Here is a 57,671-nt window from a genome sequence, read left to right as displayed (position 1 = left end):
GGTGCTGCTCTCCGCAGGAGTCCGAGGCGACTCGGTGATGGACACGGTCGACCTCGACAACCTCGAGTTCATCGAATGGCGTCCCGCCGGCACCAGCGAATGGGCCCCCTACGACTACATCCGCAACCACAGCAACACCCCGGTGACCGCCGCCTTGCGCCGCTTGGGAGGTTGATGAGACAGGTCAGAGCAGGCCGGCGGTGACGGAGCCGGTACGGCGCACATTCTGCGCCACGCCGGCGACAAAACGGCCGACGTCCCGTCGAACTGGGCCGCGATCCCGGAACCTCGCCGACTCCGCTCAGACGTCGATGCGACTCTCGTCGAGCTCGTAGGCGCCCTGGACGATGAACTCCTTGCGGGGAGCCACGTCGTTACCCATCAGCAGGTCGAACACCTGGGCCGCGGCCTCACCGTCGTCGACGGTCATCCGCCGCAGGGTCCGGTGGCGGGGGTCGACGGTGGTTTCGGCCAGCTGGTCGGCATCCATCTCACCGAGACCCTTGTAGCGCTGCGGGGGCTCTTTCCACTTGACGCCCTTCTTCATCAGCTCGGCCGACTTCCGCTGATACTCCGCGTCGCTGTAGGTGTAGATGTACTTGTCCTGACCCTTCTTCGGGTTGGTCAGCTCGAAGCGGTGCAGCGGCGGCACGGCGGTGTAGACGCGACCGGCGTCGACCAGCGGCCGCATGTAGCGGAAGAACAGCGTGGCCAGCAGGCAGCGGATGTGCGCGCCGTCGGAGTCGGCGTCGGCCATGAAGATGATCTTGCCGTAGCGGACCTGCTCCAGGTCGAAGCTGCGGCCGGAACCGGCGCCGACCACCTGGATGATCGAGGCGCACTCGACGTTCTTCAGCATGTCGGCGACGGACGCCTTCTGCACGTTCAGGATCTTGCCCCGGATCGGCAGCAGCGCCTGGAACTCCGAGTTGCGCGCCACCTTCGCCGTACCGAGAGCAGAATCACCCTCGACGATGAACAGCTCCGATTTGTCGACATCGTTACTTCGGCAGTCGGCCAGCTTGGCCGGCAGCGCCGACGACTCCAGCGCGGTCTTGCGGCGCTGCAGCTCGCGGTGCTGACGGGCCGCCACGCGCGTCCGGGACGCCGCCACGACCTTCTCCAGCACCGCCCGGGCCTGAGCCTTGTGCTCACGCTTGGTCGAGGTCAGGAAGGCCTCGAGCTCGGTCTGCACGACCTTCGAGACGATCCGCGAAGCGGCCGGCGTACCCAGCACCTCTTTGGTCTGGCCGTCGAACTGCGGCTCCGCCAGCCGGACCGTCACGATCGAGGTCATGCCCTCGAGGACGTCGTCCTTGATCAGCTCCTCGCCGCTCTTCAGCAGACGAGTGCCCTCCATCGCGTTGGTGAAGCTCTTGGCCAGCGCCCGCTCGAAGCCGGAGACGTGGGTGCCGCCCTTGGTGGTGGCCACGATGTTCACGAACGAGCGGAGCTCGGTCTCGTAGCCGTCGCCCCAGCGCACCGCGATGTCCACCTCGAGATCACGCTCGACATCGGTCGGCGTCATGTGGCCGGCGTCGTCGAGCATCGGGACGGTCTCGGTGAAGTGACCGGTCCCGGTCAGCCGGACGACCTCGGTGACCTTCTGGTCGGTGGCCAGGAACTCGCAGAACTCGCTGATCCCGCCGTCGTGCTTGAAGTGCTCCTCGGTCGCCTCGTCACCGCGCTCGTCGCGGATCACCAACTCCAGGCCGGGCACCAGGAACGACGTCTGCCGCGCCCGGGTGACCAGCTCGTCGTAGTTGAAGCTCGCGTCGCGGGTGAAGATCTGCCGATCCGCCCAGTACCTGATCCGGGTGCCGGTCATGCCCTTCTTCGCGCGGCCGGCCTTACGCAGGCCCTTCGCCGCGGTGAAACCGGCCGTGGCGCCCTCGGCGTCGAACTCACCGGCGACACCCCGCCGGAACGACGTGGTCCAGACCACTCCACCGCGGTCGACCTCGACATCGAGCCGCGCCGACAGCGCGTTCACGACCGAGGCACCGACACCGTGCAGACCACCGGAGGCGTTGTACGACCCGCCGCCGAACTTGCCGCCGGCGTGCAGTTTGGTGAACACCACCTCGACACCGCTGAGCTTGGTCTTCGGCTCGATGTCCACCGGGATGCCGCGGGCGCGGTCGCGCACCTCGACCGAGCCGTCCTTGTGCAGGACGACGTCGATCCGGTCGCCGTGACCGGCCAGGGCCTCGTCGACGGCGTTGTCGATGATCTCCCACAGACAGTGCATCAGGCCGCGACTGTCGGTGGACCCGATGTACATACCGGGGCGCTTCCGGACCGCCTCGAGTCCTTCGAGGACGAGCAGGTTGCGGGCGTTGTACGTCGGGTCGAGCTCGGTACTACGAGGCGTCGGGGCGGCCACAGGGCTCCTTCACTGGTTCACCAACTCACTACGAGGGACAGCCTATGCGGCCGCACCCCCAAAACCTGTTAGCGGCTCCGACACTCGGGGAACCTGACAGGACAACGAGAAAGGTGCTATCTCAGATATCGATCCGGACTCGATCGGGCGTGCCCCACGACACACCGAAGATCAGCAACCGGTGACCAGAACATGGCGCAGAGTGAGATAAGACACGCCCGACACGGCGGGAACCGCCTAAATCGCTCGAAACAGAAACGATTCCGCGTCAGCATGCGTCATAAGGGAGCAGGTGCTTCGTCTCACATTCGGACACGTTGACCCCACCGGGAAGCGATCCGCATGTCAGGATGTTGGTATCTGGTGAGAACGGAACTAGATGAGATGAGGCCTCAAGTGACTACAGCACTCGCCCCGAGTTCGGCCCTGTCGGCCGCGGATCGTTGTGACCGCTGCGGTGCGCAGGCCTACGTCCGTGTCACCTTGACCAGCGGTGGGGAGCTTCTGTTCTGCGCCCACCACGGCCGGGAGCACTCGGACAAGCTGCGCAACATCGCCGTCACCATTCACGACGAGACGGGCCGGCTCGAAGCCGCTCCCGCCGCCGTCGCTGCTGCGGAGGACGAACGGTAAGCCAGGTCTCATAAACGCGCCAACGGCGGCGCCAAAGTCCTACAGAGCCGATGGCGGTCCCCCAAAGGGCGACCGCCATCCTTGCGTTCCTGGACGCAATGTCAGCTGACAAGGTGCTGGAGGTCCTTCGGGGCCTCCAGCACTGCTGTCTCTCCGTTCCGCCACTCGACGGTGAGCGGCGCACCGGCCAGCGTCAGCCCGTTGAGCCTCAGCTCGGACCACGGCAGCGACGGAGCCGGGTTGATCGTCAAGGTGCCGCCCGGGACATCCGGTTCGATACCCAGCGCGGCAATGAGGACGGCGATCGCGGAGGCCGCCGCCCAGGCCTGCGGCCGACAGGATCCCGGGTACGGCGTCGGTCGCGTCTCCGCGGTCGACCCGCGGCCGCCGTACAGCTCGGGAAGCCGGTAGTCGAAACTCTCGGCCGCCCGGACCAGACCTGCGACGTACGACGAAGCGACGTCGGCGTGGCCGGTGGCGTAGAGGCCCTGGACGGCCATCGCGGTGTCGTGCGGCCAGATGCTGCCGGTGTGGTAGCCGATCGGGTTGAACCGGGACATCGCGGTCGACAGGGTCCGCAGGCCGAAGCCGCTGTCCAGGTCGTCCTCGCCTAGCAGGTCCGCGACGAGCTGTTCTTCGTCAGCGTCCAGCAGGCCGGTGCCGAGCAGGTGGCCCATGTTCGAGGCTCGGCCGGCTACCGCGTTCTTGGCGCCATCGAGAGCGATCGCCGGGTAGCCGTGCACCCAGAACGCGCTGCGGAAACGCTCCTGCAGCGCAGCTGCCCACACACGCCACTCGTCACCTGACTCCCCGAACGCCTCCAGAAGCTCGGCACCACGCACAGCGGCCGCATAGGCGTAGCCCTGCACCTCGCACAGAGCGATGGGCGCGGTGGCCAGCTCGCCGTTCGGCCATTGCACCGAATCGTTCGAGTCCTTCCAGCCTTGATTCGCCAGGCCGTGGCCGGACTCGTCGATGTACTCGAGGAAGCCGTCACCGTCCGGGTCGGCATAGTCCCGCATCCATTCCAGCGCCCGCCGCAAGTTCGGCAGCAAGTCACGCACCTCGTCGGATGGCATACCCCAGCGCCAGGCCTTGTGCAGTGTGGTGATCCAGAGCTGCGTCGCGTCGTGCGTTCCGTAGTACACCGGCGGCAGCACAAAGTCGTCCCCGTGGGCGGCGGCCTCCGCGCGGAGCTCGTGCGGGATCTTCCCGGGCTGCTCAGCGGTGCCGATATCGACCTTCGTGCCTTGCCAGCCAGCGAGCACGCGAAGCGTGCCTGCGGCCAGCTCAGGGTCGACCGGAATCAGCATTCCGGCGGAGATCAGCGAGTCCCGGCCGAACAGTGTCAGGTACCAGGGTGGGCCGGCCCCGAGGTAGCGGTCGTTGCCGACGGCAAGTTGTAGCGCCTGAACGTCTTCCAGGGAACGTTCGAACCAGCACTCGACCCGGTGATCACTACAGTGAACACTCGCGGTGTACAGAATAGTGTTCACCGGTGGGTTGATATCGAAGCCGCTGAGCGAGCGTGGACCGGAAGCGATCACTTTAGTGATCATCGTGAACTCCTCCCCCGGCTCCAACTGCGGTGTCGCAGTCAATCCGAGGTCCAGCTCCGCAGTCACCCGCGTGCCCTCATTCTCCCAGTAAAGACGGCCAGGACCGTCGTACTGAGGCTCTAGAGTGGGCAGTGTCACGGCGCTGTGGTTCCGCACCTGAACGATCCCGGCCAGGTCGGTGCCCAGGGCAACTTCCAGCTGACAGGTCACAGCCTCCCGGGAGTTGTTCACCAGCGTGAGGTGCTCGGTCATTCCGTCGCGAGTCAGCTCACGCCGCCGGTACAGCAGGACGGTCTCCTCACGATCCACCTTCGCGACGTACACGTGGGTGGAGGCACTCCGCTCGTCCACCTGAAGCGGAATGGGCTCGGCACCGTCAACCGTGACCACCAACTTGGACAGCAGCCGTATGTCCCGCGCATAGACACCCTCAACACCGGAGCCGGTCAGCTGACCGGAGCGCGGCGAGAGGACCACCCAGGGAGCGGCCAGTGCAGTGACCAATTCGTGCAGCTGGGACATGCTTCCACCCTAAACGCGCCCGTTGTACGGCAGAGTGTCCGTGTGAACACTGCACTAACCGTCCTCATCGGGGTGGCGATCTTCGTCGGCATCCTGGGCATCGTGATCCCTGTGCTGCCTGGCGCCATCCTGAGCCTGGCCGCCATCCTGGTCTGGGCTCTGGTCGAACGCAGCACCACCGGCTGGATCGTGCTCGCGGCCGCCGTGGTGCTCATCGGTGCCAGCCAGGTGGTCAAGTACACCGTTCCCGAACGCCGGCTCCGCGAGTCCGGCGTACCACGCCGCTCGATGCTCATCGGCGTCCTGCTGGGCATCGTGGGCTTCTTCGTGATCCCGGTCGTCGGCATGTTCGTCGGCTTCCCGCTCGGCGTCTACCTGTCCGAGCGGCAGCGGCTGAAGACCCACACGGCCGCCTGGACCTCCACCAAGCACGCACTGCGCGCCACCGGGCTGTCCATCCTGATCGAGTTCATCGGTACGTCGCTCGCCGCGGCCGTCTGGCTGATCGCCGTACTGTTCGTCGTCTGAGCGATTGCCAGGCTTTTCTCAGGCGCACCGGAGCCTCGTCTCAGAACCACGAGCGAGTGTGGACCGCATGGCATTGTTCAGAAATCTCTCAGAGAAACGCTGGCGGATCGCGGGCACCATCGCCGCGGTCGCCGTCACCACCACGGCCGGCGGTGTCGCCTGGGCCGCAACCAACGCCGACCCCACCCCCGCACCCTCCGCGTCACCGTCCAAGCCGGCCGACCCGGCACGTCCCCCGGCCGGTCCCGACCGAGGCCCGGGCGGCGGACCCGGCAAGGTCCTCGGCCAGGGCGGCGCGCTGCACGGTGAGTTCGTCGTCAAGAAGGACGGCGGCGGCTACCAGACCGTGGCCACCCAGCGCGGCGAGGTCACCGCGGTCAGCAAGGACTCCATCACGGTCAAGAGCGAGGACGGCTACAGCCGCACCTACACCCTCACCGCAGACACCCTGGTGAACGCCGCCCGTGACGGAATCGGCGACGTGAAGACCGGAAACACGGTCAATGTCTCCGCTGTGGTCGCCGACGGCAAGGCCACCGCGACCAGCCTCAGCGACGGCACCGTCCGCAAGGCCGCCGGGGAGAAGTGGGGCTTCCACCGCGGAGCCCGATGACCACGACTCACAGCTGATTGCCAGCAAGATGCCAGGGTCACCATGGGTAACAGCGGCAGACTGTGCGCATGAGCCCGCATCTTCTGGTGGTCGACGACGAGCCGAACATCGTCGAACTGCTGTCCGCGAGCCTGCGCTTCGCAGGGTACGACGTCTCCACCGCCAGCCACGGCACCGAAGCGCTCCGCAAGGCGCGTGAGGTCCAGCCCGACCTGGTCGTCCTCGACGTGATGATGCCCGGCCTGGACGGATTCGAGGTGGTCCGGCGGTTGCGAGGTGAGGATCGGCATGTGCCGGTGTTGTTCCTCACCGCCCGCGACGCCGTCGAGGACAAGGTCCTCGGCCTGCAGACCGGCGGCGACGACTACGTGACCAAGCCGTTCAGCCTGGACGAGCTGGTCGCCCGCGTCCGCGCCCTGCTGCGCCGCTCCGGTCACCGCGAGCAGACGACGACCGAAGCCGCCGTACTGCGCTATGCCGACCTCGAGCTCAACGAGGACAGCTACGAGGTCTTCAAGTCCGGCGAGGCCGTCCAGCTGTCGCTGACCGAGTTCAAGCTGCTGCGCTGCCTGCTCGAGAACGCCGAACGCGTCATGTCGAAGGGCCAGATCCTGTCCGCGGTCTGGAACTACGACTTCGCCGGGGACGCCGGCGTGGTCGAGTCCTACATGTCGTACCTGCGCCGTAAGGTCGACACCGGCGACCAGAAGCTGCTCCACACCGTCCGCGGGGTCGGCTACGTCCTACGCACCCCGCGAGGCCCCAGCTGATGCTCAACCACCGGCGCTTCACCGACCGCTACCCCCTCCGCGTCACCATCGTCGTAGTCCTGCTGACGCTGGTGGCGCTCGCGCTCGTGGCCTCCGGCGTAGTAGCCACCACCATCATGCGCGGCTACCTGGTCGACAAGATCGACCAGCAACTCGGGGAGACCGCGGACCAGATCGCCCACATCGACGCCGAACGGCGGCCCCGTCCGCCCGGTACGGGGCCTGGGCGACGACAGCTACCCAGCCAGTTCGTCCTCAAGATCAGCGACTCCAGCGGCAACAGCCCCGGTGCCTTCGGCGCGCAGCTCGTCGATGGAGAGCCGCTCCCGAACCTCCCGACGCTCGACCTCAACCAGGTGCGAGACCGTGCTGGTCAGGCCTTCAACGTGAGTGCCGTGTCTGGCGGGACCACCTGGCGTGTGATCGCTGTGCCAACCGACAACGGCTCTGGTTCGGTCATGGTTGCCCAGAGCCTGCACGACATGTCGCGCACCTTGCAGCGGCTGGTGGGGGTGCAGGCTGCGGCTGGGTTCATCCTGCTCGTGCTGCTCGCCGGTGTGGGCACCTTCGTCGTACGGCGAAGTCTGCGCGGACTGGAGGATGTCGAACACACCGCCGTGGCGATCGCGGGCGGTGACCTCAGCCGGCGCATTCCGGAGCGCGACCCCCGCACCGAGGTCGGCCGGCTTTCGCAGGCGCTGAACCAGATGCTCGGTCAGATCGAGAACGCCTTCGCCCAACGCACCGCATCCGAGTTCGCCGCCCGGGTGTCCGAGGACACCGCTCGCCGCTCCGAGGAAGACGCGAAGCAGTCCGAGGACCGGATGCGGCGGTTCGTCGCCGACGCCTCCCACGAACTCCGCACTCCCCTGACCTCCATCCGCGGGTTCGCCGAGCTCAGCCGGCAACGCGGTGTCGTCGAGCCGGACGTGATGAAGCGGATCGAGGACGAAGCCAAGCGGATGGGCCTGCTCGTCGACGACCTGCTCCTGCTCGCCCGCCTCGACCAGCAACGCCCGCTCCGGATGGAGGCAGTCGACCTGCTGCCGGTCGCCGCGGACGCCCTGCACAACGCCCAGGCCATGCAGCCCGAGCGCAACATCTCACTGAAGATCCTCCCCGACTCCGAAGCTCCCGTCGTTCAAGGCGACGAGGCCCGCCTGCGCCAGGTCCTGGGCAACCTGATCAGCAACGCGCTCCATCACACCCCCGTCGACGCGCCGATCCTCGTATCGGTCGGGACCCGCGGACGCGACGCCGTACTCGAAGTCAGCGACTCAGGTCCCGGACTCACCCAGGAGCAGAAGGCTCGCGTGTTCGAACGCTTCTACCGAGCGGACTCGGCCCGGACCCGTACGACGGGAGGCTCCGGGCTAGGTCTCTCGATCGTCGCCGCGTTGGTCGCCGCTCACGCGGGCCGGGTGGTCGTCACCGACACCGACCCCCACGGCGCAACCTTCACCGTGCTGCTGCCCCTACCGAACTAGCTCCTACCGAACTGGCCGAGCCCGGCGACGATCTCAGTGGCAATCTCGCGGGCGATCTCGATCGCCCGCACAGCCAGTGGCGACTGCGCCGCCGTCGCCGGCCAGTGCAGGTAGATCCCGCGGGTCGGCGCCGGCTGCAACTGATGGACAGCGAGCCGCTTGTCGGAGCGGGCATCAGCGCCGTACACCGCGAGCCATGGCAGCACAGCCCAGCCCAGTCCGGCTCGCACCATCGACAGGATCGTCTCGTTGCCCGGCGTACGGAACACAACCTCCGGTCGGGCACCCGCATCAGTCGCAGGCCCCATCCAGATCTGGTCACAGGCCTCGTGGCAACCCACAATGGGTCGGCCATCGAGTGCCGCCAAGGTGACCGGGCCGTCCGGAAGATCCCCTGGACGTGTCACCAGCAGGTGCGGGTCGTCGATCAGCCTGAGCTGCTCGACATCGCCATCGATCGCGCGATCGTAGAAGAGCAGGTCCAGCTCCCCGATCTGTGGAGCCTCGGCCGGCATGTCTGTCAGCCTGATCTCGCAGCCGGGCTGCTCCTGACGCAGCCGGCCGATGAGCGCCGGCAGGATCACGTGCGACACGCTCTGGAACGTGCCGATGTCGATGCGGCCGCCACCGGCCTTGAACCGATCGACCGCCTCGGACAACGACTCGGCCTTCGCCAGTAACTCGCGCCCATGGTCGAGGACCACCGTGCCCAGCGGGGTGAGACGCACTGGTCGCGGACCGCCCGGCCGTTCGAAGACCGCTCCCCCGACCGACTTCTCCAGCCCGGCGATCTGCTGGCTGATCGTCGACTGGGTGTAGCCGAGCCGCACCGCCGCCCGCCCGAACGTGCCCTCCTCGACGATGGTCGCCATCGTCACCAGGTGCCGCAGCTCCACATCCACCATGGGCCTGAATATAGCTGATGCCGATCGTCTTGATCGGAAACAATCGCTTTTCACGATGCCCTGCCGAATCTACCGTCGTACACATGACAGCCAGGGACATGACAGCCAAGTTGGTCAACGGATTGATGGCAACGCACTTCGTGACCCGGACCGGCGGAGTGGCGAGGGCGTTCCTGATGCTCTACCTGACCCACGAACGCGGGCTCGCACCGGCGACCGCAGGGGCGGTGATCGCGGCGGTCGGCGCCGGCGACATCGGATCCCAGCTGCTCGGCGGCTGGCTGAGCGACCGGATCGGACGCCGGAACACGATGCTGATCGGCTTCCTGGGCTCGGCTGTCGCCTTGATCGCGCTCGGCTCGGCGACCACGCTGCCGACGATCTGCGTCTCAGCCCTGGGTGTGGGACTGATGGCGGAGCTCTTCCGCCCGGTGGGGTCGGCCGCATTGGCCGATTTGCCTCCCCAGGAACGATTGTCAGCCTTCGGCCGGCTCTTCTGGGCGGCCAACGTCGGCTCCACCATCGCCACGATCGCTGCAGGAGTGCTCGTCCGGCAGGGATACGGCCTGTTGTTCTGGATCAATGCCTCGGCCGCGGTGCTCGCAGCACTCATCGTCTGGCGCTGGGTCCCCGAGACCCGGCCAACGCAGTCCGCCACCGTCCGGCGGGCGCTGCTGCCGGTCCTGCTGCGCGATCCGGTGATGCTGATGATGACCGGGATCCACGTCGTCTACTTCGCCATGTTCCTGCAGGTGTACTCGACGCTCCCCCTCATCATGACCGGCGACGGCATCGGCCCCGGCACGTACGCCGCCGTACTCGCACTGAACGGAATACTGATCATCACCGTCCAGCCGCTTGCGGTCCGCGTACTCAAGGGACGCGACACCGTCTCCGCACTGGCTGTCTCGATGCTGCTCGCCGGTGTCGGCGGCGGACTCACCGCTGTGGTCCACGGCACCGCCGCTTACGCAGCAGCGATCCTGCTGTGGACGCTCGGCCAGATCGGCGTCTCAGTCCTGTTCGGCGCCACCTTCGCCGGACTCGCTCCGGCTGACCTCCGTGGCCGATACATGGGGATCGCCTCCACCACCTGGAGCGTCGGCGCCATACTCGGACCACTACTCGGTACGGCGCTGCTGGAGCACGCCGGGCGAACGGGTGTGTGGCTGACAAGCTCAGCGATCGGACTGGCGCTCTTCACTGCCCTACTTCACCAAGGAGCAGCCGTGCGAGCTCGTCTGGCTGCGAAAACATCGGCCAATGCCCAGTCTCCAGCTCAGCCCGTCGCCAGTGCTCACTGACCAGCAGTGCAGCTACGTCCTCACTGGGCTCAGCTCCACCCAGCACACACAGGATGTACGTCGCGGGCAGCTCCGCGAGCCGCCGTACCAGCTCAGCGGGTTCGGTCAACGTCGCACCTGGGTGCGGCGTCGCACCAGCCACGATTCGCCCGATCTGCTCCGCGGTCAGACCGTGTCCGTCGAAGTGGGCCGCCGGTGCGACTGGCCAGAACCCACCGTTCTCCCCGAGCGTCGTCTTCAGCCCGACACCGCCATCCGGGAACACAGCACTGAACGGCACGCCGTCCGCCGGGACACTGGAGTCCACGAAGACCACACGCTGCAGCCGGTCCCCGATCCGACCCGCAGCCTGACCAACCGGGACACCGGCATAGCTGTGACCCACCAGCACGACCTCATGCAGGTCCCGACGTACAACCTCGTCGACGATGTCCTGGACATGCGTCTGCTGTCCGGCCGGCAGACCCTGCTTGTCGGCGAGACCGGACAGGGTCAACGGGTAGACACCGTGCCCGGCCGCACGCAACTGCGGGACTACGTCGTCCCACGCCCACGCACCGAGCCGGGCACCTGCAACCAGTACGAAGTTCGCCATGGCTGCACCGTAAAGGATTAGAGGACCGGGAAGGGGCGGTCCGCCGTCTCACCGTGCTCCAGCACCTCACTGGCCGGGCCGAGGATCTTCGGGTCCGGGCCGGCAACCAACTCGTGGTCCTTGTTCGTGTACTCATACAGACTGAGAACGTGGCGCATGGCCTCGAGGCGGGCGCGCTTCTTGTCGTTGCTCTTCACCACAGTCCACGGCGCATGCGACGTGTCGGTGTAGTGGAACATCGCCTCCTTCGCCTCGGTGTAGTCGCCCCACTTGTCCAGCGAGGCCAGGTCGGTCGGCGACAGCTTCCACTGCCGCACCGGGTCGATCTGACGGATCGTGAACCGGGTCTGCTGCTCGGCCTGCGACACCGAAAACCACAGCTTCACCAGCAGCGTGTCCGACCGGACGAGCATCCGCTCGAACTCCGGCGCCTGCCGCATGAACTCCTCGTACTGATCGTCCGAGCAGTACCCCATCACCCGCTCGACGCACGCACGGTTGTACCAGGACCGGTCGAACAGGACCATCTCACCGGCCGCGGGCAGGTGCTCGACGTACCGCTGGAAGTACCACTGCGTCTGCTCACGCTCGGACGGCTTCTCCAGCGCGACGATCCGGGCGCCGCGCGGGTTCAGGTGCTCCATGAACCGCTTGATCGTGCCGCCCTTGCCGGCCGCGTCGCGACCCTCGAACACGATCACCAGCTTCTGCTTCGACCGCTTCACCCAGTACTGCAGTTTGAGCAGCTCGATCTGCAGCAGCCGCTTGTCCCGGTCGTAGACCTCCCGCGCCAGCCGCTCGCTGTACGGATACCCCTCGCGCCAGGTGTCGACCGGCGTACCGTCGGCGCGCAGCAGGACAGGATCGTCGTCCTCCTCGTCGAGAACGCGGAAGCCGAGCTCTTGAACCAAGTCAGGGGTGTTCATGAGCACAGCGTCGGCTGGCCGGATGACTTCCAGGTGAACAGGTCAGCGGTCGAGCACAGGGAGCGGCTCGGCCCGACCGACGATGAACGCGTACGTGAGCGCTCCGATCACCGCGACCACACCGGCGACCAGGAACGACGGTAGGTAGTTGCCGTCGTACACGTCGAGCAGAAGGCCGAAGACGAACGGGCTGATGATGCCGGCGATGTTGGAGGCGAAGTTCTGGATGCCGCCGATCGACGCAACATGCCGGGAGCTCGGTGCGACATCACCCGGCAGCGACCAGATCCCCGTGGCCGCGATCGCCAGGCTCGCGTACGAGATCGCCAGGAACAGCAGAGCGACGTACACGGACTTGGCCGGCGCCGCGAAAACGATCGCCGCCCCACCGAGCAGACCGCCGACCATCACCGTCTTCCGCACCCGCGTCACATCGGCGCCGGCGCGGATCCGCCGGTCGGCGACGATCCCGGCGATCCAGCCGCCCGCGATCGCGGTGATACCGGGCAGGGTCCCGAGCGTGCCGAGCTCGGCCAGGTCGAGGTGTCGTGCGTCCTTCAGGTACGACGGGAACCAGGTGAGGAAGAAGTAGATGACGAAGTTCAGGCAGAAGAAGCCGAGCATCATGCCGCGGATCGTCCGGTACCGGAACAGATCCCGCCAGCGAACCTGGGTCGCCGACTCGTCGTCGTTCTCCTCCAGCCGGGCGCCGTTCGCGGCGATGTACTCGCGCTCGAGGTCGTTCGCGCCGGAGTGCTCGCGTGGATCGCGGTAGTACCAGTACCAGACCGCGGCCCACATCACGCCGAGCACACCCAGTACGACGAACGAGAAATGCCAACTCACCAAGGCGATCAGCGCTGTCACGACCGGCAGCGACAACACCGTCCCAACCCGCGACCCCGAGTCGATCACCGCGGTCGCGAACGCCCGCTCGTGCCGCGGGAACCACCGCGACGCCGCCTTGGTCGCACTCGGGTACGCCGGTGCCTCACCCGCGCCGAGCGCGAACCGGAACGCGAACAGCGACCAGAACCCGCGCGCCAACGGCGTCAACGCGGTGACCACGCTCCACCACAGCGCCGCGAAGGTGAACGCCTTGCGCGACCCTACTCGGTCCGCCAACCAGCCGGCCGCGAGCATCGCACCGTCGTACGCCCAGAAGAACGCGCCAAGGATCAGCCCCTTCTCCGCGTTCGACAGGTCGAGGTGCAGGTCCTCCTGGATGAACGGCAGCGCGACACTCAGATTGGCCCGATCCAGATAATTCAGTGACAGCCCGATGAAGGCGAGTCCTAGGATCAGATAGCGCCTACGCGTCGCGCCCGGTGGTGCCTTCACAGAGGTGGCGGTCACTGTGTGCTCCGATCTGCGTGCGGATCGTCGCACGTTATCGCGCGCGCCGACCAAGTGCTGACAAACGTTTCACCCAGCGGAATGAGGGCCTTTTCTGTGTTCGACGACGATGCCGAGGAGATCCCGCTGCTCGGCGGCGATGTGACGGTGGGCCTGGTCCGGGTCGGCCGCACCGTACGGCGACCGCCCGCGGAACGCGCCGAGATGGTCCGCGACCTCCTGCGCCATCTCGAGTCCGTCGGCTTCACCGGCGCCCCGCGCTACCTGGGTGTCGACTCCGCCGGCCGCGAGGTCCTCACCTACATCGAGGGCGAGGTCGCCGGCCGCCCACGCCCGGCCTGGATCGCCGACGAGGACCGGATGCTCTCGGTCGCCCACCTGGTCCGCGCGTACCACGACGCCGTCGTCGGTTTCGGCATCCCCGACAACCTGCCCGCCCCGATCGAACCGGCCGGCCTCCCCGACCTGGACGACCCACCCGAACTCGTCGGCCACCAGGACATCACCCCGGAGAACCTCGTCTTCCGCGACGGCCGCGCGTACGCCCTGATCGACTTCGACCTGGCCCGCCCGGTCAGCCGCGCCCGCGAACTCGTCAACCTCATGCTCTGGTGGGGCCCCTTCGGCGCCGAAGAAGACCTCGACCCCCTGCTCCGCAACCTCGACAGCCCCCGCCGCTGCCGCCTCATCGCCGACGCCTACGGCCTGTCCGAACCGGACCGCCACCGCCTCATGCCCCTGGCCGAAGCCCTCAACGAACGAGCCTGGCACACCATGAAGCACCGAGCCGAAACCCTAGGCGGCGGCTGGGCCCGCATGTGGTCCGAAGGTGTAGGCAACGTCATTACCAACCGCCAACACTGGCTAGCCAAAAACGCCGACACCATCGCCACCGCCCTCCTCGCCTAGAACCGGCCCCCGCGGACGACTACGCAGTCCGCCCCACCACCCTTTCGCGCTCGCGACGCTCGCCAACCCCCTCGCTCCGCTCGCCAACTCCCTCGCTCCGCTCGCCAACTCCCTCGCTCCGCTCGCCCCTGCCTCGCAAGCTCGCCAACCGACGACCGGTGGTCTCGGGCCGTGGGTCCGCATACGCCATGGGGGCTGTGAACAGGTAATACCTTGTTCAAGCCCACCGGTTCTTGTTCACGCCCATGGGTTGTGGCGCCTCGCCGGTTGTCCCGGCGGCTTGGAATCGGGCGGCGGGGGTAGGCGGTGGCTGGGCACTTCGGCTGGGCAGGAACCCCGCCTCCCTGAATGTGCTCGTCCCGTCCCTCCGCTCGGATTCGGCCGGTGGGGTGGTCGGTGGCTGGTCGCCGCTGCGGCCGGTTTTACTGAGACGGGTGGCTGGGGTGGTCTTCGGCTGAGGGGGATGGTGCGGTCGGTGACCACGGTTGCGGTTGCTTGAGCTTCCGGGCTGTGGTTGCTCCCAACGATCACGAGGCCTGTCAGCTGACCCGCCGCCGCGGTTGCTTCCGACGATCAGGAGGCCTGTCAGCTGACTCGCCGCCGCGGTTGACCACTGCGGTTCGGGTCGCTGCCTGGCTGCGGAATTTCGCTGGATATCCGTTCAAATGGGCCCTTCTCTGCTCAAATATTGAGGGGAGAAGGGTCAACTTGCGGGGAGATCCCCTCGTTTTCCGGGACCGCAACCCAAGCCCGGACGCTCAGGCGACCGAGCACGCGGTCACCGGCCTCGCCATCCCCCTCAACCACAGACCACGCCCGCCTAGCGCTTCAGTAGATCGGCCGCCGCGGCGACCAGCCACCGTCTACGTGCCCGGCCTGTCCGGTGCGGCGCGAATCGGGGGCACACCGACCACCTTTGCGGGGATCTGCTGTCTCCCAGCGGCAGCAGCTCCCCGCAAACCCGTGGAAACCCCGCCCAGCCGCAGGTTCACGGGGATCTACTGCCAAATAGAGGCAGCAATCTTCCGTGAACCTGCGGCGGATGCGACTACGTCTCGCTAATCGGTAGTAAAGCGGTGCCTGGTGACGAAAAGCTTCCGACTAGCGCGTTTCAGGACGCCAGCCATAGCCCGGAAGCTCAGCCAACGGGTACACGGTCGCCGGCCTCGCCACTCACCTCAGCCGCCGGATCGCCCGGCCGTCCCGCCGTTGCCACCGCCGCCGCGGCGACCGACCACTGCGTACCCTCCAGTTCGGTGGATATCCCACCGTCTGGGGGGTTGCCCATTCGAAATACAAGTGGGCAACCCCTCGCTTCAGTGGGCAACCCCTGGAGCGCGACCCGATGCGCGGGCTGCAATCGGAGCCCGGGAGCTCAGCCAACGGGCATCCGGTCGCCAGGCTCGCCACCTACCTCAGCCACCGGATCGCCCAGCCGGCGCTCGGCGACTCCCGCTCTGCTGCTGTTCGGTTTCCTGCTAGGGAGGTGCAACTCCTTGGCGATTAGACAAGACCTCTTGTACAAAGCGCATTGTGGAGAGAGGACCCGGATGGCCACGTTCAGCACACCGATGTCCAGCATCAGCACCAGCGTGCTCAGGCAGAGCACGATCAGAACCAGCCACCGACGCGGATGACGAGCGGTGATCACACACCTCCTCAGATTGTTCTTTGAACGGTGTGCGGGTTGAATTGCACAGCGGTCAACTCATGCACAGTGTTCAAGTCATCCGGTAGAGTGCCGGTATGGCGAGCGAGGAGTACACATCGGTCTGGACCCGGCCCAAGCGCAACCGGCGGCGTGAGCAGCCCGCGCTCAGCCAGGAGCAGATCGTCGGCGCGGCGATCAAGCTCCTCGACGCCGACGGCCTGGAGGCGCTGACGATGCGCAAGCTCGGTGTCGAGCTCGGCGCGGTGGCGACCGCCGTCTACTGGCACGTCGCCAACAAGGACGAGCTGATCGAGCTCGTGGTCGACCACGTGTACGCCGAGATCGACGTACCGGAGGTGACCGAGCAGGCCGAGTGGCGCGCCGCCGCGACCCGGCTGGCCGGAGACTTCCGCGGCATGATCCTGCGCCACCCCTGGATGGGCGCCACCCTCGCCGACGTCGGCCTGACCCTGCTCGGGCCGAACATGATGCACCTGTCCGACCGGATGCTCGCCATCTACGAGACCGCCGGCTTCACCCTTCGCGAAGCCAACCACGCCTCGACCGCGGTGATCAGTTATGTGGTCGGCCTCGCCTCCACCGAGGCCGCCACGGTCAGCAAGGTCAGACGCAGCGGCCTGTCGGCGGAGGACTGGATGGCCAAGGTCTGGCCCGTCGCCCAGCAGGCCGCCGAGGCGCACCCGCGCCTGACGGCCCTGTACGACGAGTACTCCGCCGAGGCCGCGGCCGACCAGGACGACGAGGTGTTCGACTACGGACTCGCCTGTGTCCTCGACGGCCTCGAATCGCGACTCCGCTAGACCAGTTGCCAGCAGCAACCACTCTGTTGGTTGCCAGCGACAATCAACGTTGCAGCACGGTCCGCTCGGCGACGGTCCAGGCCGTGGTCGTCAGCACGTAGAGGCCGGCGGCCAACGGTACGAACGCGGCGGTCACCAGCGTGCCGTACGGCAACCAACGGGCGAGCCGACGCGACAACGGGCTGGCGGACTCGTCCAGCTGCCGGAGCGCGACGCGCGCCGAGAACCATGCCACCACCACGAGCAGTACGGCGAGCACCAGGAAGCCGGGCGTGGCCGCGAAGACCGGCCAATGCAGACCGAGCGGCGCGCCCAGCAGCGTGCCGCTGATCAGCTGGTTGGTCTCCCCGCCGACGAGTGCGCGCGAGAAGAGCGTGTACATCAGCCAGAAGAACGGCAGCTGCGCGAGCATCGGCATCATGCCGGCGAACATCGACGTACCGTGCTCGGATTGCAGTTTGGCCAGCTCACGCTGCAGACGCTCCGGGTTGTCCCGGTGCCGGTCGGTGAGCTTCTTCAGGTGCGGCATCAGCTCCGCACGCGCGCGCAGACCGCGATGGGCGCGCAGGCTGAGCGGGAGCAGGCAGAGGCGGACGAGCAGTGTGCAGGCGACGATCGCGATGACCGCGGCCCACGGGCCGGCGAGCGGCTGCAGCGCGGTGACGAGGGACGTGAGCAGGTGATAGGCACCGGAAACCGGCGCCTCCAGAAAGGAAGGCACAGCAAACTCCAGGAAGGTGTGAAGGAATGGGTAACCCGAACGAGCGGGCTACCGTCCTGGAGCTCTGGGCCTGGGTCTGCCGGCGGCGTCCGGATCACGGAGCCGGAGGAACGCAGTGCGCTCGGCGCGGTCGCGGACCGAGGCCGCGCGGGCGAGCAGCGGTGCCGGGGTCGGTGCCGACTGGCGGGCTACCAGCAGCACCGCCAACAGCAAAGCCGCCGCTGTGAACACAGCGGCGGCCAGAGATGCCGTATCGAGGACAGGGACCACCAGCGCGAGCACGCCGGCGATCATCTGTCCCATCCGGTCAGTCTAGATAGTCGCGCAAGACCTGCGACCGCGACGGGTGCCGAAGCTTCGACATCGTCTTGGACTCGATCTGACGGATCCGCTCGCGGGTCACGCCGTAGACCTTGCCGATCTCGTCCAGCGTCTTCGGCTGACCATCCGTCAGACCGAACCGCATCGAGACCACGCCGGCCTCGCGCTCGGACAGCGTGTCGAGGACCGCGTGCAGCTGCTCCTGGAGCAGTGTGAACGAGACGGCCTCGGCCGGCACGATCGCCTCGGAGTCCTCGATCAGGTCGCCGAACTCGGAGTCGCCGTCCTCACCGAGCGGGGTGTGCAGCGAGATCGGCTCACGGCCGTACTTCTGCACCTCGATGACCTTCTCCGGGGTCATGTCGAGCTCCTTGGCGAGCTCCTCCGGAGTGGGCTCGCGCCCGAGGTCCTGCAGCATCTGGCGCTGCACGCGGGCCAGCTTGTTGATGACCTCGACCATGTGGACCGGAATACGGATCGTCCGGGCCTGGTCGGCCATCGCGCGGGTGATCGCCTGCCGGATCCACCAGGTGGCGTACGTCGAGAACTTGTAGCCCTTGGTGTAGTCGAACTTCTCGACCGCGCGGATCAGACCGAGGTTGCCCTCCTGGATCAGGTCCAGGAACAGCATGCCGCGGCCGGTGTAGCGCTTGGCCAGCGACACCACCAGGCGCAGGTTGGCCTCGAGCAGGTGGTTCTTGGCGCGGCGGCCGTCCTCGGAGATCCACTCGTACTCGTCGCGGACCTTCTCCTTGAGCTTGTTCGACTCGTCGCCGCTCTGCTCCTCCGCGAACAGGCCGGCCTCGATCCGCTTCGCGAGCTCGACCTCCTGCTCCGCGTTCAGCAGCGGGACCTTGCCGATCTGCTTCAGGTAGTCCTTGACCGGGTCCGCCGTGGCGCCCGCGACCATCACCTGCTGCTCGGGCTCGTCGGTCTCGTCGGCCTCGGACACGATGAAGCCCTGGTCCTCGGTGATCTCCTTCTCGAGGACCTTCACCGTATCGGGCTTGAAGTCGGCGTCGTCGACCTCGTCGAGAGCGCGCGGCTTACCCGTCTTGGGGTCGATCGCCAGACCGGCCTCGGACACTGCCTTCTTCGCCGGCGCCTTCTTGGCGGCAGTCTTCTTCGCGGCGGGGATACCGTCCTCCAAGGTGTCGGCGGCCTTGACCGCAGTAGTCTTCTTCGCGGCCGCCGCCTTCTTCGCGGCGGGGTCGGTCACTCGGGCGCTGGTCCTCGGAGCGGCACTGCGGGCGGTGGCGGCGACCACTGCCCGGGCTGACTCGGCGGGAACATTCTCGGACGAGCTGGACGACACGAAATACCTCTCGTCTGACGCAGGGTTTGTACGACGTTCTGGTGCTGGTGCAACATGCTTTTGGATACGACTGTGTGCGGCGGCTCGCTGGTCAGGCGGCGACAACACTCCATTGTAATCCGCAGACCAAGCCAAGGCGTTCCGCGACCCCCCGAACGACGTCCTCAGGCCTCCACCGAAGCGCGTGTCCGCGCCGGTGGAGGCCTGAGTGCGTACGTTCAGTTGTCGCGCGCTAACCGTTCCGGGTCTGCCGCAGCGGGCGGGCGACCACTCGCTGCCGGCCGACCTGCTGCTCCTGCTTGAACTGCCGGACCTTCACCAGCGACGCCACGTCGATCACGTCCGCGACCGACTTGTACGCGCCGTCCTCGCCGTACGGCTCCGAAGCTTCCCGCCACCCCCGCGGACGGACCTTCAGCTGCTTGCCGAGCAGCGCGACGAAGATCTTCGCCTTCTGCGCGCCGAAGCCCGGCAGGGCCGACAGCCTGGCCAGCAGGTCGTCGCCGGACTTGACGTCCGACCACAGGCCCGAGGCGTTGCCGCCGTACTCCTCGTCGAGGTGTTTGGCCAGGGTCTGGATCCGGGCCGCCATCGCGGTCGGGAACCGGTGCACCGCCGGCGGACCGGCGACGATCTCGACGAACGCGTCGGGATCGTAGTGCGCGACCGTGGTCGGGTCGAACGGGCCGGCCATCCGCTTCGCGATCGCGACCGGTCCGGCGAACGCACGCTCCATCGGGATCTGCTGATCCAGCAACATCCCCACCAGCAGTGCGAACGGGTCTCTGCTCAGCATCTCGTCGGCGTCGGGCTGCTGTGCGAGGCACAGCTTCTTGCTGCGTGTCGAAGTCACCTCAGTCCTCCTCCCCTACCTCAGCCTTGACCGCCAGCACCGGACACGGAGCGTCCAGAAGGACCCGCTGGGCGTTGCTGCCGAGGATGAGCTTGCCGACCGGCGACCGGCGTCGCAGGCCGATCACGATGAACTCCGCGTGCACCTGCTCGGCGACGGCCACCAGGTCCTCCGCCGGGTCGAGTCCACGCACCAGCTGCCGCACCTCGTACGGCACACCGGTCGAGTCGAGCTGCTCCCGAACCTCCGTCAAGGCGGCATCACTCGCCGCGGCCTCGTCGCTGTCGAAGCTCCGGCCACCGCGGTGCGAGTTCACCACCACCAGCTTGGCGTCGCGCAGCGTCGCCTCTTCGGCCGCTCGCCTGAGGGCGGCACGGCCCTCGGCCTTCGGCACATATCCCACGACGATGGTCGTCATCGCCCTGCCTCACCTCCGGGTGTCATGTCGACCCGTTCCGAACGATACTGCTCCCGGCCTGAGTCGGCATCCGCTGCCATAACACCAATTGGTGTCGCACTCGCCAACTGGTGTGTCGCGGTCGGCCGATCGTCGAACGGGTAGTACTCCACCAGCGGAGCAGCTGTCTGACGACTGCTACACCGGTGCCCGAGTACTACCCGCGGCGGGACGCTCTAACCTTCCGGTTGCCACACCTTTGCAGGGCTGTCACCCAACGCGCCACCCCTGTAGGCCGGGTCGTTATCGAACTCGTCCACCCAGTTGCCCTGGGCAAGATCGCCGGGTTCCGCCCGGCTGACCGTGGTTCCGCGCTCCCCCGAGCGTCCTGTCCACCGTTGTCTGGCTTGAATTCCTCCCCCACCCCACCGCCCCGACCGGATGGCGAACCGCTTCAGTCGACCGGCCATTCGTGCACCGGGATGTTCTCGTGCATGTGGTCGCGATAGCGGCGCAGCATGCCCCGCAACGCGTCCTTCCGGCTGTGCGATCCCTTTGTATACAGTCGATGAAACTCCTCGACCTGCCACGAAGCGCCGTTGCGATTGGTCAGGCAGCGTTGCTCGATGATGCCCAGCAGGCGATCCCGGACAGCGCTGTCCACTCCCCAGGCCTCGAGGCCCGAGGAAGCGAGTGGGAGCAGGCGTCTCAGCACCAGCTCGGTGGCCCGCGCCGTACCGACTCCCGGCCAGAACACCTCGGCGTCGATACCGCTCTTCGCCGCCTCGTGAAAGTTTTCTTCAGCGGCACTGAACGACATCTGCGACCAGATCGGCCGTTCGTCGTCGGCCAGCGCCCGGACGAGCCCGAAATAGAAAGCCCCGTTGGCGATTGTATCGACGACGGTCGGACCGGCCGGCAGGACACGATTCTCTACGCGCAGATGCGGCTTCTCCCGGACAACGTCGTACACGGGCCGGTTCCATCGATAAATAGTTCCGTTGTGCAGCCGAAGCTCCGAAAGGGCCGGCGTGTCACCACGATCCAGTACGGCGATCGGATCCTCGTCCGACGTCACCGGGAGCAGTGCCGGGTAGTACCGCGAGTTCTCCTCGAACAGATCGAAGATCGAGGTGATCCATCGTTCACCGAACCAGACCCGCGGTCGCACACCCTGCGTCTTCAACTCGTGCGTGCGGGTGTCGGCGGCCTGCTCGAACAACGCGATCCGGGTCTCGCGCAACAACTCCTTGCCGAACAGGAACGGCGAGTTGGCACCGATCGCGAGCTGCACACCCGAGATCGCCTGCGCGGCGTTCCAGTACCGCGGGAACGCCTCCGGTGTCACCTGCAGATGGAACTGTGTCGACGTACAGGCGGCTTCGGGCACGATGCTGTCCGCGGTCACCTGCAACCGCTCGATGCCGTCGATGGAGATCTGCACGTCCTCACCGCGGGCGGCGAAGATCTGATCGTTCAGCAAGGCATAACGTGGATTCGTGCTGAGCGCCTCGCGGTGGATGTGCTCGGTGAGCAACGTCGGCAGGATGCCGACCACCACCATCGACGAACCCGTCCGGGAGGCCTTCTCCTCGGCCGCGTTCAGGCTGTCGCGGATGTTGGACTCCATCGTGTCCAGCCCGATCCCGTCGATCTGCCCGGGCGGCACGTTGATCTCGATGTTGAACTGACCGAGCTCGGTCTGGAACGCGTCGTCCTCGATCGCGCTCAGCACCTCGGAGTTCTTGAACGCCGGATCGCACTGCTCGTCGACCAGGTTCAGCTCGATCTCGATCCCGGTCATCGGCCGGTCGGGCGCGAACCGGTCCTCGCGCAGCATCCGCGCGAAGGCGTCCAGGTTGCGATGCACCTGGTCGCGGAACGCCGTCCGGTCCGCCCGGGTGAATTCGACCCGGTCGACTTCCTCACCCATGTGGCCTCCCCTACCTGGCTCTTCGGATCAGTGTGCCTGAAGGTGCCCGTTCGTGGGGGTTCCACTCGCGTGGTGCCAAGTAATCAGCACCGTCAGACCGGGTAGACGATGAAGTGATCGCGCACGATCCGCGCCGGTTCGGGTCCCAGCACGGCGTGCAGCTCAGCCAGTACGGCGGGTGCCAGCCGCAGCTCGTGCTCGTCGGGGTGCACGGTCGCCCCCATCGGGTAGTCCTCCCCCGGCCGGTCCGTCAGCTCGATATGCGCACCGAGCATCCACTCGACCGGATTGCCAGCGGCAACGAACGCCGCCAGCCGCGACACACTCGCACGAAAGGCGTTCCAGTCCTGCACATACAGCCGCCCCGGGTAGAGCGAGTCCCCGGTGAACAGCAGCCGGGTCTCCCCGTCGTACACGGCGATGTGGCTGGCGTGATGACCCGGGATCGGGAGGATGTCGAGCACTCGGTCCCCCAGATCGAACTGGGCGACACCCTCCGGCCAGTCGTTGAGACCGAAGTACGCCGCCACCTCGGCCGGTGTCAGCCCGACCACCTCGTCGAACTCGCCGTCGCCGCCGATGTGATCGCCGTGGGCGTGAGTGTGGGCGACGACCAGTTGCCGTCCGTCGAGCAGGCTGTCGATCAGCGGTCGGAGGAGAACGTGACCGGTGCCCGTGTCGAGCAGCAGCGCGCGCTCGGAGCCGAGCAGCAGGTACAGGAACGGGGCCTCGAAGTTTGTGTGCAGCCCTTGCCGGATGATCACGGTGCGGTCGTCGTAGCGGTACACCTCATGGTCCATACCGAGAATGTCGGTGGTAGCGGGCAGGATGGTCAGGTGCGAAAGGAAGCGTCGGTGCTGCATGTCGATCTCGACGCGTTCTTCGCGGCCGTCGAGCAGCGCGACAAGCCCTCGCTGCGCGGCAAACCGGTGGTCGTCGGCGGCATCGGACTCCGCGGAGTCGTGTCCACCGCGTCGTACGAGGCCCGCAAGTACGGCGTTCGCTCCGCGATGTCGACCGCAGAGGCGCGTTCGCGGTGCCCGCACGCGGCATACCTGTGGCCGCGCTTCGAGGCGTACCGGACGACCAGCCAGGCGGTGATGGCCGAGATGCGCGCGCTGTCGCCGCTGGTCGAGCCGCTGTCGCTCGACGAGGCGTTCATCGATCTGGCCGCGGCGGGGCTGACCGGGCTCACCGACGACGACGTACGTGCGATCGCCGAGGACCTGAAGGACTCGATCCGGGCGGCGAGTGGCGGGCTGACCGCCTCGGTCGGCGCGGGCACGTCGAAGCTGATCGCGAAGATCGCCAGCGACCTCGACAAGCCGGACGGCGTGGTCGTCGTGCCGGCCGGGACCGAGGCGACGTTCCTGGCGCCGATGCAGGTGACCGTCATCCCCGGTGTCGGTCCGGCAACCGCGCAACGGTTGAGCATGGCCGGGGTCCGCACGGTCGCGGACCTGCAGCAGCTCGACGAGGACGAGATCGTCCGCCAGGTCGGTTCGGCGCACGGAGCGAGCCTGTATCGGCTCGCGATCGCCGCTGACGACCGGCCGGTCGTCAGTGACCGGGAGACGAAGTCGGTGAGTGTCGAGGACACCTTCGAGACCGACATCATCGAGCGCCCGCTGCTCACCGCGATCGCCGAGCGGATGGCGCACCGCGTCTCCGAGCGCCTGCAGAAGGCGCAGCTGTCCGGGCGGACGGTGACGCTGAAGACGCGGATGCACGACTTCACGACGCACACCCGATCGTCCACGCTGGCCGGTCCGACCGACGACCCGCGCGTGATCGCCCGGGTCGCTCGACGCCTGCTCGACGAGTCCGACCTGGCCGGCGGCATCCGGTTGCTCGGTGTCGGTGTCTCGTCGCTCGCCGACTGGATCCAGGACGACCTCTTCACCGACAGCGAGGCGGCAGAGGCCGCAGCGGCTGCTTCGGCCTCGCCTGAGGAGGAAGTGGCGATCGAGATCCCCGACCGGCGGTCGCGCGACCAGGGCGGGTATTTCACCGGCCAGGACGTCCACCATCCCGAGCACGGGCTCGGCTGGGTGTGGGGGTCCGGGCGCGGCCGCGTCACGGTCCGGTTCGAGACCGCGGAGACGCCGCCCGGTCCGGTCCGAACCTTCGCCGTGGACGATCCGCTGCTGACAAAACCGGCACCTGCCGCGTCGGAACAAGACGCCGACGAAGAAAATCGACACAATGGGCCGAATGAATGAGGAACGGCGGGGGGTCTACCCGTTCTGCGCCAGCTGTACGGCGTCATCGGTCGCGTGGCGGGTCAACGGCCCAACGGGTGTTCCGTGTGTCGTCAACCGCTTCTACGGCCACCAGGACATCTGCGAGAACTGCGGTTCATCGGTCCGCACCCTCTACACGACCTTCTGCTGGATCCCGCTCGCCAAGGCCGGCCGGTTCCGGATCATCCCGACCGGCGGCCGCTCGTACGTCGCGCGCAAGGTGGTCACTGCCCCGGCACTCGCCGTACCGGGTGAGCCGGTGTCGGCGGTCGCCGATCATCCCGAGCTCGAGCGCGACCCGTCGTACCGGCAGGCCGAGTCGTACTGGGATGCCAAGGAGCCCGGGCAGGCGCTGCCGTTCTACCAGTCTGCGTTGACGCAGCGGGAGTCCGTGCTGGCGGCCGATGACCCGGCGACGTTGCGGGTGCGGCTGCGGGTCGCGCAGGGCTTGCTCGCGACGGGGAACTACGGGCGCGCGATTGCGTGGTTCGAGTTGGTGACGCCTCAGCTGACTCGCGTCTTCGGCGCGCAGCACGAGCTGACCCGCGCTGCGAACGAGGCCGCGACCGGTGCTCGGTTGATGATCGGCGGGCCGCGGTCCGAGGCCAGCCTGCTCTCCGACATCGTTGCCGTCGACACCAGTGAGCTGGATGCGCAGGACCCGCAGCTGATTCGGGACCGGGCCGCGCTCGGACGTGCGCTGCTTGCCGGCGGCGAGATCACTCAATCGCTTGAAGCGCTGACTTCAACGGTCGAGGCTGCCACGGCAGCGCTGGGCGCTGATCATCCGGACACTGCCGTCTACCGGGCCGCGCTCCGGGACGCGTGCGGAGTCGGTACGGCGCGGGGGCGGAAGCGCGACGTACCGGGCATCGAGGCGGCGCGACGGCTGCTCACCGACGCAGGCGCACCGACAGACACGTGACACAGCCTTCGAGCTTCTCGAACTCACTGATGTCCACGACCACGGGCGTGTAGCCGAGCTCAGCGAACAGCGCGGCCGACTTCGGCGCGGACGCCGCCATCAACAGCCGCTCCTCCCCCAGCAGTACGACGTGCGCACCGGCATCCTCGGGTACGGCGCGGAACGCGTCGAAGGCGGTTGGGTCGTCGACCAGCGGTTCGTAGCCGATGACTGTCCCATCGGGCAAGGCGGTCACGGCCGACTTCAGGTGCAGCACCTTCTGCACCGGGACTGCCCGGACGTCAGCGCCGAGCGGGGTCAGGGCCTCATGCAACTGCCGGACGCCTTCCGCGTTCGTGCGGCCGCCGAGGCCGACGTACACGGTCTTGCCGACCTTCAGGATGTCGCCGCCGTCGAAGGTGCCCGGGTCGGTGACGTGGGCGATCCGGTAGCCCTGTTCGCGAACGGACTGCTCGGCCGCGGCGGCCTCGGGGCGTCGTGAGTCCGCACCGGCGCGGGCGATCACGGCCAAGTCGCCGTACACGACCATCGTGTCCTCGACGAAGACGCCGTCCGGACAGGCATCGATCGGTGGCACCTCGACCGGCGTCCACCCGTACTGCGCCAGCGCGTCGACGTACTGCTGCCATTGCCGTACGGCGAGCGCAGCGTCGACCGGCGTCCGTTCGAGATGAGTGACCACGCCCTCGGCCAGGCGGGGACTCGGGCGGCGGACCAGCGCGGTTGGCATGACTGCAGGTTAGCCGGGGTACCGGGCGCCCAACACGTACGAAGGAGGAAGCTGATGCCGAAGATCCTGCCGGCCTCGGGTGGTGACGTCGTCGAGGTCATCCTCGCCGACCACCGCTGGTTCGAGGAGGCGTTGCGCGAATTGCGTGACGTGCAGAGCGACCGGGCCGCCGTACTGGCCGACCTGGCCACTGTCCTGATCGCTCACGCGGAGGCCGAGGAGTCGAAGGTCTATCCGGTGCTGCGCAGCAAGGACGCCATCGACGCGGACGAGGTCGAGCACTCCGAGCATGAGCACGACGAGGGCAACGAGGCGCTGCTCGACCTGATGGAGGTCGAGGACACCGACAGCGACGACTTCAGCAAGAAGCTGCATGAGCTGTCCGAGGCCCTCACGCACCACCTCGACGAGGAGGAGCGGGACGTGCTCAACCCGGCGCGCACCGACGTCTCCGAGGAGACGCGCCACAATCTCGGCAGCACCTTCGCCCACGAGCGGGCCCGGTTGATCAAGTCGGGCTGCGGCGACATCGCCAACGTTCGCAAGCTCGTCCAGAAGGCCGGCTGATCACAGCCGGAGCGTGAGCCCCTCGGTTGCGGCGATCACTTCGCCACCGAACTCGGCGCGTGCCTCGGCGACGGAGACCGACCGGTCGGAGCCTGGCTCGGGCCACGCGCCACAGGAGCCGAGGACGGTGAGTGTTCTCACCGTCCTCCGAACAGCCGGTCGGTGGGGACGATGTCCTTGCCCAGCGGGAGCAGGGAGATCGGGATCAGCTTGAAGTTCGCGACGCCGAGCGGGATGCCGATGATCGAGACGCAGAGAGCGATCCCCGTGACCAGGTGGCCGAGGGCCAGCCACCAGCCGGCGACGATCACCCAGATGATGTTGCCGAGGACCGCGCCGGCACCCGCACTGCGCTTGTCGACGATGGTCCGGCCGAACGGCCACAACGTGTACCCGGCGATCCGGAACGACGCGATGCCGAACGGGATCGTCACGATCAGCACGCAGCAGATGATGCCGGCGATCGCGTAACCGACCGCCAGCCAGAAGCCGGCGAGCACCAGCCAGATCAGGTTGAGAAGCGTTCTCATACCTTCAGCGTGCCAGCTCCCGGGTGTGTTCCAGTACCAGCCGCGCGACAAGTCCGGGATCGTTCCGGGGCATCCAGTGGCCACCCCTGACCACCCGGACCGTGAGGTTCGGGGCCCAGCGGGCGATATCGGTCTGCAGCGGCGTGGTCACGAACGCGTCGCCGTCGGGCGATACCGCGAGCACCGGTACGTCGGTATGCCGTTCCTCGGGTCGCAGCATCCGCTGGAAGACGTTCGCGCGGTACAGGTTCAGCCCGTTCACGTGATCGCCCACGGAGCGCTCTCCCGTTTCTGACGGCAGACCATCGGCCGACCGCTCGAGGCGGCTGAAGACCTTGTGCGCCCATCCCTGCCGCCAACCGTGCTCCGGGAGCCACGGCAGGTGGAAGTAGTAGATGTACCAGGAGTGCGCCAGCTGCCGGATCACTTCGCCGATGGGTCGGTGGTTGCGGATGAAGTAGCCCGCGTGATCCAGCGACGGTCCCGAGATCGACACGAACGACGTGATCCGGCCGCGCAACCGCTCACTCGTGACGAAGTGCCACGACTGGATCGAGCCCCAGTCGTGAGCGAGCAGATGCACCGGCCGGTCGGGCGAGACCGCATCGAGGACGGCGATGAAGTCGTCCTCGAGCCGCTCCAGCCGGTACGCCGATCGCTCCCGCGGCTGGTCGGATTCGCCGGCGCCGCGGACGTCGTACGTGATGACTCGGAAGTCTCCGGACAGCTGTTGAGCGACGGGCTCCCACAACCGGGCGTTGTCCGGGTACCCGTGCACGCAGACGAGCACGGGCAGGTCGGAGCCGGGAGCGTAGTCGTAGAGCGCTATCCGGGTCCCGTCGTGGCTAGTAATCGCTTGTGCTGAGGGTGGCAAAGGTCATCCCTGCTTTCACCAGGCGTTCGCGCAGTGCCGGACCCATCGCCGCGGCGGTGGTGGTCTGGCCGGCCGTCTCCGGGAGATCGTCCAGAGAGAGACAGAGAGCGCTCTCCCCGAGCATCTTGGCGGTCTCGTCGTACCCAGGGTCGCCACCGGCGACCTCGGTGATCACCTGCTTGCCGCCGCCACGGCCGACGAAGCGCACCTTGAACCACGACTTCGCGCGCGTCTCCGGGCTCGGGCCGTCGCCGGGCTGCAGGCGTGCGAGCAATGCCTTCCGGGCCGGCGGGATCTGAGCGGCGGTCGCGAGCAACGCGACACCACCGATGCCTCCGGCAACCATCGGCAGGTTCTTCAGCGCCGCGTAGTGCGAGTAGCGGAAGTCGGGACCGTAGCTTTCCAGCAGGCGGCCCGAGTACGCGACGATCTGCGGATCGACCGTCGGCAGCGGTACCGCCCAGAAACCCTGCTGCCGGTGGATCCGCCCGGCGGTCGCGCGAGCGCTGCGACCGACCGGGCGTGCCTCGGCCTTCTTGCGCGCGTTGTGGGCCTCGAGGTTCTGCTTCGGCCGAGAGAATGCCGTGATCGCGGTATGGAAGGTGCCGCCCGACGGCTTGCCGCCGGCCCTTAGTAGGCCGTCGACCGTGATCGGCACTCGCTCCGGCAGCTGCTCGACCGTGAACTGCACACCAAGGTCGTACGGGATCGAGTCGAACCCGCACGCGTGGATGATCCGGGCGCCGGTCTGGAGAGCGCGTTCGTGATACTTCACGTACATCCGGTCCACGAACTCCGGCTCACCGGTCAGATCGAGGTAGTCCGTGCCCGCCTCGGCACAGGCCGCGACAAGCGGCTCGCCGTAGTGAATGTAGGGCCCGACGGTCGTCACCACGAGCCGTGTCGACTCCGCGAGCGCCTTGAGCGAGGCGGGGTCGGTCACGTCCGCGATCAGCACGTCCTTGCCGAACGGCTCCAGCTTCGCCCGGTTCCGCCCGGCCACGGCCCACTTCAGATCTGCGGGAGCGTTCTTCTGCAGATACTCCGCGGTGAGCGCTCCCGTGAAGCCACTCGCACCGAGCAGGACTACGTCGTACTGACCACTCATCGGCCGGTGGCCTTCTCGGTGTCAGCCTTGCCGCCGGCGCCCGAGGCCCGCGACGACACCGACGCACCACGTGCCTCGATGTCGGCCAGCGCGGCCCGGTCGGCCTTCGGCACGCTGAACCGCGAGCCGGCCTCGATCACATGCGGGATCAGCCAGCGGAACACCTTCAGTACGCCGATCCACTCGGGCACATGCACGGTCCGCTTGCGGCGCTTGATGCCGTCGGTGAACTTCTGCACCGCGAACTCCAACGGGTACACCTTGCTCGCCAGCGGGATCCCGGTCCGCACCTTGCCGAACACCGGGTGGTCGTCCACTCCCCGCACCATGTCGGTGTCCACGAAAGTCATGTGTGCCACGCCCACCCGCACACCGAGGTGCTTCAGCTCAGGCCGCAGCGTGTCACCCATCGCCTCGACGCCGGCCTTCGCAACGTTGTACGACGCGAGCCCCGGGATGTGCACGACGGCTGCCAGCGAAGACACCAGGAGCAGGTAGCCCTTGCTCTCCAACAGGTACGGCAGCGTCAGGTGCACTGTGCGCCAAACGCCGTACAGGTCGACGTCGAGCACGCGCTCCCAGACTGCCGGGTCCATGCTGCGCGTGAAGCCAGGCGCGGCGATACCGGCGTTCGCCATCACCACGTCGATCCGGCCGTAGCGCGCGTGCACGGACTCGATCGCCGTACGGAGCGAGTCGGTGTCGGTGACATCTGCCTCCCACCACCCCGCGTCCGGACCGCAGTCCTCGGCGACCTGCTTCAACTCGTCCGGCTCGAGACCGATCAGCGCGAGCTTGGCACCGTCCTTCGCGAGGCTCCGGGCCACCGCGGCGCCGATTCCTCGAGACGCTCCGGTGATGAGGACAACCTGTCCAGGCAGCGGTCGCATCTGTGTTCCTCCGGCTCTAGCTGTTGAGTGGATACTCAACAGTAAGTGCTTATTGACCCAAGACTCAATAGACTGGACCGTATGACCCAGACCTCATCCGCCCGGTTGCGCCCGGACGAGCGGCGAGCCCAGATCCTCGAAGCCGCCCGCCGGGTCCTGCTCGCCGACCCGCACCGCGAGCTCACCGTCGAACTGGTCGCCGCCGAGGCAAAGGTCTCCCCCGCCCTCCTCTTCCACTACTTCGGCTCCAAGAAGAAATTCCAGTACGCCGTCATCGAGGAAGCCGCCGCCGAGATCCTCCTCCGCACCGCCCCCGACCAGTCCCTCCCCCCGGCCGAACAACTCCGCGCCGGAATCCGCGCCTTCGTCCGCGCGGTCCTGGAGGCCCCCCAGCTCTACCGAGCCACCCTCCTGATGTCAGCCGCCGGCGACCCCGAAGTCCGCAAACTGCACTCAGAGCTCCGAGGCGTCTTCAGTACCTGGGTCATCGGCGCAGTCCGCGAAACCGGCACCGACATCACCCCGGTCGTAGAACTCGCCTGCCACGGCTGGCAAGGCTACGTAGAACAAACCCTCCTGCTCTGGATCGAGAACGCCACCATCTCCCCCACCGACCTGGAACACCTCTGCGAACACTCCCTGGACGCCATCCTCTCCACCACCCACACCCAACCCCACTAGCCGGCAACTTTTCGTCACCGGGCGCCGCTTTATTACCGATTAGCGGGGCAGGTCCTTCCGGGCGCGGGTTCACGGATGATTGCTGCCGGTATTTGGCAGTAGCTATCCGTGGATCTGTTGCTGGCAGCGGTTGGCGCGTGTTTGCGGAGACCTACTGCCGCTGGGTGGCACCAGCTCCCCATGGATCTGTGGCTGGTGGCGGTTAGTGCCTGTTTGCGGGGATCTACTGCCGCTGAGCGGCAGGAGGTCCCCGCAAAGGTGGTCGGTGCCTCCGATTCGCGCCGCACCGGACAGGCCGGGCACGTATGCGGTGGTTGGTTGCCGGGGCGGCCGATTTTATTGAGACGGGTGGCTGAGCAGGTGCGTGGCTGAGGGGGATGGTTCGGCCGGCGACCGCGTACCCGTCGCCTGAGCTTCCGTGCTTCGGTTGCGGTACAGGAAAACGAGAGGATCTCCCCGCAAGTTGCTGGCCGATCTCAACGGATAACCAGCCATATTCCGCCAGCCAGCAGACAACCCCAACCACAGCGGTCAACCACGGCGGTGAGTCAGCTGACAGGCCTCCTGATCGTCGGGAGCAACCACAGCCCAGAAGCCCAAGCAACCGCAACCTCGGTCACCGACCGAACCATCCCCCTCAGCCAGAGACCTGCTCAGCCACCCGTCTCAGTCAAACCGGCCGCAGCGGCGACCAGCCACCGCCGACCGCGTCCGGCCGAATCCGAGCGGCGGGACGGGACGAGCGCATTCGGGAAGGAGGGGCTACTGACCAAGCAAAGTGCTCAGCCACCGCCCAGCCGCCACAACCCCTGGGCCTGAACAAGAACCGGTGGCCTTGAACAAGGTATGACCTGTTCACAGCCCCCGCCGGGTATGCGGCCCCCCGGAATGTGGCGGGATCCGAGCGGCATCGCGTGCCGAAAACGACCAGCGGGAAACCTCAGGCTAGGGTTCCTCCGTGCTGACGGTCGCTACGGTGAATGTGAACGGGATCAGGGCTGCCTACCGGCGAGGCATGGCGCCCTGGCTACAGGACACCGACCCCGACCTCCTCCTCATGCAGGAAGTACGAGCCACCGACGAAGTACTCCGCGATCACCTCGGCGGCGACTGGAACATCGCCCACGCCGAGCCCGCGATCGACGGCCACAAGGGCCGCGCCGGAGTCGCCATCGCCAGTCGCCGACCGATCAAAGACGTACGCATAGACATCGGCCCGGTCCGGTTCGCCGATACCGGGCGCTGGGTCGAGGCGGACGTCGTACTGGACGACGGATCGCTGCTAACCGCGATAAGCACCTATGTCTTCACCGGCGAGTTCGAAACACCGCCACGCCAAGAAGAGAAGTACGCGTTCCTCGACGCGATCACCGCCCGCCTCACCGAACTCCGCGCCGACGGCCGACACGTGCTCATGTGCGGCGACCTCAACATCGCCCACCGCGAAGAAGACCTCAAGGCCTGGAAGGCGAACCGGAAGAAGAGCGGTTTTCTCCCGGAAGAGCGGGCCTGGATGGATCGTTTGTTCGAGGCCGGCTGGGTCGACCTCGGCCGGCGCTTCGGCGGTGACGGTCCCGGCCCGTATTCCTGGTGGTCGTGGCGCGGCAAGGCCTTCGACAACGACGCCGGCTGGCGCATCGACTACCAGATCGCCTCCCCCGGCCTGGCCGACGTCGCCACCGACTGCGTGATCCACCGCGCCCCGACGTACGCCGAGCGCTGGAGCGACCACGCACCTGTCGTCGCAAGGTACGAGATCTAACCGCAGCGCGCCGGCTCCCGGGCGGGTAGTCTCGCCCGCATGTCCGAGTTGAACACTGCAGCACAGCCGCCGCTTGCCGCCAAGAAGCCCGTCGAACGCACCCACCACGGCGACACGTTCGTCGACGACTACGAGTGGCTGCGGGACAAGACCGACGACGAGGTACTCGGGTACCTCCGGGCCGAGAACGAATACACCGAGGCTCGTACGGCGCACCTCGAATCGTTGCGTGAGGCAATCTTCACCGAGATCTCGGACCGCACCCTGCAGACCGACCTGAGTGTGCCGGCCCGGCGCGGCGAGTACTGGTACTACGCGCGCACGGTCGAGGGCGAGCAGTACGGCATCCACTGCCGGGTGAAGGTCAGCGGCGACGAGCCGCCGGCGCTCGACGCGGAGATCGCCGGTGAAGAGGTGCTGCTCGACGGCAACCTGGTCGCGGGCGACTCGGAGTTCTTCTCGCTCGGCACCGTCGACGTCTCCCCCAACGGCCAGCTGCTCGCCTACTCCGTCGACCTCAAGGGTGACGAGCGTTTCACCCTGCGCATCAAGGACCTGAGCACCGGCGAGCTGCTCGCCGACGAGCTGCCGGAGGTGCACTACGGCTCGGCGTGGTCCGCCGACGGTTCGACGATCTTCTACACCAAGGTCGACGACGCCTGGCGCCCGCACCAGATCTGGCGGCACGCTCTCGGTACGGCGGACGACGTACTGGTGCTCGAGGAGCCGGACGAGCGGTTCTGGGTCGGCGTCGACCTGACCCGCAACGAGCAGGCGATCATGATCGCGCTCGGCAGCAAGCTCACCAGCGAGGTCTACCTGCTCGACGCCAACGACCCGACCGGTGAGCTGGTCCTGGTCGCGGCGCGCCGCGAAGGCGTCGAGTACGACGTCGAGCACGCGGGCGATCAACTGCTGATCACGCACAACGCCGACGCGGCGAACTTCTCGCTGGCCACGGCCGCGCTGGACGCACCGGGTGAGTGGACGACGATCCTCGAGGGCGACGACACCAGCCGTCTGCTCGGCGCCGACGCGTTCGCGGACCACGTCATCGTCTACCGCCGTCGGGACGCGCTCACCGAGCTCGCGATCATGCGCCGTACCGCGGAAGGCTTCGGGGCTCCCGAGGCGCTCGAGTTCGACGAGCCGATCTACACGGTCTCCCCCGGCCGCAACGACGAGTGGAACGACACCCGGTACCGGTTCGGCTACACCTCGCTCGTGACGCCGGGAACGACGTACGACGTGGATGTCGCCACCGGGGAGCGGCGTCTGCTGAAGCAGCAGCCCGTGCTGGGCGGGGTGAACCTCGACGACTACACGCAGTACCGGGAGTGGGCGACCGCACCGGACGGCACGCTGGTGCCGATCTCGATGGTGGCGCGCAAGGATGTCGCCAAGGACGGGAACGCGCCGGTCGAGCTCTACGGCTACGGCTCGTACGAGAGCTCGACGGACCCGTGGTTCTCGATCCCGCGACTCTCACTGCTCGACCGCGGCGTCGTCTTCGCGATCGCGCACGTGCGCGGCGGCGGCGAGATGGGCCGGCACTGGTACGACAACGGCAAGACGCTGACCAAGCGGAACACGTTCACCGACTTCGTCGCGGCCGCCGAGCACCTGGTCAAGGAGGGCTGGACGAAGCCCGAGCGGATCGTCGCACAGGGCGGCAGCGCCGGCGGCCTGCTGATGGGCGCGGTGGCGAACCTGGCCCCGCAGGCGTTCGGCGGAATCATCGCCGTGGTTCCGTTCGTGGACGCGCTGACCACCATTCTCGACCCGTCGCTGCCACTGACGGTGATCGAATGGGAAGAGTGGGGAAACCCGCTCGAGGACCCTGAGGTCTACGCGTACATGAAGTCCTATTCGCCGTACGAGAACGTGACAGCTCAGCAATATCCGCCGATCCTGGCGATCACCAGCCTGAACGACACCCGGGTGTTCTTCGTCGAGCCGGCCAAGTGGGTGGCGCGGCTCCGGGCGACCGCCGCCGGTGACGTCGACGTCCTGCTGAAGACCGAGATGGAGGCCGGGCACGGCGGCCGCAGCGGCCGGTACGACGCCTGGCGGGAGCTCGCGTTCGCCTTCGCCTGGGAGCTCGACACCCTCGGACTTGCCGGGAACTGAGCGCTGTTGCAGGAATAACTGCCTGGTTCGATGTGTTGTGCGACACAGTACAAACACTCGAACCAGGCTTTTTCTGTACGGATTCTCAGACTTCTGGGCGGCGAGCCGGTGGACAGTTGCCGGTGAATGCCTGTGATTGCGTCTGTTCCCGCGTAAGAGCGTGCGGTTGGGTACCGGATTGCGGAGATCCCCGCGCCGGGAACTCTCAGGGAAAGTTCAGGGAGTTTACACACTGCCGTGGAATCTTGAACCTCACTCGAGCGTTGCTCTCCATGTAACGACGAAGGGAGTTTCGGTGGCTCGCATGACTCGCGTTCGCAGCACGGACGACGGTATCGACGGCAAGGACAGTGTTGGTCTGTATCTCGAAGAGATCGCCCGCACCCCGCTGCTGACGGCTGAAGAAGAGGTCGAGCTCGCTGAGACGGTCGAAGCAGGACTCCTCGCGGAGCAACTGCTGGCCGAGGGGCGGGTTGGACGTAAGAAGGGCGGAGCGCCCAAATATGCCACGGCGGAGGAGCTGGAGTGGCTGGCGGAGGAAGGCCAGCGTGCCCAGCAGCGGTTCGTGACCGCGAACCTGCGCCTGGTGGTGTCCATCGCTCGCCGGTACGGACGTTCCCAGATGCCGCTGCTGGACCTGGTCCAGGAAGGCAACACGGGACTGATCCGCGCGGTGGAGAAGTTCGACTACCGAAAAGGATTCAAGTTCTCGACGTACGCGACCTGGTGGGTGCGGCAGGCCATCACCCGCGGTATCGCGCAGCAGGCCCGTGTGGTCCGGCTGCCGGTGCACGTGGTGGAGCAGCTGAACCAGATCGGGTCGGCCCGGCGGACGCTGGAGCGCAAGCTCGGCCGCGAGCCGGAGATCGAAGAGATCGCGGCGGAGCTGGACCTGGACGAGGAGCGGGTGACGGAGCTCATCCGCATCGGCCGGGACCACATCAGCCTGGACAACCCGATCGACGACGAGGGTGAGACCTCGCTGGGTGACCTGATCGCGGCCGAGACCGCGCCGGGTCCGGACCAGCTGGTCGCGGACGCGTCTGACCGCTCCGGGCTGTTCAGCCTGGTCGATCAGCTCGACCCGCGGTCGGCCGACGTGATCCGGCGCCGCTACGGGCTGCATGACGGCCGGCAGGCCAAACTCGCCGACATCGGCGCCGTGCACGGCATCTCCGCCGAGCGCGTCCGCCAGATCGAGCGCGAGGCGCTGGGACGGCTGCGCCTGATGGCCGACCCGACGCTGGCCGCGTAACAAACACCCCGAAACCCCTCCGAAGGACCCCTGAGCCGCCCTCCCGGCCCAGGGGTCCTTCTAGTTCCGGAGGGTCAGTTCCAGCTGTCGATCAACGGGAGCAGCTCGGCCAATCGGTGCACGGTGGCATCCGGCGTACCGACGGTGTGACCGATCTGGTTGGCCGGAATCGCACTGTGCGGGATGTGCGCGGCACGCATCCCGACGTTCTGCGCGCCCCAGACGTCGTCGAACAGCCGGTCGCCGACGAACAGGCACGCGGCCGGCTCTGTGACCCCGACTGCATTCATGGCCGCCAGGAACGCCTCCTCGTGCGGCTTCGTGTACGGGATCTCGCTCGTGTACACGGCGCCGTCCAGCAGCTCCAGGACGCCGTCCCGCGCGAAGATCTCCTCGTGTCGCCGCCGCGACCAGATCGTGTTCGACAGGACGCCGATCTTCAGGCCACGCTCCCGCAGGCCGTGCAGCGTCTCGATCGCGTCCGGCTCGAGGATGGTGTGCGGGTGCCAGCCGCGCTCATACTCCGCGTGGGCGGCCTCGGTGAGCTCCACCTCGGCGAGCAGGCACACCTCCTCCAGCGTGCTGCTCAGATGCTGATCACGGGACCGCATCCAGATCGAGTGCTCCGCGTCCACCAGACGCTTCGCCAGCTCGTCGGCACGCTCCTCGTCGATCAGCACCGCCACCGACCGCCACAACGCGGACAGGTCGACGTCGTGCCAGGTCGCCAGCGTGCCACCCCAGTCGAACAGAACAGCTTCAATCTTGGTCACGCCGGCAACCCTGTCAGATGCCTCCGACATTCCGCCTCTGGTTCAGCTGACGCGAGCGATCCGCTGCCGTTTCGCCAGCCAGGTCACGGTGAACAGCACGAACGCGAGGCTCGGGATGTCCGACAGGAGGATCGTCCACGGCGCACCACCTTGCTCCGACCAACCGTCCAGACCGCCGAACGCGGCCGGCAGCAAGAAGGCGTACAGGTTGTTGAGCACGTGCAGCGCGATCGCTGCCTCCAGTCCCCCGGTGCGCACCGTCAGCCAGCCGGCCAGGACCGCGAACAGGAAGATGTCGAGCATCGCCCAGCCGGTGTAGCCGTGCGCCGATACGAAGGCTCCACCGGCGATCACGATCCCCGGCCACGGCGAGCGGAAGAGCACGCGCACCCAGCGGGCGCGGCCCTCCACACTGTCCGGACCGTAGGCCCCGATCGCCTGGATCAGCCAGCCGCGGAACACGAACTCCTCGGCGGTCGCCTGGAACGGCACCAGGAAGACGACGATCAGAAGCGGTACGACGAACTTCGCGAACCCGATCCAGGAACCGTCGTCGCCTGCCGTCGTGTCCTCGGCCGGGATGAGCTGATCGACCAGTTGCCCGAGGCCGAAGCTCAGAACGATGTAGCCGAAGGCCGGCAGACAGCACCACGCGAGCCAGCGCCAGCGGATGCGGTTGAGCACCGACGCCACGCTCCACGCCGGACGGCGCTGCAGCAGCCAGGCGGTCAGCGGGACGAACGGCGTCAGGACGCCCAGCAGCACGAGGTTCATCGCGAGATCCTCAGCCGGGTTGCCGAAGATCTCGGTGCCGGAGCCCTCGAACGAAGGCGCGTCGCCGGTGATGATCGCGTGGGCGATCGTCCAGATCGTCAGGAGTGCGACCGACACGACAAGCACGGCGAGCAGGAGCGAGAACGAACCCGCAACCGGACGCCACCACTCATGCTTCGCCGTCCGCGCCAGCCGATGAAACGGCGTACCAGGCGGAGCCGGAACAACCCGAGGCTCCTTCGGCCGCCCGTACCACTGCTGCTGCGGCGGCGGCCACGCCTGCTGCCCACCCTGGTACGCCGGATACCCAGCCGGCTGCTGGTACCCCGGAGGCTGCGGGTACCCGGGCTGAGGCTGGTACCCCGGCGCTTGCTGGTACCCCGGCGCTTGCTGGTATCCCGGCTGAGGCGAGTAACCCTGGACCGGCGGATAGCCCTGAGCAGGCGGATACGCCTGCGCCGGTGGGTAGCCATGCGGCGGCGGATAACCCTGCGCGGGCGGATAGCTCTGCGGCGAAGGGTAGTTCTGAGCCGGTGGGTAACTTTGGGCGGGCGGATAGCCCGGTCCCGGGTTGGAGCCAGGCGGCGGCGCGTATCCCGGCTGGGGTTGGTATCCCGGCGGCGGGTTGCCCGGCGAAGGCGGGGTTGCTTGCGGGGGTGTCTGGTGGCCCGGGGGCGGGGGGTTTGGCGCCGGCGGGGGGTGGGGGGAATCGTCGGGGCGCGGCTCGCCTGATTGCGGGTCCATGCAAGGACTCTAGAAGATCGGCCCAAGAGGAGTAGTCCGGTTCCTCGGCTTCGGCGCGCGGCTGCGAGGATGGGCGGACTGTCGAGGTCAGGTCTGAGGAGAGCGCTGTGGTGACTGATCCAACCCCAGGACCGGCGGCAACGACGCGGGCGCTGCCGCAGTCGGTGCTGACGCCGTTGACCGGGTCGGCCATCTTCCTCGTCGTACGGATCGAGGACGGCGGTGAGGAGACCGCCCGCGATCTGCTCGAACGGGTCAGCGGTCTCACGCGGTCGGTGGGCTTCCGGGTACCGTCCGGCGGCCTGTCGTGCGTGACGAGCATCGGATCCGACGCCTGGGACCGGCTGTTCAGCGGACCGCGGCCGGCTGAGCTGCACCCGTTCATCGAGCTGCAGGGCAAGACACACCACGCGGTCTCGACGCCCGGCGACCTCCTCTTCCACATCCGTGCCGGCCACCTCGACCAGTGCTTCGAGCTCGCCCGCCAGATCATGAACGTACTCGGAACCGCCGCCACCGTCGTCGACGAGGTGCACGGCTTCAAGTACTTCGAGATGCGCGACCTGCTCGGCTTCGTCGACGGAACCGAGAACCCGGCCGGTGACGAGGCGAAGGACGCCGTACTGATCGGTGCCGAGGACCCCGACTTCGCGGGTGGCAGTTATGTGATCGTGCAGAAGTACATGCACGACATGAAAGCGTGGAACACGCTGACCACCGAGCAGCAGGAGCTCGCGATCGGCCGCACCAAACTCGACGACATCGAGCTGGACGACGACGCCAAGCCGTCCAACGCCCACATCGTCCTCAACGTCATCGAAGATGCCGACGGCAACGAATTGCAGATCCTCCGCGACAACATGCCCTTCGGCCAGATCGGCACCGAGGAGTTCGGCACCTACTTCATCGGCTACGCCAAGTCCCCCGCGATCACCGAACTCATGCTCCGCCGCATGTTCATCGGCGAACCCGAAGGCAACCACGACCGCATCCTCGACTTCTCCACCGCCGTCACCGGCACCAACTTCTTCACCCCCACCGGCGACTTCCTGGACGACCTGCCACCAGCCCCCTGATCTCCCCCACCATGCCCAGCCACCGCGGCCAGGTAGGTCCTGCGGTGACTGGTCGCCGCTGCGGCCGGTATTACTGAGGCGGGTGGCTGATGCAGTTCTACGGCTGAGGGGGATGGCGAAGCCGGTGACCGAGGTTCCCGTTGCCTGAGCTTCCGGGCTACGGCTGAGGTCGGCGGGTGACGGTAGTCGGCAAGTTCCGGTCGCTATCCCCAGAAAAAGTACCGGCCAGCAAAGCGGACGGGCGGTCTCGCGCCACCAGTGGTGGCGTGAGACACCTTGTGACGGCTAGAGACCTGTTGCCACAGGCCTCCGGCCACGACTTGTTGTCTCCGGCCCCCGCTTGATGTCTCCGGCCGCCGGTGGCGGCGCGGATCCAGCGGGCCAGCGGGGTCTGGGGAGTTCTACCGGCCGTTTCGGCAGGTCAGGCTCCCCAGTCCGACCATCACCACCCCCCGCGAGTGAAGCCACCGTGCAACCAGCACCCCAGTGTGAGGACCGTGCCGCCGGATATCGATTTCCGACGACCTACTCCTCACACTCGACGCCCCACTCCTCACACTCGCACGGTGGCTTCACTCGCGCCCGGCACGGTGGCGCTCGGGCAGCATGGAGGCTTCACTCGCCGACCGCACGGTGGCTTCGCTCGCGGGCAGCACAGAGAATTCACCCGCCGACGACATCCCCCGGCCAACTGCTTATGCCGGCAGCAACCACCGAGGCGGGCCAGCTACAAAGCCTCCTGATCATCGGCGGAACCACAGCCCGTCAACCACAGGCAACGGGGAACCGCGGTAGCCGACCGAACCATCCCCCTCAGCCGTAGACCGCCCCAGCCACCCGTCTCAGTCAAACCGGCCGCAGCGGCGACCAGCCACCGCTTACCCATCGGCCGAATCCGAGCGGCCGGACGGGACAGCACATTCGGGGAGGCGGGGTTACTGACCAGCCAAAGTGCCCAGCCACCCGCGTACGCCGTACCGGCTGACCACGCTCAAAACGGAAGATCCACGGAGACCTGCTGCCAAATACCGGCAGTGATCCTCCGTGAATCGCATGGTCGGAGGCGAAGTGGGTTCAGTGCCCGGAAAATGTCGGTGGCGTAGGTGAGACTGGAGGCATGTTGCTCAGCGAGGTGGTTCGGACCTCGGCCGCCTTGGCCGGGACTAGGTCGCGGCTGAAGAAGGCCGAGTTCATTGCCGCGCTGCTCGCGCAGGCCACCGATCCGGTGGAGACCGCGATCGTCGTGACGTACCTGTCCGGCGAGCTGCGCCAGCGGCGGACCGGGGTGGGCTGGCGGACGTTGGCAGATGCGCCGAGCCCAGCGGCAGAGCCGTCACTGACGGTTGAGGCGGTCGATCAGGCGTTCGCCGAGCTAGCAGAGATGTCCGGTGCCGGTTCCCAGGCCCGGCGCCGCGAGGCCGTCGACGCGCTCTTCGGGCAAGCGACGGAGGCCGAGCAAACGTTCCTGCGCCTGCTGGTCGGTGGCGAGCTACGCCAGGGCGCGCTGGACGGGGTGATGGCGGACGCCGTCGCACGGGCGACCGGGATTCCACTGGACAAGATCCGAGCCGCGACCATGCTCCGCGGATCAGCGGCTCCGGTCGCAGTCGCCGTGCTGACCGAAGGCGAGGCCGGGCTCGCGCAGTTCGGTCTGCAGGTCGGGCAGGGTGTGCAACCGATGCTCGCTCAGTCCGCGACCACCGTTGCCGAGGCTTTCGCCAAGACCGGTGCGCCGGCCGCGCTCGAGTGGAAGCTGGACGGGATCCGGATTCAGGTCCACCGCAACGGTGACGACGTCGTGGTCTACACGCGGACGCTCGACGACATCACTGCGCGGGTGCCCGAGGTGGTGACCGCTGTGCTGGAGCTACCTGCGCAACAGGTCGTGCTGGACGGCGAGCTGATCGCGCTGCGCCCAGACGGACGGCCAGAGGCATTCCAAGTCACCGGCTCCCGCACAGCGACGCGCGCCGCCACGGGTCCGGAGTCGGTGCCGCTGACGCCGTACTTCTTCGACATCCTGCATCAGGACGGGCAGGACCTCCTCGGTCTCGATGGTGCCGAGCGGCATGCCTGGCTCAGCAAGCTCATCCCCGCGGAGCGCCGCATCCCCCGGCTCGTGACGGACGATCCAGAGGAAGGCCAGCAGTTCTTCCAAGACGCCGTACGACGCGGGCACGAAGGCGTGATGGTCAAGTCGCTGACGGTGCCGTATGAGGCTGGTCGTCGCGGCTCCGGCTGGGTGAAGGTCAAACAGACCCACACCCTCGACCTACTCGTGCTGGCCGCGGAGTGGGGTCACGGCCGCCGGACCGGCTGGCTGTCGAACCTGCACCTCGGCGCGCGGGACGAGACCACCGGCGAGTTCGTCATGCTCGGCAAGACCTTCAAAGGTCTGACGGACGAGCTGCTGCGCTGGCAGACCGAGCGCTTCCAGGAGCTGGCCGAGCGGCAGGACTCCTACACCGTCTACATCCGGCCCGAGATCGTGGTCGAGATCGCGTTCGACGGCGTTCAGACCTCGCCGCGCTATCCGGCCGGGATGGCGCTGCGATTCGCACGCGTGCTGCGCTATCGCGAGGACAAACGGCCGGACGATGTCGATACGGTGCAGGCAGTGCGCGCGATCCACGAAGGCGCCACCGATGGGGAGGGTGAGCTGGATGAGTGATGATCCGACGCGGGAGCCACGACGATTCGCGCGGGCGGCGCTGGAGCGCGACGACCCGACCGGGTGGTTCGAGGACCTGTACTCCGCCGCGGCCGGCGGTGAGGCTGTCATCCCTTGGGACCGCGGCTCCGCGAACCCGCTACTCAGCGAGTGGTTCGAGGCCTCCGAGCCGAACGGCACCGGCAGGGCCGCGGTGGTCATCGGCGCGGGCACCGGCTGGGACGCCGAGCTGGTCGCCGACCGCGGCTATCAGACGACCGCCTTCGACATCTCCCCCACCGCCGTCGAGACCGCGCAACGCAACCACCCCGACTCACAGGTCCAGTACGTCGTCGCCGACCTGCTCGACCAACCGGCGGAGTGGCACCACGCGTTCGACCTCGTCGTCGAGATCTACACCGTGCAGGCCTTGCCCATCCCCCTGCAGCCCAGCGCCGTACAGAAGGTCGGCGACCTCGTCGCGCCCGGCGGCACCCTCGTCGTCATCGCCTCATCCCGAGCCGAAGGTCAACCTGACGCTGAGGTCGAGGGTCCCCCGTGGCCGCTCACCAGAGCAACCCTCGAATCCTTCGCCTCCGCCCCGGATCTCCGCCTGATCGAGCTGGAGGCATCCCCCAGCCCCACCGACCCCACCAGCAAACGCTGGCGCGCCGAGTTCCTGCGTGACTGAATCGGACGAGAGCTGGAGCGACGACTTCGCTCCAGCTGGGTTGGTCGTGACCGCGGCGGAGCGGCTGACTGGCGGCTTCGCGAACAGCACCTGGCTGGCCACCCTCGCCGACAACAGGACCGTCGTCGTCAAGACATCGCGCACGGCTCCGCCTGGTCTCTTCGCCGAGGAGGCGGCGGGCCTGGAGCTGATGAGCGACAACGGCGTCCACACACCCGCGGTGCTGGCTGTGAGCCCGCGCAGTCTGACGCTGGAGGCTCTCTCCTCCGAGCTGCCGGATGTCGATGACTTCTGGGAGCAGGCCGGCCGGATGCTGGCGCGGCTGCACGAGGTGACCTCGCCCCGATTCGGCTGGGATCACGACGGCTGGCTCGGGCGGCTCCCGCAGCGGAACGCCTGGGACGACGACGGGCACAGGTTCTTCGCCACCCAGCGAATCCTCCGCTACCTGGACGAGCCGAAAGCCATCCAGGCACTGACTGCCGCGGACATCGCCGGGCTTGAGCGATTGTGTGACCGCCTCGGCGAGCTGGTTCCGGCCGCTCCGGCCGTCCTCAATCACGGTGACCTGTGGCGCGGCAACGTGCTGTCGACCACGGACGGCGACCCGGCCTTCATCGACCCGGCCATGAGCTGGACGTGGGCCGAGGCCGATCTCAGCATGGCCTACTGCACCGGAGGCATACCGGAGAGCTTCTTCGCCGCCTACCACGAGCTCCGACCGCCCGAACCAGGCTGGCGCGAGCGCATGGAGCTTCTGAATCTCCGCGAGCTGCTCAGCGTCGTCGCCCATTTCGGGCCGGTGGACGACTACGTGCCAAGGATCCGCGGGGTCCTGAAGCAATTCTTGTAGCGTCGGCGGATGACTTCTACGTGGAGCCGGGTCGCTCGGCTTGATGTCGAGCGAGTGGTACGGGAGGTCGCGGATCGGAGCGGAGTGCTGCTCGAGGTCGAGGGCTTGTGTTCCGGTGGGGAGGTCGGCGCGGCCTATGTGCGTTGGGAGGGCGGACACGGGGTGATGAAATGGCGGCCAGGGATCGAGCTCGCGGCGTACCAGGCCGGTCCCTTGGCTGTGTCCGAGGCAGCCCGGCTGGCCGGGCTGCCGGTACCGCGGACCGAGCTCGCCCTGCAGCTCGGGGACGCGATCGCGACCGTCCAGGAAATGTTGCCTGGGGCACCGATCGCGGCTCTCGACGAAGGTCTCCTCGGCCAGGCTCTCGACGTCAACCAGAGGCTTCGGCGGCTGCTCGCCCATCATCCCGAGGTCCCGAGTCTCGACCTCTACCTGAGCTTCGACGGGCCGGGGTTCTGTCTCCACGGTCCCTTGAGGTCGCACGATCGCCGTACGGCGCGACTCGACGACTGGATCGTCGCGGTCGGAGCCACCCATCCGGAACTGCTTGCCGGGGATGACGCGGTCCACGTCGACTTCCATCCCGGCAACCTGCTCGCGGTCGACGGCAAGCTGACCGGCATCATCGACTGGGACGGCGCCGGTCGTGGCGACCACCGGCTCGACCTGGTCACCCTGCGCTTCGGCCTGCACGGCAGAAAGCCGGACCCGTCGGTGATCGCGCAGCTCGATGCGATCCTCGACGACATCCCGCCGGACGAGCTCCGGCCGCTCTGGGCGCACATGAGTCTGCGGATGACCGACTGGGCGATCCGCCACTTCTCCCCCGCCGACGTCGACTACTGGCTCACCCTGGCCGAGACCCGAGCGGCCTAGCATGGAGGCGTGGAGTTCGTCCTGGTTCCGGGTGGTTGGCAAGGTGGGTGGGTCTTCGACGAGGTCGCCGCGGAGCTACGCAGCGCAGGCCACGCTGTCGAAGCGGTGACGCTGGCCGGCCTGGGGCCGGACGATCCGGCCGATCCCGATCGCCCACCGAACCTCGACACTCACATCGACCAGGTCGCCGAGCTCATCGAGCACAGCGAGGAGACCTCGGTCGCGCTGTGCGGGCACAGCTACGCCGGCCTGGTGATCGCCGGCGTCGCGGACCGACTCGGCGACCGCCTCGATCACGTCGTCTTCATCGACGCCTACGTCCCGGACGACGGAGATTCGTGCTGGTCCCTGACCAGCGATGCCTTCCGCGAAATGTTCATCGCCGGCTCGCGTGCCGACGGCCGCTGGGTGGCGGTTCCCGACGGGCTCGATCCGCGGGCACGACCACATCCGTTGCCGAGCTTCGTCCAGTCGATCAGCCTGCAGGGCAACCCGAGCCCGCCGTACCGCCGGACCTACATCAGTGGTGGCGTCTGGCCGGGGAGCCCGTTCCTCGAACTGACCGAGCGGCTGCGCGACGACCCGGGCTGGCAGGTTCACGAGATCGCCGTCGGTCACAACATCGCTCGCCGCGACCCACACCGACTGGCGACCATCCTCGCCGCCTTGCCCGATCCAGCCGGCCAGGAACCCCGTGTTACGTTGGAATGACAGACCTACCTGATCCCCAGGGGAGTCACCACGCAGTCGCGTGGATTGATTCGGGAGGTCACGGTGAGCACGTTCACTGCAGTTCCGGGAAGCGCTCGCAAGCTCTGGGACATGGTCGACGGCCCGATGCCGCGGGGGCTGCTCGGCGTCGGCGATCCGGACGTTCATCACGTCAACGGCCGCTGGATCATGTACCTCGGCGGCTTCTCCAGCACCCTGCGAAACCGCCTCTACCGGGCCACGCTCCCCGCAGGCGCCGAGCCTGAGCGGATGTATTACACCGGCCGGGCGACCGCCCGTCAGTTCGGCCCACGCAGTCGCTACTCGATCGGCGTACTGGAACGTCAGGGAGATGCCTGGGTACGGCGGGATGCGCCGATCATCACCGGGGACGAGCATCGGCCGAGTGTCCTGGAGCCAGTCGTTGTGTACGCCAACGGGCGCTACCGAATGTGGTACCAGGCGAACCCGCACGAGATCGGTCCCGGCGACCTTCCGGACAACGAACTGCGGTACGCCGAGAGTGCGAACGGCGTCGACTGGTCGAAGCCGACCACCTTCGCCGGACCGAACGAGGGCTTCTTCGACAACGCGGTCATCCGTCGGGGCGACGAGTGGCTGATGGTCCTGGCGCGCGGTGGCAACCTGCATGGCACTCCACCGGCTCCGAAGCCTCCGGCGACCGCCCGTCCCCGCCCCCTTCTTCCTGTCGACCGGGAGCGTTCAGCTGTTACGTCTCAGGACATGCGTGACGGTTCTGCATCAGGACCTCGGTGACAGTTGATGTGTCAGGACCTCGGTGACGTTTCGCCGACCGCCCGGCCGCGCGTCCCACCGTCATCGAGCCGGACTGATGGTTGCCGCGCGCAACGAGGCGGAGTCCCGCGAAATTTGCACTTTGCTGCAAGCACTTTCATCGTTCAGCCGGTGCTATTCGACGTAAGGTCCACGATGGGTCCCGGACCGGCCGGGAGCCGCTGAGTGGAGGAATACATGAGTCTTGTCCGACAGGTGGCCTATCGCGGTGTGGCAACAGTCGTCGTCACCGCAGCGATTGCCGTAGCAATGGCCGTGCCCGCGTCTGCCGGCCGCGGCGGGGCCTGCAGCGAGGATAAGAAGCTGTGCATCACCATGTACGGCAAGAACCTGCACGTCGAATCCGTGCTCGGAGTGCGTTACGACGGTCTCGCCAAAGAAGGGTTCTTTCAGGTCTTCGGTCCGCACGGATTCAAGCGGACCGGTGACACGGTGAAGGACGAAGTCGAGCACCGCTTCGAGGTCAACAAGGACTTCGCCGTCGGCGACCTGATCTGCTTGCAGTTCTGGGCGAAGAACAAGGACGGCAGCTTCACCCAGAAGGAGGGCAACGTCTGCGGGACAATGCCCATCAAGTAGATAGATCGCTCCACGTCACGTTCGACTGGATCTCACGGACTAGAACATATGTTCGATAGTCCTGTAGAGTGGCCGCATGGCGGGGCAAGGTGTGGTGGGGCCGACGGCTTTGCGGATGATGCTGGGAAGTCATCTGCGGCGGTTGCGTGAGCGGGCGGGAGTCAGCCGGACCGACGCCGGCTGGGCGATTCGGGCGTCGGAGTCGAAGATCAGCAGGCTGGAGCTCGGCCGCGTCGGCTTCAAGGAGCGTGACGTCGAGGACCTCCTGAGTCTGTACGGCGTGAGTGAGGCGCACGAGCGAGACCGTCTGCTCGAGCTCGCCCGCGAGGCGAACAATCGCGGCTGGTGGCATCGGTACGGCGATGTCACGCCGGACTGGTTCGACGCCTACCTCGGGCTGGAGGCTGCGGCGGAGTTGATCCGGACCTATGAGATCCAGTTCGTGCCGGGCCTGCTGCAGACCGCGGAGTATGCGCGGGCGGTCGCCCAGCTGACGGCCGGAGCTCCGCGCAGTCCTGAGGAGACCGAGCGGGTCGTTGCCCTGCGCAGCCGCCGGCAGCGGGTGCTTGATCGCGAGCCCCCACTGAAACTCTGGGCAGTGGTCGAGGAGGCGGCACTGCATCGCCCGATCGGTGGTGCCGCCGTGCTGCGCCAACAGCTGACCGCCTTGCGCGAGGCGGTCCGGCAGCCGAATATCACCCTGCAGATCATCCCGCTCAGTGGTCCGGGCCATGCCGCGACCGGTGGGGCGTTCAGCCTGATGCGATTCCCGCAGCGCGACCTACCGGATGTCGTCTACCTGGAGCATCTGACGAGCGCGATCTACCTGGACAAGCGCGACGACGTCGAGACCTACACCCAGATCCTCGATCACCTCGCGGCCAGTGCTCCCTCGCCGCAACAGACGGATGCCAACCTGGCTGCCCTGCTCGATCGGCTGGCACACCATTGAGCTCACCATTGAGGGCCGGCGGCAACGAGCGCCTGTACGTCGGCCAGCCGCATCGTCGCTGGATCGAGGTCGGTCAGCCCCCAGGTCGCGCCGGCCTGCTCGAAGGGACCTGGGTCCAGGTCAGGTTCCAGCGCCACCACGACGTCGTACGCCTCCGGCAAGACCTGCTGATCGAACGACTCCCGCAACCGGTCGGTCGCCACGGCCAGCTCGTCCGCCGTCGACAGGTTCACCGGGAAGAAGCCGTCGTACTGTGCCGCTCGCTGGATCGGCTTCCGATTGCCCGGGAAGCCGGCCACCCAGATCGGCACCTGCCCCTGCGCCGGCCGCGGCAGCAGCCGGACGTCGTCGACCCGATAGTGCTGACCGTCATGCACCACCGGCTCACCGCTCCAGCCGGCTCGGAGGATCGCCAGCGACTCATCGAGCTGTTCAGCGCGGAGCCGATCCTCAACAGCCTCACCAGTCCGCGAGTACTCCCCCGCGAACCGATCGCTCCCCAGCCCGACCCCCAACGTCAGCCGCCCACGACTCAACAGATCCAGCGTCGCCGTCTCCTTCACGAGCTTCACCGGACGCCGACGCGCGACCGGCGTCACCATCGGCCCGATCCGCAGCCGCTCGGTCGCACAGGCCACCGCGGCGAGCGTGATCCACGGATCCGCCACCGCCTCGATCGGCTCGCGCCACCACAGCTGATCCCACACGAACAGTCCGTCCCAGCCGGCCTCCTCCGCCGACGCTGCCAGCCGCGCAACCGCCAACGGGTCAGCCAACTCGTCGAACAACGGCAACCACACCGCGGCGCGCATCAGCGCTGCCCGGTCTGCTCGGCAAGCGCGACGATGAATTCGCCCCACAGCGGCTCCGGGATTCCATGCCCGGCACCCTTCACCACCACCAGCTTCCCAGCCGGTACGGCGTCGCGGATCGCCTCCGCATGTGGCAGCGAAAAGTACGGGTCGTGATCGCCATGCACCACCAGCACCGGCATCGTCAGGTCGCCGAACCCACCACCCTGCGGCCCGTCGAACTTCATCGCGTAGTGGTTCGTCAGCGACGCTTCGAAGTTCGTCGCGCGCGCCATGTCCGCCCGCACCAACGCCCGCGCGGCCTTCTCGTCGAAGATCCCCGCCGACTCCGCCTCCATCGCCCGGACCACGTACTCCTCGACCGCCTCCGGGTCGCCGAAGTCCGGCGTACCGAAACTCGGGAGGTCGTCGGAGGGCGGCGGCAGGTCGTCGGCTCCGGTCGTCGTCGAGACGAAGGTCAGCGAAGCGACGCGCGACGGGTAGTCGACGCCGACGATCAGACCAGTACCACCGGACATCGACTGCGCGACCACATCCGCCCGCTCGATCCCGAGCGCGTCGAGCAGGCCGACCGCGTCCGCGGCCAGATCACTCATCGCGTACGGCGGCTCGCCCACCGGGTAGGTGGTCGAGCGGCCGGTGTCGCGCTGGTCGTAGCGGATCACATAGCGACCCTGACCGGCGAGCTTCGTGCAGAACGCGGTCTCCCACCACAGCATCGACGCCGAGGCGCCATGGATCAGCAGCACCGCGGGGTCCGCCGGATCGCCGAACGTCTCGGCGCACAGCTCGACCCCGTTGACCTGGAACAGCTTCTCTGTCGTCATGAGTACGACGCTAGAGGGGATTCGGCATCACGAAAAGCGATTGTTTCCGATGGAGTCAATCGCTTCCCGCGATACCAACGACTGCGCTCAGTTGGCGGTCAGCGTCTGGGACTGCGTCTGCGTGCCCTGGTGGTCCGCGTCCGCCAGCCAGACGACGCGATACGTCCGCGTCCCCACGGCGGTCGGCTTGATGGCGAACGAGTACTTCCCGTTGGCCGTCAGCACACTCTCGCCGGCCGCCTGCCACGTCGAACCCGACTTCCGCTGCAGGTAGGCCTTGGTGCCCTGGTGGGCCGGCGACAGGTAGCCGTAGAAGCTGCTCGTGGCACCCAGCTTGACCGTAGGCGGCTTCAGGTACGCCGAGATGCCGGGCTGAACCTCGACCCGCACGGCCGGGCTACGCGTCCCGAGGACTCCAGACCTACCGTTGTATCCCCACTGATAATCCGTGGAAACGCCCGGCTTCTGCACCGATGTCACGGCCCCGTTCGCTCCCGAGGTCACCGTGGCAATCGCCTGGTACGCGGCGACGTTCTTCGCCTTCGCGTAGAGCACGACCGGCTCACCGGCCAACGGGCTGCCATCGAGCTTGGTGACGGTCGACGACACGGTGACCGAGCCGCCGTACGTGATCGACGCACCGCTCGCCGTCGCGGTGGCCTTCGTGCCGAGGAGCGGTGTGTCGGCGCCCGGGCTGACCTTGCCGGTGCTGTCCTTCACCCAGGCGCGGAACGTGTAGCTGCCCGAGTTCGCCAGCTTGGTCACCGTGAACGGACTCACGGTCCCGCTGTACACCGCCGTACCGTCGGTGATCAGCGGCGGCGGCGCCGAGCCGACTGCCGAGCGGATGATGATCGTGCTCGCGGCCGGCTGCGTCCACCGCAGCTTCGCGGTCGTGGCACCACCGGTGGCCGAGAAGTTCGCGACCGGCAGCGGAGGCGCGGTCAGATCAACACGGTTCCGATCGATCTTGGCGAGCGTCACGCCGCCATGGGTCTCGGAGACGTCACCGGCGTACTGGTGCACGCGCTCATGGTTGGTCCACGTGGTCGCCGGGATGAAGCGGCTGGTCCCGATCGGCGTCGAGCCCCAGTGCGCGAACCACAGGTTGTCGGGCCGCGTGTACGCCGTGCTGGTGAACGCACTAGCGAGATCCGCACCGCCGGAGCTGGCCGACGAGTAGGCGCCGCTCTGATAGCCGCGGGCGTGCAACTCCCGCGTCCAACCACTCAGGTAGGACAGGACCGCAGCCTTGCACGCGGCCGTCGACGTGTAGTGCTCGATGTCGCTGTAGATCGCACTCCGCTGGGCGAAGCCGAGCGCGGCAGCGGCCGTGACCGCGTTGGCAGCAGCCGTCTTGCCTTGCCCGAACGCGGTCGCCGCGTCAGCAGACATCTTGTCCTCGGGGTCGAAGGCCGAGCAGGGCGCCTGCAGACCGACGTCGATCAGCAGGAACTGCCAGCCCTTGGAGGCATTGGCCGTCACCCAGTCGGGGGTCAGGTTCGGCTGGTCACACGCGCGGACGCCGCCGCTGATGTAGACACCGACCGCCTTGTACGACGACTGCCAGGCGTCCATGGTCTCTTGGGTCGGCGCCGTACAGACGTCGAACGCATCCCCGACCAGGTTGCCGGTAGCAACGACCGACGGCGCGACCGCGGCCGGCTGGGCCGCCTGAATCGCGCGAGACTTCGAAACGACCCGACCGGTGGCGAGGACCTCCGCCGCCGAGCGCTCCGCACCTGGTTCGTAATACGCAGTGGCCAGTACGCCGGCGTCCTGGACGACGCGACGCAGCAACCCCGGCGTGGACGGGGTCGCGGTGGTCAGCGGCTCGAGCACCAGGCCCTGGCTGCGGCCGACGACATGCGCCGGGCAGCTGGCCTGCGCCGTACTGCGGCCGAGATACACAGCGGGCCGGTCGAACCGGACACATGCGGTCGGGTCGGCGGCCAAGTCGACCACGGCCCAGTCGGACGGGACGGTCACCTGGTAGCCGCGGTACGAGACCGTGCGGGTCTCCTCCGCGGCGGCTGGGCCGGCGGCGGCGATGCCACCGACCAGTCCGAGGGCAAGTGCGACCACCCCTGGTCTGAACAACCTCACAACAGCTCCTCACAGCTTGCAGACAAGGCTTGGAGACTATCCGCCGATGAGGACCGCCACGCCGCGATTGCACTAAGTGGCAACGATCAGCTCGTGGACGATCACGTCGAGCGGTACGCCGCGAGCCTCGGCGACGACCGCCGACGCGGCGATCCCGAGCCGCCGTCGGGCCTCGGCCTCGGCGCCCTCCCGGGCATCGAGCTCGTCCGGGATGATCTGCGGCGCACCGAGCCGGATCCGCTCCAACCCACCCACGGTCAACAGCCGCAGGGCGATGGCGGGGTTGCCCTCGGCCAGTTCCACGCCGCCGATCAGGTCGATCGCGTCGATCATGCCTTCGGCCAGATTGATGTCGCGGTAGATCCGCAGAGCCTGCAACGCGAACTCGCGGGCGTCGCCGTACTGCTTGAGCTGGTGCCGGGCCAGCGCCAGGTTGCAGAGCGTCCCAGCCAACCCGCGCAGGTCGTCCTGCGCCCGCCAGATCTCGCAGACCTCCACGAACAGGTCATCGGCCTCCTGGGGCCGGCCGAGTCCGCGCAGCGCGGCGCCGACCACGTTCTCCGAGGTGCCGAGCAGCCGCTGGTTGTCCAACGCCCGGAAGATCGCGGAGGCCTCGCCCGACTCCTCCAACGCCCGCCCGTAGTCGCGGACCGACAGGCTGGTGATCCCCAGCCCGACCAGCGCGGCACCGCGACCGCGCTCGTCGCCGAGGTCGCTGAACATCTGCAGCGACTGCTCGCCGATCGCGCGTCCTTCCCGGAACTGACCACTGTTGCGGGTCAGCGACGCCATCACCCGCAACGACCCGGCCCGTTCGAGGGTCGGCTCACCGTCCGACGCGGCGAGCGCGCGCCGCAGCCAGTCCCGGCCGGTGTCGATCGCGCCGTGGCTCCACCAGTACCACCAGGTCGGCGTGACGATCTGCAACGCCAGCGGCGGATCGTCGTCGAGAGCGAAGTCGATCGCCGCCCGGAGGTTCGCTTCCTCCAACCGGAGTTCGCGATCCAGTTCCGCGTGGTCGGCACCGCCGTACCGCTCGGTTCGTCCGGCCAGGTCGGCACACCAGCGCGCATGCGCCCGCCGTACGGCGTCCCCGTCCGTATCGTCGTCGAGGCGCTCGAGCGCGTAGTCGCGAATCGACTCCAGCAGCCGGTACCGCCGCCCGCCTTCGCCGAGGGAGACCGTGAGCAGGGACCGCTCGTGCAGGTCGGCCAGGATCACCGGGATGTCGGCGCTGTTGATTCCGTTGCCGCCAGCAACTTGTTCGGCTGCCTCCAGGGTGCACCCACCGGCGAACACGGCCAGCCGGTTGAGCACCGTGCGCGCAGGCGGATCGAGCAGCGCGTGGCTCCAGTCGATGGCCGCGCGCAGGCTCGAGTGGCGCGCACCGGAATCGCGATTGCCTGCGACCAGGAGACGCGTCCGCTGGTGAATGCGAGCGGCCAGTTGGTCAAGAGTGAGGGTCCGGATCAGCCCGGCGGCAAGCTCGATGCCGAGCGGAAGGTGGTCGACAGCGGCGCAGATCGCGGCCACGCGCCGGTCGCCCGGCATGAGGTCCTCGGATCGGCAGCGGCGGCGGAACAACTCGGCCGCGGCCTCCGGGTGCAGCGCCTCCAGTTGATGCGTTTGTTCGGCTCGCAGCCGCAACGGCCGTTGCGAGGTGACCAGAATCGAGAGTCGTTCCGCCTGCCACTGCAGCGTCCGGACCAGCTCGGCAACCCCCTCAACGAGGTGCTCGGCGTTGTCGAGGACGAGCAGCGCGCCGCCGAGCCGCTCGGTGCATTCGGGCAGCGGATCCCCGAGACCTGGATCGACCCCAACGGCGGCGGCGAGCGCTGGAGCGACCGCCGCGTCACCGGTCAAGGCGGCCAGATCGCACCAAGCGATCGGCCGGTTCGCTCGCCGTACGGCGATTGCGACCTCGCGGGCCAGCACGGTCTTCCCCGCGCCGGGGCCACCGACGATCGATACCAGCCCTGGCCGGTCGAGCTCGTCGACCAGCGCGTGTACGTCGTCGTCGCGGCCGAGGAAGGTGTCGCGCGGGGTCAGCCAGTTGAGCTCGGGCAGGCGGCTCGGCCGGGCTGCTTCGCGCGCCTGCAGCAGCGGGTCCTGGCGAAGGATCTGCAGCTCCAGCTCCGTCGTTGCCGCCGAGGGGTCGACGCCTAGTTCGTCGGCGAGGCGAGTGCGCAGTCGCTGGATGCGGTCCAGGGCGTCGGCCTGGCGACCGGCCCGGTAGAGGGCGATCACGGCGAGCCCGGTCAGCCGCTCGTCGAGCGGATAGTGGATCACCAGCCGCTCGACATCCGCGGTGACATCGATGCCGAGATCCAGCTCCAGTTCCACGCGTTGCACAAGCAGTTCGCGGTGCAACTCGTCGTACTTGGCTGCTTCCAGCGCGGCGAACGGGATCTCGCGCAGGTCGGCGAGCGCTGGTCCGCGCCACGTGGCCAACGCCTCGGTGATCACCGCCAGCGCGCGCTTGGGTTCGCCGGTACGACGGAGTGCGGCCGTGCGCGTCATCGCCTCGTCGAGCGCGTCCGCGTCCGGTATCGCGACATCCAGCGCGTATCCGCCACCATCACGCCGTACGGCGGAACCGTGCTCGCCCAACGCGCGCCGCAACCGGTGGCTCAGGACGCGCAGGCGCTCGGCGACACGGTCGGGCTCGAGGTCTTCGTCCTCCCAGAGATCGCGCGCGATTGCCTCATCAGGCACCACGCGTCCACGCGCCAACGCGAGCCGGACCGCCAGGGTCCGCTCCATCCGCCGCCCGATCTCGAGCGGCTTGTCCCCTACCTTGAACCCCACCGGTCCCAGTACGTGCAGATCCAGCCGGTGATCCCCCGATCCCGTCATGGGTTACATCTTTTCAGCCGAACCCCTGGCCGCCGCAAGAAGCTTTCGGGCAGTCAGTGAGACGTTTGCTTCGGGCCCAGGGGTGGGTCGGTCGGCGATCGGCCGGGTGATCCGGCCTAAGCTTCCGCGGTGACTGATCTCGATCTGTTCGGCGACCTCGACGCGAACGCCCTGCCCGAGCGCCAGCAACGGATCCTGGTGGTGATCCGGGACTGGGTGCAGCGGCACGGGTACTCGCCGAGCAGCCGGCAGATCGGTGACGCGGTCGGCCTGCGGTCCTCGTCCTCGGTCTCCAAGCACCTGACCAGCCTCGAGGACAAGGGCTTCCTGCGTCGCAGCCCGTCGGTCTCGCGCCCGATCGACGTACGGATGTTCCTGCCCGAGTCGGCCGCCCGCGAGGACGACGGCACGAACGTCTCGGTGGCGGTCGTCGGTGACATCGCGGCCGGTACGCCGATCTCCGCGATCGAGCACGTGGACGACGTGATGCAGCTCCCCCGCGAGCTCACCGGCCGCGGCAACGTCTTCGGCCTGCGGGTCCGCGGCGAGTCGATGATCGACGCCGCGATCTGCGACGGCGACATCGTCGTGGTCCGTCAGCAGCACGAGGCACACTCCGGCCAGATCGTCGCCGCGATGATCGACGAAGAGGCGACCGTCAAGGTCTACAAGCGCCGCAACGGTCATGTCTTCCTGGAGCCGCGCAACCCCGCCTACGAGGTCATCGACGGCGACAACGCGGCGATCCTCGGCGTGGTTGTCTCGGTGCTGCGCAGCGTCTAGGGCGTGTCTCTTGAGTCCGCGCAGTAGGCGGGGACTTAAGAGACACGCCCTAGTCCTGGAGTGGTACGACGGTGTAGCCGCGGGCTCGGATCGCTTCGAACCCGCGCTCTCGGACCTCCTCCGACGGGAACACCGCCACGACCTTCTTGGTAATCAGGTCGAACTCGGGCGGTGCGACTCCGAGTTCGCCGAGCACCTTGGTGATGGTCCTCGTGCAGTGACTGCAGGTCATGTCCGGTACTTCGAACACTTCCGCCGAGGTGATCGGGGCCGGCTGTGCATGCTCGACGACGGCGGTCGCGACCTCGATGTGGTCGAGCAGGCGGATGAAGGTTTCCACGAAGGTCTCGGCGACCAGGGTGAGCACGCTGGTCCGGCCGTCGTCATACAGCTGGGGCGTGCGCGCCAGGCAGCGCGGGCGTTGACCGGGCGCGAGCTTGCTGTACTGCGCGGAGCTCGGCAGCGGCTCGAGGGATTCGTCCTGCGCGTGAGCGAGCTGGGCGTCCTTCATCGCGCGCAGTGCGACGACGGTGTCGACGGAGTAGCGCACCCGACCGGCGAACGTGACGAACGAGGCCGGGATCATCCCGCGCCGGTAGGTCGAGGCCTGGAGGCCCCAGTACCAGGTGGTCGCGACCGCGTCGAAGATACCGCTCTCTCCGAGGCCCCGGGCGAGCTCCGCGGCATCGCCGTACGGCGTCTGGGCAGCGAGGAAGGCGTGCTGCACAAGGGTCCTGCCAGCCGCGTCGATGCCGGTCCGGAACACCTCGACCGGGGTCCGGTCGGTGGTGGTTGCTGCTAGCAACTTGATCGCGCTCTCCGGGAGTTCCGCCGTACGGCGACTCAACTCGGTGTCGGCGTCGAGCCGCGCCCACAGCTCGAGCGTCGCCTCCCGAGCGACGATCGGAACGACCGCGCCGAGCAGGCCGGTAGGCGCGACGTTGACGATGCCGCGACTGTCCCGCCACGTGATCCGGTGGGTGGCCGAGGTGACCAGGTACGGCGGGCACGGGGACATGGACCGAGTCACGTACTCGAGCTGGGCCACGCTCAACTGACCGCCGAGAACGCGAGCAACCGCTTCCTCGCGGTACTCGATCCGTCGGTCCTCGGCAGGCTCGGCCGCGTGCTGCAGCAGCCCCGGTACGGCGAGCTCGAACAGGATGCGCGCCACCTCGGAGCGATCGTCGGAGAGACGTGGTTCTGCGGTCATCGGCACCTCCCGAGAACTCCTGAGTCTAGGAAGTGCCGCCGCGTCGGGCGGTGCCGCGCGGCGTGTCCGGTCTACTGTCGACCCGTGAGCAGCACGCAGGCAGACAGCCCCGAGACGAACGGCGGAGAGAGTCTTCTCACCGTGATCGTCGCCCTGACCGCGAACATCCTGATCGCGCTCGCCAAGAGCGTGGTCGCGGTGATCACCGGCTCCGCCTCGATGGTCGCCGAAGCGGCCCACTCCTGGGCGGACGCCGGTAACGAGGTCTTCCTCCTGATCGGCGAACGCCGAGCCGCCAAACCCGCCGACGCCAGCCACCCCCTCGGCTACGGCCGGGTCGGCTACATCTGGTCGATGTTCGCCGCCTTCGGCCTGTTCACCGTCGGCGCGGCGGTCTCGGTCTGGCACGGCATCCAGGCGCTCCGCGAGGGCGAGGCGGCCGAGTCGTCCTACACCTGGGCGTACGCCGTACTGGGGATCTCGTTCGTCCTCGAAAGCATCTCGTTCCTGCAAGCCCTGCGCCAGACGCGGTCAGCCGCATCCCTGCGGCACGTCCACCCGCTGCAGTACGTGAAGGCGACCTCGAACCCGATCCTGCGCGCCGTGTTCGTCGAAGACCTGGTCGCCCTGATCGGCATCGTCGTCGCGGCCCTGGGTATCGGTCTCCACCAACTCACCGGCAACGCCGCCTGGGACGCCATCGGCTCCATCATCGTCGGCCTGCTCCTGGGCTTCGTCGCCCTCTTCCTGATCAGCCGCAACATGGACTTCCTCACCGGCGAAGCCGTCAGCCCCACCGCCCACGACCGAGCCCTGCACGCCCTCCTCGAACACACCGAGATCGAAGCCGTCAGCTTCCTCCACATGGAATGGGTAGGCGCCGACCGAATCTTCCTCGTCGCCGCCGTAGACCTCACCGGCAACGCCCCCGAATCCGACGTAGCCGCCCGCCTCAACACCATCGAAGACGCCCTCAACGCCCGCCCCGAAATCCAGCGAGCCCTCCTGACCCTCACCCGCCCCGGCGACCCCACCCACCTCCTCCCCACCACATGACCCGAGGAGCGCTCTTCCTCTACAGCACGTCGCCGTCGCCTCACGAGTCGCAGATCCTGGCGTCGGTACGCCGCCGTCCGGTCAGCGCGGTAGCCCTTCGCGCTGCCCAGGACAGCCCGACCGCTGATGATCTCGACCAGTTGTGTGACCACTTCTGTACGACGCCTGTCCCCGTCACCCTCGTCGACTCCGGCCTGGACTCCCGCGCCGACGCCTCAGCGCCCGACGTACTGGACCGCCTCAGGGCTGCCGACCTCGTCCTGATCTCCGGCGGCTCGCCAACCCGCCTCTGCGAGGTCACGCTCGGAACCCCAGCCCTCGAC

The 57,671-nt window shown here is 67.7% G+C and carries 55 protein-coding genes (2 of these 55 cut by a window edge); 28 read left to right on the top strand and 27 right to left on the bottom strand.

Annotated features, from left to right (window positions below; all coding sequences use genetic code 11):
- A protein-coding gene (locus tag OG474_RS38510; RefSeq protein WP_405058579.1) for a CapA family protein crosses the window boundary here: on the top strand, positions 1–175 show its 3' portion. It extends 2,150 nt beyond the left edge of the window; the window shows 175 of its 2,325 coding nt (coding positions 2,151–2,325); its start codon lies beyond the left edge, outside the window; the stop codon is at positions 173–175.
- A 126-nt stretch (positions 176–301) separates the two neighbouring features.
- Here the strand turns inward: OG474_RS38510 and OG474_RS38505 are convergent, their stop codons facing one another.
- Complete coding sequence (locus OG474_RS38505) at positions 302–2,386, bottom strand: type IIA DNA topoisomerase subunit B (RefSeq protein ID WP_405058578.1); 2,085 nt, start codon at positions 2,384–2,386, stop codon at positions 302–304.
- A gap of 384 nt (positions 2,387–2,770) precedes the next feature.
- On the opposite strand from OG474_RS38505, the gene OG474_RS38500 reads away from it, so the two are divergent.
- Positions 2,771–3,019, top strand: a complete 249-nt coding sequence (locus OG474_RS38500; RefSeq protein WP_391544614.1) for a hypothetical protein — start codon at positions 2,771–2,773, stop codon at positions 3,017–3,019.
- Between the two features lie 101 nt (positions 3,020–3,120).
- Here OG474_RS38500 and OG474_RS38495 read toward each other — a convergent pair whose 3' ends face one another.
- Positions 3,121–5,100 (bottom strand): glycogen debranching N-terminal domain-containing protein, encoded by a 1,980-nt coding sequence (locus OG474_RS38495; RefSeq protein WP_405058577.1) that lies wholly within the window; start codon positions 5,098–5,100, stop codon positions 3,121–3,123.
- A 42-nt stretch (positions 5,101–5,142) separates the two neighbouring features.
- Here OG474_RS38495 and OG474_RS38490 point away from each other — a divergent pair, with 42 nt between their 5' ends.
- The 4 genes from OG474_RS38490 to OG474_RS38475 all read left to right on the top strand — a co-directional run bounded on the left by OG474_RS38490 (position 5,143) and on the right by OG474_RS38475 (position 8,498).
- Entirely contained in the window at positions 5,143–5,628 is a 486-nt protein-coding gene (locus tag OG474_RS38490) for a DUF456 domain-containing protein (RefSeq protein ID WP_405058576.1), read from the top strand.
- A gap of 67 nt (positions 5,629–5,695) precedes the next feature.
- The gene (locus OG474_RS38485) at positions 5,696–6,241 is read left to right on the top strand and encodes a hypothetical protein (RefSeq protein WP_405058575.1); all 546 of its coding nucleotides are present in this window, start codon (positions 5,696–5,698) and stop codon (positions 6,239–6,241) included.
- Between the two features lie 68 nt (positions 6,242–6,309).
- On the top strand, positions 6,310–7,011 hold the full coding sequence (locus tag OG474_RS38480) for a response regulator transcription factor (protein ID WP_405058574.1): 702 nt from the start codon (positions 6,310–6,312) through the stop codon (positions 7,009–7,011).
- Positions 7,011–8,498: a sensor histidine kinase gene (locus tag OG474_RS38475; protein ID WP_405058573.1), complete on the top strand. Its 1,488-nt coding sequence runs from the start codon at positions 7,011–7,013 to the stop codon at positions 8,496–8,498. Before OG474_RS38480 ends, OG474_RS38475 begins: the two co-directional genes overlap by 1 nt.
- Here OG474_RS38475 and OG474_RS38470 read toward each other — a convergent pair.
- The gene (locus OG474_RS38470) at positions 8,495–9,403 is read right to left on the bottom strand and encodes a LysR family transcriptional regulator (RefSeq protein ID WP_405058572.1); all 909 of its coding nucleotides are present in this window, start codon (positions 9,401–9,403) and stop codon (positions 8,495–8,497) included. The genes OG474_RS38475 and OG474_RS38470 overlap by 4 nt on opposite strands.
- A gap of 83 nt (positions 9,404–9,486) precedes the next feature.
- Here OG474_RS38470 and OG474_RS38465 point away from each other — a divergent pair, with 83 nt between their 5' ends.
- A complete protein-coding gene (locus tag OG474_RS38465) occupies positions 9,487–10,707 on the top strand; it encodes an MFS transporter (protein WP_405058571.1) in 1,221 nt (406 codons plus the stop codon).
- Here the strand turns inward: OG474_RS38465 and OG474_RS38460 are convergent.
- Genes OG474_RS38460 through OG474_RS38450 form a run of 3 tightly spaced genes read right to left on the bottom strand, consistent with a single transcriptional unit; the run spans position 10,604 to position 13,584 of the window.
- Positions 10,604–11,302 (bottom strand): alpha/beta fold hydrolase, encoded by a 699-nt coding sequence (locus OG474_RS38460; protein WP_405058570.1) that lies wholly within the window; start codon positions 11,300–11,302, stop codon positions 10,604–10,606. The genes OG474_RS38465 and OG474_RS38460 overlap by 104 nt on opposite strands.
- A gap of 17 nt (positions 11,303–11,319) precedes the next feature.
- Positions 11,320–12,228, bottom strand: coding sequence for a polyphosphate kinase 2 (ppk2, locus tag OG474_RS38455; RefSeq protein WP_405058569.1), 909 nt, complete (start codon positions 12,226–12,228; stop codon positions 11,320–11,322).
- 42 nt (positions 12,229–12,270) lie between these two features.
- Positions 12,271–13,584 carry an MFS transporter gene (locus OG474_RS38450; protein WP_405058568.1) on the bottom strand — a complete coding sequence of 438 codons (1,314 nt, stop codon included), beginning with the start codon at positions 13,582–13,584 and terminating at the stop codon, positions 12,271–12,273.
- Between the two features lie 96 nt (positions 13,585–13,680).
- Here OG474_RS38450 and OG474_RS38445 point away from each other — a divergent pair, with 96 nt between their 5' ends.
- A complete protein-coding gene (locus OG474_RS38445; RefSeq protein ID WP_405058567.1) occupies positions 13,681–14,493 on the top strand; it encodes a phosphotransferase in 813 nt (270 codons plus the stop codon).
- Between the two features lie 1,375 nt (positions 14,494–15,868).
- Here OG474_RS38445 and OG474_RS38440 read toward each other — a convergent pair.
- Positions 15,869–16,144 carry a hypothetical protein gene (locus tag OG474_RS38440; RefSeq protein WP_405058566.1) on the bottom strand — a complete coding sequence of 92 codons (276 nt, stop codon included), beginning with the start codon at positions 16,142–16,144 and terminating at the stop codon, positions 15,869–15,871.
- 95 nt (positions 16,145–16,239) lie between these two features.
- On the opposite strand from OG474_RS38440, the gene OG474_RS38435 reads away from it, so the two are divergent.
- Positions 16,240–16,965 carry a TetR/AcrR family transcriptional regulator gene (locus OG474_RS38435; RefSeq protein WP_405058565.1) on the top strand — a complete coding sequence of 242 codons (726 nt, stop codon included), beginning with the start codon at positions 16,240–16,242 and terminating at the stop codon, positions 16,963–16,965.
- Positions 16,966–17,008: 43 nt separating this feature from the next.
- Here OG474_RS38435 and OG474_RS38430 read toward each other — a convergent pair whose 3' ends face one another.
- From OG474_RS38430 to OG474_RS38400, 7 genes are all read right to left on the bottom strand, one after another.
- Positions 17,009–17,686, bottom strand: coding sequence for a YidC/Oxa1 family membrane protein insertase (locus OG474_RS38430; protein ID WP_405058564.1), 678 nt, complete (start codon positions 17,684–17,686; stop codon positions 17,009–17,011).
- A gap of 48 nt (positions 17,687–17,734) precedes the next feature.
- On the bottom strand, positions 17,735–17,989 hold the full coding sequence (locus OG474_RS38425; protein WP_405058563.1) for a DUF6412 domain-containing protein: 255 nt from the start codon (positions 17,987–17,989) through the stop codon (positions 17,735–17,737).
- 4 nt (positions 17,990–17,993) lie between these two features.
- Complete coding sequence (locus OG474_RS38420) at positions 17,994–19,388, bottom strand: RNA polymerase sigma factor (RefSeq protein WP_405064658.1); 1,395 nt, start codon at positions 19,386–19,388, stop codon at positions 17,994–17,996.
- Between the two features lie 166 nt (positions 19,389–19,554).
- Positions 19,555–20,175: an HhH-GPD-type base excision DNA repair protein gene (locus tag OG474_RS38415; RefSeq protein ID WP_404641582.1), complete on the bottom strand. Its 621-nt coding sequence runs from the start codon at positions 20,173–20,175 to the stop codon at positions 19,555–19,557.
- A gap of 1 nt (position 20,176) precedes the next feature.
- A complete protein-coding gene (locus tag OG474_RS38410; RefSeq protein WP_405058562.1) occupies positions 20,177–20,593 on the bottom strand; it encodes a universal stress protein in 417 nt (138 codons plus the stop codon).
- Between the two features lie 433 nt (positions 20,594–21,026).
- A complete protein-coding gene (locus OG474_RS38405) occupies positions 21,027–22,505 on the bottom strand; it encodes a glutamate--cysteine ligase (protein ID WP_405058561.1) in 1,479 nt (492 codons plus the stop codon).
- A gap of 92 nt (positions 22,506–22,597) precedes the next feature.
- The gene (locus tag OG474_RS38400) at positions 22,598–23,305 is read right to left on the bottom strand and encodes an MBL fold metallo-hydrolase (RefSeq protein ID WP_405058560.1); all 708 of its coding nucleotides are present in this window, start codon (positions 23,303–23,305) and stop codon (positions 22,598–22,600) included.
- Between the two features lie 36 nt (positions 23,306–23,341).
- Between OG474_RS38400 and OG474_RS38395 the strand changes: the two genes are divergently transcribed.
- Complete coding sequence (locus tag OG474_RS38395; RefSeq protein ID WP_405058559.1) at positions 23,342–24,727, top strand: DNA polymerase IV; 1,386 nt, start codon at positions 23,342–23,344, stop codon at positions 24,725–24,727.
- Positions 24,720–25,673, top strand: a complete 954-nt coding sequence (locus OG474_RS38390; protein WP_405058558.1) for a tetratricopeptide repeat protein — start codon at positions 24,720–24,722, stop codon at positions 25,671–25,673. Before OG474_RS38395 ends, OG474_RS38390 begins: the two co-directional genes overlap by 8 nt.
- Here OG474_RS38390 and ddaH read toward each other — a convergent pair.
- Positions 25,642–26,403: a dimethylargininase gene (gene ddaH / locus OG474_RS38385; RefSeq protein ID WP_405058557.1), complete on the bottom strand. Its 762-nt coding sequence runs from the start codon at positions 26,401–26,403 to the stop codon at positions 25,642–25,644. The two genes, OG474_RS38390 and ddaH, sit on opposite strands and share 32 nt — an antisense overlap.
- 54 nt (positions 26,404–26,457) lie before the next feature.
- Between ddaH and OG474_RS38380 the strand changes: the two genes are divergently transcribed.
- Positions 26,458–26,970, top strand: a complete 513-nt coding sequence (locus OG474_RS38380; protein ID WP_405058556.1) for a hemerythrin domain-containing protein — start codon at positions 26,458–26,460, stop codon at positions 26,968–26,970.
- On the opposite strand, the gene OG474_RS38375 is transcribed toward OG474_RS38380, so the two are convergent.
- From OG474_RS38375 to OG474_RS38355, 5 genes are read right to left on the bottom strand one after another with little or no spacing between them, the layout of a single operon-like run.
- Entirely contained in the window at positions 26,971–27,111 is a 141-nt protein-coding gene (locus tag OG474_RS38375) for a hypothetical protein (RefSeq protein WP_405058555.1), read from the bottom strand.
- A complete protein-coding gene (locus OG474_RS38370; RefSeq protein WP_405058554.1) occupies positions 27,108–27,500 on the bottom strand; it encodes a YccF domain-containing protein in 393 nt (130 codons plus the stop codon). The genes OG474_RS38375 and OG474_RS38370 overlap by 4 nt, the downstream gene beginning before the upstream one ends.
- Before the next feature lie 4 nt (positions 27,501–27,504).
- Positions 27,505–28,374 (bottom strand): alpha/beta fold hydrolase, encoded by an 870-nt coding sequence (locus OG474_RS38365; RefSeq protein WP_405058553.1) that lies wholly within the window; start codon positions 28,372–28,374, stop codon positions 27,505–27,507.
- On the bottom strand, positions 28,346–29,482 hold the full coding sequence (locus tag OG474_RS38360; protein ID WP_405058552.1) for a saccharopine dehydrogenase family protein: 1,137 nt from the start codon (positions 29,480–29,482) through the stop codon (positions 28,346–28,348). The genes OG474_RS38365 and OG474_RS38360 overlap by 29 nt, the downstream gene beginning before the upstream one ends.
- On the bottom strand, positions 29,479–30,372 hold the full coding sequence (locus OG474_RS38355) for an SDR family oxidoreductase (RefSeq protein ID WP_405058551.1): 894 nt from the start codon (positions 30,370–30,372) through the stop codon (positions 29,479–29,481). Before OG474_RS38355 ends, OG474_RS38360 begins: the two co-directional genes overlap by 4 nt.
- A gap of 81 nt (positions 30,373–30,453) precedes the next feature.
- Between OG474_RS38355 and OG474_RS38350 the strand changes: the two genes are divergently transcribed.
- The 4 genes from OG474_RS38350 to OG474_RS38335 all read left to right on the top strand — a co-directional run bounded on the left by OG474_RS38350 (position 30,454) and on the right by OG474_RS38335 (position 36,200).
- A complete protein-coding gene (locus OG474_RS38350) occupies positions 30,454–31,053 on the top strand; it encodes a TetR/AcrR family transcriptional regulator (RefSeq protein WP_405058550.1) in 600 nt (199 codons plus the stop codon).
- A 958-nt stretch (positions 31,054–32,011) separates the two neighbouring features.
- The gene (xth, locus tag OG474_RS38345) at positions 32,012–32,815 is read left to right on the top strand and encodes an exodeoxyribonuclease III (protein WP_405058549.1); all 804 of its coding nucleotides are present in this window, start codon (positions 32,012–32,014) and stop codon (positions 32,813–32,815) included.
- Positions 32,816–32,854: 39 nt separating this feature from the next.
- On the top strand, positions 32,855–34,945 hold the full coding sequence (locus OG474_RS38340) for a S9 family peptidase (RefSeq protein WP_405058548.1): 2,091 nt from the start codon (positions 32,855–32,857) through the stop codon (positions 34,943–34,945).
- Between the two features lie 295 nt (positions 34,946–35,240).
- Positions 35,241–36,200: an RNA polymerase sigma factor RpoD/SigA gene (locus OG474_RS38335; RefSeq protein ID WP_405058547.1), complete on the top strand. Its 960-nt coding sequence runs from the start codon at positions 35,241–35,243 to the stop codon at positions 36,198–36,200.
- 74 nt (positions 36,201–36,274) lie between these two features.
- On the opposite strand, the gene OG474_RS38330 is transcribed toward OG474_RS38335, so the two are convergent.
- The gene (locus OG474_RS38330) at positions 36,275–36,973 is read right to left on the bottom strand and encodes an HAD family hydrolase (protein WP_405058546.1); all 699 of its coding nucleotides are present in this window, start codon (positions 36,971–36,973) and stop codon (positions 36,275–36,277) included.
- A gap of 42 nt (positions 36,974–37,015) precedes the next feature.
- Complete coding sequence (locus tag OG474_RS38325) at positions 37,016–37,864, bottom strand: CPBP family intramembrane glutamic endopeptidase (protein ID WP_405058545.1); 849 nt, start codon at positions 37,862–37,864, stop codon at positions 37,016–37,018.
- A gap of 734 nt (positions 37,865–38,598) precedes the next feature.
- Here OG474_RS38325 and OG474_RS38320 point away from each other — a divergent pair.
- The 9 genes from OG474_RS38320 to OG474_RS38280 all read left to right on the top strand — a co-directional run bounded on the left by OG474_RS38320 (position 38,599) and on the right by OG474_RS38280 (position 47,695).
- Positions 38,599–39,567: a Dyp-type peroxidase gene (locus tag OG474_RS38320; protein WP_405058544.1), complete on the top strand. Its 969-nt coding sequence runs from the start codon at positions 38,599–38,601 to the stop codon at positions 39,565–39,567.
- A 1,117-nt stretch (positions 39,568–40,684) separates the two neighbouring features.
- On the top strand, positions 40,685–42,238 hold the full coding sequence (locus OG474_RS38315; RefSeq protein ID WP_405058543.1) for an ATP-dependent DNA ligase: 1,554 nt from the start codon (positions 40,685–40,687) through the stop codon (positions 42,236–42,238).
- Positions 42,231–42,908, top strand: a complete 678-nt coding sequence (locus OG474_RS38310) for a class I SAM-dependent methyltransferase (protein WP_405058542.1) — start codon at positions 42,231–42,233, stop codon at positions 42,906–42,908. Before OG474_RS38315 ends, OG474_RS38310 begins: the two co-directional genes overlap by 8 nt.
- A complete protein-coding gene (locus tag OG474_RS38305) occupies positions 42,901–43,761 on the top strand; it encodes a fructosamine kinase family protein (RefSeq protein WP_405058541.1) in 861 nt (286 codons plus the stop codon). Before OG474_RS38310 ends, OG474_RS38305 begins: the two co-directional genes overlap by 8 nt.
- A 9-nt stretch (positions 43,762–43,770) precedes the next feature.
- Positions 43,771–44,637, top strand: a complete 867-nt coding sequence (locus OG474_RS38300) for a phosphotransferase (RefSeq protein WP_405058540.1) — start codon at positions 43,771–43,773, stop codon at positions 44,635–44,637.
- 9 nt (positions 44,638–44,646) lie between these two features.
- A complete protein-coding gene (locus OG474_RS38295) occupies positions 44,647–45,348 on the top strand; it encodes an alpha/beta fold hydrolase (RefSeq protein WP_405058539.1) in 702 nt (233 codons plus the stop codon).
- 63 nt (positions 45,349–45,411) lie between these two features.
- A complete protein-coding gene (locus OG474_RS38290; protein ID WP_405058538.1) occupies positions 45,412–46,125 on the top strand; it encodes a hypothetical protein in 714 nt (237 codons plus the stop codon).
- 216 nt (positions 46,126–46,341) lie between these two features.
- Positions 46,342–46,743, top strand: a complete 402-nt coding sequence (locus OG474_RS38285; RefSeq protein WP_405058537.1) for a hypothetical protein — start codon at positions 46,342–46,344, stop codon at positions 46,741–46,743.
- Between the two features lie 76 nt (positions 46,744–46,819).
- Positions 46,820–47,695 carry a helix-turn-helix domain-containing protein gene (locus tag OG474_RS38280; RefSeq protein ID WP_405058536.1) on the top strand — a complete coding sequence of 292 codons (876 nt, stop codon included), beginning with the start codon at positions 46,820–46,822 and terminating at the stop codon, positions 47,693–47,695.
- A 2-nt stretch (positions 47,696–47,697) separates the two neighbouring features.
- Here OG474_RS38280 and OG474_RS38275 read toward each other — a convergent pair whose 3' ends face one another.
- The 4 genes from OG474_RS38275 to OG474_RS38260 all read right to left on the bottom strand — a co-directional run bounded on the left by OG474_RS38275 (position 47,698) and on the right by OG474_RS38260 (position 54,296).
- Positions 47,698–48,507, bottom strand: a complete 810-nt coding sequence (locus OG474_RS38275) for an LLM class flavin-dependent oxidoreductase (RefSeq protein WP_405058535.1) — start codon at positions 48,505–48,507, stop codon at positions 47,698–47,700.
- A complete protein-coding gene (locus OG474_RS38270) occupies positions 48,507–49,334 on the bottom strand; it encodes an alpha/beta fold hydrolase (protein WP_405058534.1) in 828 nt (275 codons plus the stop codon). Before OG474_RS38270 ends, OG474_RS38275 begins: the two co-directional genes overlap by 1 nt.
- A gap of 87 nt (positions 49,335–49,421) precedes the next feature.
- Positions 49,422–51,440: a glycoside hydrolase domain-containing protein gene (locus OG474_RS38265; RefSeq protein WP_405058533.1), complete on the bottom strand. Its 2,019-nt coding sequence runs from the start codon at positions 51,438–51,440 to the stop codon at positions 49,422–49,424.
- Positions 51,441–51,512: 72 nt separating this feature from the next.
- Complete coding sequence (locus tag OG474_RS38260; RefSeq protein WP_405058532.1) at positions 51,513–54,296, bottom strand: BTAD domain-containing putative transcriptional regulator; 2,784 nt, start codon at positions 54,294–54,296, stop codon at positions 51,513–51,515.
- Positions 54,297–54,425: 129 nt separating this feature from the next.
- Here OG474_RS38260 and lexA point away from each other — a divergent pair, with 129 nt between their 5' ends.
- Positions 54,426–55,079 carry a transcriptional repressor LexA gene (lexA, locus tag OG474_RS38255; RefSeq protein ID WP_405058531.1) on the top strand — a complete coding sequence of 218 codons (654 nt, stop codon included), beginning with the start codon at positions 54,426–54,428 and terminating at the stop codon, positions 55,077–55,079.
- Between the two features lie 49 nt (positions 55,080–55,128).
- Here lexA and OG474_RS38250 read toward each other — a convergent pair whose 3' ends face one another.
- On the bottom strand, positions 55,129–56,292 hold the full coding sequence (locus tag OG474_RS38250) for a heavy-metal-associated domain-containing protein (protein WP_405058530.1): 1,164 nt from the start codon (positions 56,290–56,292) through the stop codon (positions 55,129–55,131).
- A gap of 84 nt (positions 56,293–56,376) precedes the next feature.
- Here OG474_RS38250 and OG474_RS38245 point away from each other — a divergent pair, with 84 nt between their 5' ends.
- A complete protein-coding gene (locus tag OG474_RS38245; RefSeq protein WP_405058529.1) occupies positions 56,377–57,348 on the top strand; it encodes a cation diffusion facilitator family transporter in 972 nt (323 codons plus the stop codon).
- On the top strand, positions 57,345–57,671 hold the 5' portion of the coding sequence (locus OG474_RS38240) for a Type 1 glutamine amidotransferase-like domain-containing protein (RefSeq protein ID WP_405058528.1). It continues 273 nt past the right edge of the window; 327 of the gene's 600 nt are visible here — the first part of the coding sequence; its start codon is at positions 57,345–57,347; its stop codon lies off the right edge, out of view. The genes OG474_RS38245 and OG474_RS38240 overlap by 4 nt, the downstream gene beginning before the upstream one ends.

Origin of the sequence: Kribbella sp. NBC_01505 (genome assembly GCF_045040285.1) — a bacterium.
Classification (GTDB): Bacteria; Actinomycetota; Actinomycetes; order Propionibacteriales; family Kribbellaceae; genus Kribbella.
This window is presented reverse-complemented; position numbering and strand designations above follow the sequence as displayed.

Excerpts from the sequence above, each read along its gene's own strand:
- OG474_RS38400 (WP_405058560.1), bottom strand. The coding sequence starts at position 23,305 with ATGGACCATGAGGTGTACCGCTACGACGACCGCACCGTGATCATCCGG.
- OG474_RS38425 (WP_405058563.1), bottom strand. The coding sequence starts at position 17,989 with ATGGGACAGATGATCGCCGGCGTGCTCGCGCTGGTGGTCCCTGTCCTC.
- OG474_RS38470 (WP_405058572.1), bottom strand. The coding sequence starts at position 9,403 with ATGGTGGATGTGGAGCTGCGGCACCTGGTGACGATGGCGACCATCGTC.
- OG474_RS38280 (WP_405058536.1), top strand. The coding sequence starts at position 46,820 with ATGGCGGGGCAAGGTGTGGTGGGGCCGACGGCTTTGCGGATGATGCTG.
- OG474_RS38310 (WP_405058542.1), top strand. The coding sequence starts at position 42,231 with ATGAGTGATGATCCGACGCGGGAGCCACGACGATTCGCGCGGGCGGCG.
- OG474_RS38495 (WP_405058577.1), bottom strand. The coding sequence starts at position 5,100 with ATGTCCCAGCTGCACGAATTGGTCACTGCACTGGCCGCTCCCTGGGTG.
- OG474_RS38275 (WP_405058535.1), bottom strand. The coding sequence starts at position 48,507 with ATGCGCGCCGCGGTGTGGTTGCCGTTGTTCGACGAGTTGGCTGACCCG.
- OG474_RS38475 (WP_405058573.1), top strand. The coding sequence starts at position 7,011 with ATGCTCAACCACCGGCGCTTCACCGACCGCTACCCCCTCCGCGTCACC.
- OG474_RS38360 (WP_405058552.1), bottom strand. The coding sequence starts at position 29,482 with ATGAGTGGTCAGTACGACGTAGTCCTGCTCGGTGCGAGTGGCTTCACG.
- OG474_RS38435 (WP_405058565.1), top strand. The coding sequence starts at position 16,240 with ATGGCGAGCGAGGAGTACACATCGGTCTGGACCCGGCCCAAGCGCAAC.
- ppk2 (WP_405058569.1), bottom strand. The coding sequence starts at position 12,228 with ATGAACACCCCTGACTTGGTTCAAGAGCTCGGCTTCCGCGTTCTCGAC.
- OG474_RS38285 (WP_405058537.1), top strand. The coding sequence starts at position 46,342 with ATGAGTCTTGTCCGACAGGTGGCCTATCGCGGTGTGGCAACAGTCGTC.
- OG474_RS38485 (WP_405058575.1), top strand. The coding sequence starts at position 5,696 with ATGGCATTGTTCAGAAATCTCTCAGAGAAACGCTGGCGGATCGCGGGC.
- OG474_RS38480 (WP_405058574.1), top strand. The coding sequence starts at position 6,310 with ATGAGCCCGCATCTTCTGGTGGTCGACGACGAGCCGAACATCGTCGAA.
- OG474_RS38300 (WP_405058540.1), top strand. The coding sequence starts at position 43,771 with ATGACTTCTACGTGGAGCCGGGTCGCTCGGCTTGATGTCGAGCGAGTG.
- OG474_RS38270 (WP_405058534.1), bottom strand. The coding sequence starts at position 49,334 with ATGACGACAGAGAAGCTGTTCCAGGTCAACGGGGTCGAGCTGTGCGCC.
- OG474_RS38340 (WP_405058548.1), top strand. The coding sequence starts at position 32,855 with ATGTCCGAGTTGAACACTGCAGCACAGCCGCCGCTTGCCGCCAAGAAG.
- OG474_RS38405 (WP_405058561.1), bottom strand. The coding sequence starts at position 22,505 with ATGGGTGAGGAAGTCGACCGGGTCGAATTCACCCGGGCGGACCGGACG.
- OG474_RS38390 (WP_405058558.1), top strand. The coding sequence starts at position 24,720 with ATGAATGAGGAACGGCGGGGGGTCTACCCGTTCTGCGCCAGCTGTACG.
- OG474_RS38465 (WP_405058571.1), top strand. The coding sequence starts at position 9,487 with ATGACAGCCAGGGACATGACAGCCAAGTTGGTCAACGGATTGATGGCA.
- OG474_RS38460 (WP_405058570.1), bottom strand. The coding sequence starts at position 11,302 with ATGGCGAACTTCGTACTGGTTGCAGGTGCCCGGCTCGGTGCGTGGGCG.
- OG474_RS38315 (WP_405058543.1), top strand. The coding sequence starts at position 40,685 with ATGTTGCTCAGCGAGGTGGTTCGGACCTCGGCCGCCTTGGCCGGGACT.
- OG474_RS38370 (WP_405058554.1), bottom strand. The coding sequence starts at position 27,500 with ATGAGAACGCTTCTCAACCTGATCTGGCTGGTGCTCGCCGGCTTCTGG.
- ddaH (WP_405058557.1), bottom strand. The coding sequence starts at position 26,403 with ATGCCAACCGCGCTGGTCCGCCGCCCGAGTCCCCGCCTGGCCGAGGGC.
- OG474_RS38500 (WP_391544614.1), top strand. The coding sequence starts at position 2,771 with ATGAGGCCTCAAGTGACTACAGCACTCGCCCCGAGTTCGGCCCTGTCG.
- OG474_RS38410 (WP_405058562.1), bottom strand. The coding sequence starts at position 20,593 with ATGACGACCATCGTCGTGGGATATGTGCCGAAGGCCGAGGGCCGTGCC.
- OG474_RS38250 (WP_405058530.1), bottom strand. The coding sequence starts at position 56,292 with ATGACCGCAGAACCACGTCTCTCCGACGATCGCTCCGAGGTGGCGCGC.
- OG474_RS38260 (WP_405058532.1), bottom strand. The coding sequence starts at position 54,296 with ATGACGGGATCGGGGGATCACCGGCTGGATCTGCACGTACTGGGACCG.
- OG474_RS38380 (WP_405058556.1), top strand. The coding sequence starts at position 26,458 with ATGCCGAAGATCCTGCCGGCCTCGGGTGGTGACGTCGTCGAGGTCATC.
- OG474_RS38355 (WP_405058551.1), bottom strand. The coding sequence starts at position 30,372 with ATGCGACCGCTGCCTGGACAGGTTGTCCTCATCACCGGAGCGTCTCGA.
- OG474_RS38350 (WP_405058550.1), top strand. The coding sequence starts at position 30,454 with ATGACCCAGACCTCATCCGCCCGGTTGCGCCCGGACGAGCGGCGAGCC.